The sequence below is a fragment of the Micromonospora wenchangensis genome (assembly GCF_002210435.1).
GTDB classification, from domain to species: Bacteria; Actinomycetota; Actinomycetes; order Mycobacteriales; family Micromonosporaceae; genus Micromonospora; species Micromonospora wenchangensis.
In genome coordinates, this window is the sequence record NZ_MZMV01000018.1 from 54,924 (window position 1) to 112,594 (window position 57,671).

The 57,671-nt window shown below is 72.5% G+C and carries 43 protein-coding genes (1 of these 43 only partly in view); 7 read left to right on the forward strand and 36 right to left on the reverse strand.

The genetic code is table 11. The features are described 5' to 3' along the window. Positions 1-41: 41 nt before the first annotated feature. The 4 genes from B5D80_RS13250 to B5D80_RS13265 form a co-directional block, all read right to left on the reverse strand. Entirely contained in the window at positions 42-1,937 is a 1,896-nt protein-coding gene (locus tag B5D80_RS13250; RefSeq protein WP_245854517.1) for a CocE/NonD family hydrolase, read from the reverse strand. Positions 1,938-2,095: 158 nt separating this feature from the next. Then, complete coding sequence (locus B5D80_RS13255; protein ID WP_088644155.1) at positions 2,096-3,007, reverse strand: sulfotransferase family protein; 912 nt, start codon at positions 3,005-3,007, stop codon at positions 2,096-2,098. Between the two features lie 3 nt (positions 3,008-3,010). Next, a complete protein-coding gene (locus B5D80_RS13260; protein ID WP_088644156.1) occupies positions 3,011-4,045 on the reverse strand; it encodes a sulfotransferase family protein in 1,035 nt (344 codons plus the stop codon). Beyond that, positions 4,042-5,286 (reverse strand): glycosyltransferase, encoded by a 1,245-nt coding sequence (locus tag B5D80_RS13265; protein WP_088644157.1) that lies wholly within the window; start codon positions 5,284-5,286, stop codon positions 4,042-4,044. Before B5D80_RS13265 ends, B5D80_RS13260 begins: the two co-directional genes overlap by 4 nt. A gap of 240 nt (positions 5,287-5,526) precedes the next feature. Here B5D80_RS13265 and B5D80_RS33345 point away from each other — a divergent pair, with 240 nt between their 5' ends. From B5D80_RS33345 to B5D80_RS13280, 3 genes are read left to right on the forward strand one after another with little or no spacing between them, the layout of a single operon-like run. Then, a complete protein-coding gene (locus B5D80_RS33345) occupies positions 5,527-6,462 on the forward strand; it encodes a sulfotransferase family protein (protein ID WP_158224165.1) in 936 nt (311 codons plus the stop codon). Next, positions 6,455-7,261, forward strand: a complete 807-nt coding sequence (locus B5D80_RS13275; RefSeq protein ID WP_088644159.1) for a sulfotransferase family protein — start codon at positions 6,455-6,457, stop codon at positions 7,259-7,261. Before B5D80_RS33345 ends, B5D80_RS13275 begins: the two co-directional genes overlap by 8 nt. Before the next feature lie 5 nt (positions 7,262-7,266). Continuing rightward, positions 7,267-8,787: a hypothetical protein gene (locus B5D80_RS13280; protein ID WP_144081652.1), complete on the forward strand. Its 1,521-nt coding sequence runs from the start codon at positions 7,267-7,269 to the stop codon at positions 8,785-8,787. A 168-nt stretch (positions 8,788-8,955) separates the two neighbouring features. Here B5D80_RS13280 and B5D80_RS13285 read toward each other — a convergent pair whose 3' ends face one another. The 11 genes from B5D80_RS13285 to B5D80_RS13335 all read right to left on the reverse strand — a co-directional run bounded on the left by B5D80_RS13285 (position 8,956) and on the right by B5D80_RS13335 (position 25,018). Continuing rightward, entirely contained in the window at positions 8,956-9,801 is an 846-nt protein-coding gene (locus tag B5D80_RS13285) for a sulfotransferase family protein (RefSeq protein WP_158224166.1), read from the reverse strand. Next, positions 9,798-11,387, reverse strand: a complete 1,590-nt coding sequence (locus B5D80_RS13290; protein ID WP_144081653.1) for an oligosaccharide flippase family protein — start codon at positions 11,385-11,387, stop codon at positions 9,798-9,800. The genes B5D80_RS13285 and B5D80_RS13290 overlap by 4 nt, the downstream gene beginning before the upstream one ends. Positions 11,388-11,393: 6 nt before the next feature. Further along, positions 11,394-12,467 carry a Wzz/FepE/Etk N-terminal domain-containing protein gene (locus B5D80_RS13295; RefSeq protein WP_158224167.1) on the reverse strand — a complete coding sequence of 358 codons (1,074 nt, stop codon included), beginning with the start codon at positions 12,465-12,467 and terminating at the stop codon, positions 11,394-11,396. Positions 12,468-12,478: 11 nt separating this feature from the next. Further along, positions 12,479-13,978, reverse strand: coding sequence for an O-antigen ligase family protein (locus B5D80_RS13300; protein WP_088644164.1), 1,500 nt, complete (start codon positions 13,976-13,978; stop codon positions 12,479-12,481). Positions 13,979-14,042: 64 nt separating this feature from the next. After that, positions 14,043-15,335 carry a glycosyltransferase family 4 protein gene (locus B5D80_RS13305; RefSeq protein ID WP_088644165.1) on the reverse strand — a complete coding sequence of 431 codons (1,293 nt, stop codon included), beginning with the start codon at positions 15,333-15,335 and terminating at the stop codon, positions 14,043-14,045. A gap of 238 nt (positions 15,336-15,573) precedes the next feature. Continuing rightward, positions 15,574-18,792 carry a ThuA domain-containing protein gene (locus B5D80_RS13310; RefSeq protein ID WP_088644166.1) on the reverse strand — a complete coding sequence of 1,073 codons (3,219 nt, stop codon included), beginning with the start codon at positions 18,790-18,792 and terminating at the stop codon, positions 15,574-15,576. Between the two features lie 404 nt (positions 18,793-19,196). Beyond that, positions 19,197-20,309, reverse strand: a complete 1,113-nt coding sequence (locus B5D80_RS13315) for a sugar phosphate isomerase/epimerase family protein (RefSeq protein ID WP_245854519.1) — start codon at positions 20,307-20,309, stop codon at positions 19,197-19,199. 439 nt (positions 20,310-20,748) lie between these two features. After that, a complete protein-coding gene (locus B5D80_RS13320) occupies positions 20,749-21,330 on the reverse strand; it encodes a TlpA family protein disulfide reductase (protein WP_088644168.1) in 582 nt (193 codons plus the stop codon). Further along, the gene (locus tag B5D80_RS13325) at positions 21,327-21,779 is read right to left on the reverse strand and encodes a hypothetical protein (RefSeq protein WP_088644169.1); all 453 of its coding nucleotides are present in this window, start codon (positions 21,777-21,779) and stop codon (positions 21,327-21,329) included. Before B5D80_RS13325 ends, B5D80_RS13320 begins: the two co-directional genes overlap by 4 nt. A gap of 76 nt (positions 21,780-21,855) precedes the next feature. Beyond that, positions 21,856-23,901 (reverse strand): M6 family metalloprotease domain-containing protein, encoded by a 2,046-nt coding sequence (locus B5D80_RS13330; protein WP_245854522.1) that lies wholly within the window; start codon positions 23,899-23,901, stop codon positions 21,856-21,858. Positions 23,902-24,100: 199 nt separating this feature from the next. Further along, a complete protein-coding gene (locus tag B5D80_RS13335; protein WP_088644170.1) occupies positions 24,101-25,018 on the reverse strand; it encodes a dihydrodipicolinate synthase family protein in 918 nt (305 codons plus the stop codon). A 222-nt stretch (positions 25,019-25,240) separates the two neighbouring features. Between B5D80_RS13335 and B5D80_RS13340 the strand changes: the two genes are divergently transcribed. Together B5D80_RS13340 and B5D80_RS13345 are read left to right on the forward strand one after the other, a co-directional pair. Then, a complete protein-coding gene (locus B5D80_RS13340) occupies positions 25,241-26,473 on the forward strand; it encodes a PucR family transcriptional regulator (protein ID WP_144081654.1) in 1,233 nt (410 codons plus the stop codon). Between the two features lie 385 nt (positions 26,474-26,858). Next, positions 26,859-29,294 (forward strand): M14 family metallopeptidase, encoded by a 2,436-nt coding sequence (locus B5D80_RS13345; RefSeq protein WP_088644172.1) that lies wholly within the window; start codon positions 26,859-26,861, stop codon positions 29,292-29,294. Positions 29,295-29,345: 51 nt separating this feature from the next. Here B5D80_RS13345 and B5D80_RS13350 read toward each other — a convergent pair whose 3' ends face one another. The 12 genes from B5D80_RS13350 to araB all read right to left on the reverse strand — a co-directional run bounded on the left by B5D80_RS13350 (position 29,346) and on the right by araB (position 43,965). Continuing rightward, positions 29,346-30,017: a TcmI family type II polyketide cyclase gene (locus B5D80_RS13350; RefSeq protein ID WP_088644173.1), complete on the reverse strand. Its 672-nt coding sequence runs from the start codon at positions 30,015-30,017 to the stop codon at positions 29,346-29,348. A gap of 16 nt (positions 30,018-30,033) precedes the next feature. Next, positions 30,034-31,323 carry a cytochrome P450 family protein gene (locus tag B5D80_RS13355; protein WP_088644174.1) on the reverse strand — a complete coding sequence of 430 codons (1,290 nt, stop codon included), beginning with the start codon at positions 31,321-31,323 and terminating at the stop codon, positions 30,034-30,036. Beyond that, positions 31,320-31,640, reverse strand: coding sequence for a putative quinol monooxygenase (locus B5D80_RS13360; RefSeq protein ID WP_088644175.1), 321 nt, complete (start codon positions 31,638-31,640; stop codon positions 31,320-31,322). The genes B5D80_RS13355 and B5D80_RS13360 overlap by 4 nt, the downstream gene beginning before the upstream one ends. Beyond that, positions 31,637-33,916 (reverse strand): FAD-dependent oxidoreductase, encoded by a 2,280-nt coding sequence (locus B5D80_RS13365; RefSeq protein WP_088644176.1) that lies wholly within the window; start codon positions 33,914-33,916, stop codon positions 31,637-31,639. The genes B5D80_RS13360 and B5D80_RS13365 overlap by 4 nt, the downstream gene beginning before the upstream one ends. Positions 33,917-34,175: 259 nt before the next feature. Continuing rightward, positions 34,176-35,198 (reverse strand): LacI family DNA-binding transcriptional regulator, encoded by a 1,023-nt coding sequence (locus B5D80_RS13370; protein ID WP_232376994.1) that lies wholly within the window; start codon positions 35,196-35,198, stop codon positions 34,176-34,178. Between the two features lie 6 nt (positions 35,199-35,204). Beyond that, complete coding sequence (gene araA / locus B5D80_RS13375; protein ID WP_088644177.1) at positions 35,205-36,710, reverse strand: L-arabinose isomerase; 1,506 nt, start codon at positions 36,708-36,710, stop codon at positions 35,205-35,207. A 31-nt stretch (positions 36,711-36,741) separates the two neighbouring features. Beyond that, positions 36,742-37,734 carry a galactofuranose ABC transporter, permease protein YjfF gene (yjfF, locus tag B5D80_RS13380; protein ID WP_088644178.1) on the reverse strand — a complete coding sequence of 331 codons (993 nt, stop codon included), beginning with the start codon at positions 37,732-37,734 and terminating at the stop codon, positions 36,742-36,744. After that, the gene (locus B5D80_RS13385; RefSeq protein WP_088644179.1) at positions 37,731-38,801 is read right to left on the reverse strand and encodes an ABC transporter permease; all 1,071 of its coding nucleotides are present in this window, start codon (positions 38,799-38,801) and stop codon (positions 37,731-37,733) included. The genes yjfF and B5D80_RS13385 overlap by 4 nt, the downstream gene beginning before the upstream one ends. Continuing rightward, the gene (locus B5D80_RS13390) at positions 38,798-40,345 is read right to left on the reverse strand and encodes a sugar ABC transporter ATP-binding protein (RefSeq protein WP_088644180.1); all 1,548 of its coding nucleotides are present in this window, start codon (positions 40,343-40,345) and stop codon (positions 38,798-38,800) included. Before B5D80_RS13390 ends, B5D80_RS13385 begins: the two co-directional genes overlap by 4 nt. Before the next feature lie 62 nt (positions 40,346-40,407). Continuing rightward, a complete protein-coding gene (locus tag B5D80_RS13395) occupies positions 40,408-41,427 on the reverse strand; it encodes an ABC transporter substrate-binding protein (protein WP_211291478.1) in 1,020 nt (339 codons plus the stop codon). A gap of 166 nt (positions 41,428-41,593) precedes the next feature. Continuing rightward, on the reverse strand, positions 41,594-42,271 hold the full coding sequence (locus B5D80_RS13400; RefSeq protein ID WP_088644181.1) for an L-ribulose-5-phosphate 4-epimerase: 678 nt from the start codon (positions 42,269-42,271) through the stop codon (positions 41,594-41,596). Then, positions 42,268-43,965, reverse strand: a complete 1,698-nt coding sequence (gene araB / locus B5D80_RS13405) for a ribulokinase (RefSeq protein WP_088644182.1) — start codon at positions 43,963-43,965, stop codon at positions 42,268-42,270. The genes B5D80_RS13400 and araB overlap by 4 nt, the downstream gene beginning before the upstream one ends. A gap of 383 nt (positions 43,966-44,348) precedes the next feature. Between araB and manD the strand changes: the two genes are divergently transcribed. Beyond that, the gene (gene manD, locus B5D80_RS13410) at positions 44,349-45,557 is read left to right on the forward strand and encodes a D-mannonate dehydratase ManD (RefSeq protein ID WP_088644183.1); all 1,209 of its coding nucleotides are present in this window, start codon (positions 44,349-44,351) and stop codon (positions 45,555-45,557) included. 27 nt (positions 45,558-45,584) lie between these two features. Here the strand turns inward: manD and B5D80_RS13415 are convergent, their stop codons facing one another. From B5D80_RS13415 to B5D80_RS13455, 9 genes are all read right to left on the reverse strand, one after another. Continuing rightward, entirely contained in the window at positions 45,585-45,995 is a 411-nt protein-coding gene (locus B5D80_RS13415; RefSeq protein ID WP_088644202.1) for a VOC family protein, read from the reverse strand. A 10-nt stretch (positions 45,996-46,005) separates the two neighbouring features. Beyond that, positions 46,006-46,449, reverse strand: a complete 444-nt coding sequence (locus tag B5D80_RS13420) for a helix-turn-helix transcriptional regulator (RefSeq protein ID WP_088644184.1) — start codon at positions 46,447-46,449, stop codon at positions 46,006-46,008. 61 nt (positions 46,450-46,510) lie between these two features. Then, entirely contained in the window at positions 46,511-48,604 is a 2,094-nt protein-coding gene (locus B5D80_RS13425; RefSeq protein ID WP_088644185.1) for an alpha-glucuronidase, read from the reverse strand. Further along, positions 48,601-49,284 carry a DUF624 domain-containing protein gene (locus tag B5D80_RS13430; protein WP_088644186.1) on the reverse strand — a complete coding sequence of 228 codons (684 nt, stop codon included), beginning with the start codon at positions 49,282-49,284 and terminating at the stop codon, positions 48,601-48,603. The genes B5D80_RS13425 and B5D80_RS13430 overlap by 4 nt, the downstream gene beginning before the upstream one ends. Continuing rightward, positions 49,281-50,837 carry a GH39 family glycosyl hydrolase gene (locus tag B5D80_RS13435; protein WP_088644187.1) on the reverse strand — a complete coding sequence of 519 codons (1,557 nt, stop codon included), beginning with the start codon at positions 50,835-50,837 and terminating at the stop codon, positions 49,281-49,283. The genes B5D80_RS13430 and B5D80_RS13435 overlap by 4 nt, the downstream gene beginning before the upstream one ends. 79 nt (positions 50,838-50,916) lie before the next feature. Then, positions 50,917-52,554 carry an ABC transporter substrate-binding protein gene (locus B5D80_RS13440; RefSeq protein ID WP_088644188.1) on the reverse strand — a complete coding sequence of 546 codons (1,638 nt, stop codon included), beginning with the start codon at positions 52,552-52,554 and terminating at the stop codon, positions 50,917-50,919. Positions 52,555-52,611: 57 nt separating this feature from the next. Next, on the reverse strand, positions 52,612-53,556 hold the full coding sequence (locus B5D80_RS13445; protein WP_281253459.1) for a carbohydrate ABC transporter permease: 945 nt from the start codon (positions 53,554-53,556) through the stop codon (positions 52,612-52,614). Then, positions 53,553-54,521 (reverse strand): ABC transporter permease, encoded by a 969-nt coding sequence (locus tag B5D80_RS13450; protein WP_088644189.1) that lies wholly within the window; start codon positions 54,519-54,521, stop codon positions 53,553-53,555. The genes B5D80_RS13445 and B5D80_RS13450 overlap by 4 nt, the downstream gene beginning before the upstream one ends. A 10-nt stretch (positions 54,522-54,531) precedes the next feature. Further along, positions 54,532-56,916, reverse strand: coding sequence for a beta-xylosidase/alpha-l-arabinosidase (locus B5D80_RS13455; RefSeq protein WP_088644190.1), 2,385 nt, complete (start codon positions 56,914-56,916; stop codon positions 54,532-54,534). A gap of 281 nt (positions 56,917-57,197) precedes the next feature. On the opposite strand from B5D80_RS13455, the gene B5D80_RS13460 reads away from it, so the two are divergent. Next, positions 57,198-57,671: the start of a LacI family DNA-binding transcriptional regulator gene (locus B5D80_RS13460; protein WP_088644191.1), read on the forward strand. 567 nt of this gene lie beyond the right edge of the window; 474 of the gene's 1,041 nt are visible here — the first part of the coding sequence; the start codon lies at positions 57,198-57,200; its stop codon lies beyond the right edge, outside the window.

The window sequence follows — 57,671 nt, forward strand, 5'->3', positions numbered from 1 at the left end:
TCGGCGCAGCGGTGCTGCGTCGGCGGCCACCCGGGGGTCGGTCAGAAACCGGCCGCGTGCGCGGCGGCGGTGCCGCCGACCACCGGAAGAACGATCTTGCTGCTCTTCAGGGCGACCTTGATGTTCGCGGCGGTGGTGTCCGCCTGGCTGGAGTACTGCGGGTAGCTGGCCACGATGATCACGCCGATCCGGTGGCCCGGCTTGAACACGTAGTCCTCCGGCAGCAGCGGGAAGGTGAAGTTGTACGACTCCCCCACCACCAGCGGCACGGCGGTCCGGATCGACTGCCGGTTCTGGGCATCCATGATGCCCTTGGTGACCAGCTCGTAGTCGGCCGTGGCGACCCGCTTGGCGGTCTGCTTGTAGCAGCCGTCGTCGGTCGGGCTGTTCAGCCCCCAGCAGTCCTCGGTGGCCAGGGTGATGATGCCCTCACCGGAGGCCCGGTGCGCCACCCGCTCGTCGGTGCCGTAGTCGACCAGGATCGCCCCGAAGTTGGTGTCGGTCTGGTCGGCCGAGGCCCGTAGCTGCACCGTCGGCGTGCCCGAGATGTGCAGGGGCGCGGTCAGCGGCGCGGACAGGAACGCCAGCCGGTTCGGCTGCACCGTGTCCGGGTTGAGGATCATGGTGTTCTGGCTCTGGGTACGGCTGTCCTGGAACGCGCCGGTCGCCGGCTTGGCGGTCGGCACCAGCTTCAGGCCACCGGCGCCGGTGGTGCCGGGCTGGAGGAACACCTCCGTGTCGGCCTTGCCGGGGATCGGCCAGTCGGCGTGGGTCTCCCACACGTCGGCGGCCCGCTCCAGGTCGACCCGGGGTTCGTCCATGATGCCGTTGGCGATCCCGTGCAGCCAGAAGTCGAACCACCGGTGCAGGGTGGACACCCACACCGCGCGCCGCGAGTCGAACGGGTCGACGTGCCCCTCCTGGGAGAGCCACAGCTTGCGCTGGATGTTGTTCTCCGCCAGGGCGTACCAGAACTTGCTGAAGTGGTCCGCGCGGACGTTGTCGTCGTTGAGACCGTGGTAGAGCAGCACGCTGGCGGTCATGTTGGGGACCTTCTTGACGTAGCTGCGCTCGTTCCAGAAGGCGGTGTAGTCGCCGGTCTCGTCGCCGTCGGCGGCGGCCATCGCGTCCCGCACCGGCTTGCAGTACTCCCGCCGTTCCGGGTTGGTGACCGTGTTGGCCAGCGACGCCACGTAGCTGTTGCCCCGGGTGACCACCCCGTTGCTGCGCACGTAGTCGTAGTACTCGGTGGGGCCGCTGATCGGCACCACAGTGGTCAGCCCCTTGACGCCGGTCACCGCCGTCGCCATGGCCAGGGAGCCGTCGTACGACTTGCCGATCATGCCGGACTTGCCGTTGTGCCAGTCGGCGGTGACGACCTGGCCGGCGGCGTTACGCGCGGTGGCCCGGCCGTTGAGCCAGTTGATCGCCTGCTTGGCGCTGAGGTTGTCCTGGTTGGCGTTGGTGGTGGGGCAGCCGGTGGAGTTGTTGGTGCCCACCATGTCCAGCAGGATCACCGCGTAGCCGCGCGGCACGAAGTAGTTGTCGTAGAACAGCGGCCACTTGTCGAGCAGGCCGTCGCCGTCCAGGTCGGCCTTGCACTCGGACTCGTTGCCCCGGCAGACCGTCGAGTAGTAGGGGCTGGCGTCCATGATGACCGGCACCTTGAGCCCGTTCGCGGTGGCCGCCGGTCGCATCAGGTCGAACGCGATGATGTCGCGCAGACCGTCGTTGTCGCTGTCGAAGGTGGAGTCGATGAACAGGCGTTCCCGGATGGCGTCGGCGTAGCCGAACACCGGCTGGGTGACCCCGTCCTGGACCACGATCGCCGGTTCGTCCGCCGCCGCCACCGCCCGTGGCGCCGCACCCAGGGCGGCGAGCAGCACCGCGGACAGTACGGCCGCCCCGGCGCGGAGGGGCGTTCCCATTGCAGCCATGCAGTCTCCTTGAGAGTCCCGAGACCCGGCACGCTATGGGCCGGCCGACCGGCACCACCACCTGCACCTGTAGGAACTTTGCCCACGCCGCCCCGACGACGCCGCCGCGGTGACACCGCACCGGCGGCACCGGGAGGCCGTGGCGGTGGGCGCGCCGGTCAGTCCCGGTAGCCCCACTGCCGCAGCGGCTTGTCCAGCACCCGTTCCACGGCGGCGAGCTGCGCCACGCCCAACTCGTCCTGGTAGGCGGCCTGCCGCCCGGCGTGGAACCGGTAGCGTCCGAACCCCTTCTCGAACGCCGGTGACCAGTCCAGGCCGAGGAAGTCGAGCATCCGGGCCACCTCGGCGCGCGGGTCGGCGAGCAGGTCCTCGTAGCGCACGTCGAGCCACTGCCCCTCCGGGTGCACGGCGCGGGCCTCGGCGAAGGAGTCCATCAGCATCTTCCAGCCCAGCGCGGCGAGCACCGGGAACGACCTGTCGTACTCCTCCCACTCCCGGCGCAGGTCGGTCGGCAGCGGACCGAGGAACCAGTTGTCCGGCCCGCGCCAGCCGTCCCACCAGCCCATCTGGAGCCAGGAGTTGGTCACCGCCCGGCCGTCGCGGACCACGTTGACCACCCGCAGCCCCGGGTAGCCGGCCCCCAGGAACCCGGTCCTCGGCCAGCCGGTCACGTGGTGCAGCAGCAGCCGGCAGCCCTGCCGTTCGATCCGGGCGTCGAAGAAGGCCCGCAGCCGCCGCCGCAGGTACGGGGTGAGATCGTCGGCGGTCAGGTCCCGGCACGGGCGGGAGAAACCGGCCACCACGTGCCGGTCCAGCAGGTGGTACGCCTCCGAGGGGGCGACCCGCAGCCGGCCCTTCTCCAGCAGCCGGCGGCTGTGCCGCAGCGACGTCATGCCCGCCGGGCGGGGCGCGGAGCGCCGGTACAGCGGGCCGTTGAACCGGCCGGCCAGGTTGAGCCGGGACAGCTTGTCGTCGACCCCGGAGACGAACCCGACCCCGGGATGCCGGGACAACAGCTCCTGCACCAGGGTCGACCCGCACCGCCCGGTGCCCACCACCACCGCCAACATCGCTCAGCCCTCCTCGTGCCCGGCCGACGCCGGCTGCCGGACCTGCGCCGACCGCCCGGACCCCACCGCCACCGACGACCCGGACCCCGCCGGGCTCGCGGCTGCCGGGCCGCCGCGACGCCACGGGTAGCCGAACCGGCGCAGCCCCGGCACGGTCAGCGCGGTGACCAGCGCGTACGACCGGCGGGACAGGTCACGCCGCCACTGCACGTCGGCGGTGATCGGCACCGGGCCGGTCCGGTGCCGCGACGGGTTCCCGGCCACCGAGTGCGTCGGCGTCAACCGGACCGTCGCCGGGCCGGTGAACGGGCCGCCGGCGGGGTCCACCCCGGCGAACGCGGCGATCCGGCGCAGCGTCGCCTCCGGTTCGGCGGTCAGGTCCTCGTAGCGCACCCGCAGGTAGCCCGCCGGGGCGCGGTCGGCCCACAGCCGGACGGTGACGGTGTTCCAGACCAGCCAGAGCAGGGCCGCCTTCCCCACCGGGGGCCGGCTCATCAGCTCGGGGTCGGCGTCGCCGTCCAACCCCCGACGCCGACGCCAGGAGAACGCGGTGGCCCGGGGGTCGCGGACCAGGTGCAGCACCCGCAGCTCGATGCCGGGCAGCGCGCCGACCAGCGCGCCGTACGGGGGCAGCTTCGACGAGTCGACCACCACCCGGGCCCCGGTGTGCCGGGCCACGGCCGCGTACAGGTCGGCCAGCGCCGCGTCGTCGGGGTGCGCGGGCACCGGCCGGACGCCGCGCCGGTGCCGGCGCAGCAGCGCCGGCAGGCCGCGCATCCGCAGCCGGCCGCGCAGCCCGGCGGCGATCGCGGCGGCCCGGTCGGTCGGCAGCTCCCGGCGCACCTCGCCCCACAGCGGGCAGTCCCGCAGCGGCCGGCCGCAGCCGCACGGCCGGTTCTCCACCTCGCCGCGCTGCCACAGGTAACGCAGCTCACCGGCGGCGAAGACCCCGTCGTACTGGCCCAGCACGGTGGTGACCAGGGTGCTGCCGCTGCGTCCGCTGCCGGCCAGGTAGAGCACCCGCACCGGGGGGTTCACACCGGCTCCCGCACGGTCCGCGCGGCGGTCGCGTAGACCTCCCGCAACCGGGTCAGGTGCGCCTGCGGGGAGAAGTCCCGCTCCACCCGCGCCCGCCCGGCCCGCCCCATCCGGTACGCCCGAGCCGGATCGGCCAGCACCCGGTGCAGCCCGGCGGCCAGCGCCGCCGGGTCGTCGGCGGGCACCACCTCGCCGTCCACCCCCGAGGTGACCAGCTCCGGCAGGCCACCCAGGTCGGAGGCGACCACCGGCACCCCGCAGCCGTACGCCTCCAGCACCGCCATCGGCTGGTTCTCGTTCCACCGCGACGGCACCGCCACCACCGTGGCCGAGCGGACCAGCTCGTGCAGCCGGGCCTTGTCCAGCCGGCCGTGGAACCGGACCCGCCCGGGGGCCCGTCGCCGGGCCAGCTCGGTCAGCCCGTCGCGGGCCGGGCCGTCCCCGGCCACCTCCAGCACGACGTCGTCGGGCAGCCGGGTGAGCGCCTCGATCAGCACGTCGACGCCCTTCTCGGCGGCCAGCCGACCGGCGAAGACCACCGGGCCGCCGGGTGCCGTCTTCACCGCCGTCGCGGCGACGTCGACGAAGTGCGACACCACGTGCATCCGGTCGGGGAAGACCCCGGCCCGGCGCATCACGTCGGCCAGGAACCGGCTGGGGCTGACGAACGCCTGCACCGGCCCGTACGCCCGGGTGGTGCGGTGCAGCCACGACTCGACGGCGAGCAGCGAGCTGGCCCCCAGCGAACCGTCCTTGCAGCGGCGGCGGGCCGCGCGCAGCGGGCCGCCGGTGACGCACGCGTCGCAGACCGTCCCCCGGTCGAGCATCTGGTAGCTGGGGCAGGCCAGCTTGTAGTCGTGCAGGGTCATCACCGCCGGCACCCGGGCGGCCCGCACCGCGGCCAGCACCGACGGGGAGAGCTGGTGGTAGATGTTGTGCAGGTGGACCACGTCGGGGCGGAACTCGTCGAGCACCCGGGCCAGGCCCCGCCGGCTGGCCGGCGACCAGATCATCCGGGCCGCGACCGCCGCCCGGGCGCCCGCGCCGCGCGGCGTCGGGTCCAGCTCCACGTGGGACGGGAAGTGCCTGGCGTACGGGGTGGGGGCGTCGTTGTCCGGGTGGGTCATGCCGAAGAACGCCACCTCGTCGCCGTCGCCCCGTTGCAGCTCGGCGACGTCGAGCAGGTAGCCCTCGGCGCCGCCGCGCCGGTAGAGGAACTTGTTGACATGGAGGACACGCATCGGCCTGCTCCGGGGGTGGCTGCTGCGGTGCGTCGGGGGTCGGGAGGTGCGGTGGTCGCCCCGGACAGCAGCGGTGACCAGGGGCCCCACCGTATGCAACACCCACGTCGTGAGTCCAGCTCATGATCCCCAAGTAGCCACACGGCCCATCGCCGGCTGACCACACGGCCACGTGGTCAGCCGCGATGATCTGCCGGTACCGTGTGCCCCACCCCGCCCGACGTGCCCGAGGAGGACCCGGTGCCCCACCCCGACGAACCCTCGGCGCTGGCGTACACCGCCCGACGGGTCCGCCGGCACCTGCGCTGGGCCCGCACCGAGGGCGTCCGGCGGCTGATCGAGGAGGACCGGCTCGACCCGGTCGAGCGGGCCCGCACCGCTCTGGCGAAGCGGCGCTGGCGACGGGCCCACCCCGGGCCGCCCGGCCGGGCCGTCCCGGTGTACCTGGTGGGCCTGCAACGCTCCGGCACCAACATGCTGACCCGGGGGTTGGACGCCGACCCGTCGGTGGAGGTCCGCAACGAGAACGACCGGGCCGTGTTCCACCGCTTCCGGTTGCGCCCCGACCCGGTGCTGGCCGCCGTCGTCACCCGCAGCCGGCACCGGTACGTGCTGGTCAAGCCGCTGTGCGACACGCACCGGGTGGACGAGCTGCTCGACCTGCCCGGGGTCGCGCCGGGGCGGGCGCTGTGGGCGTACCGGGACGTCGACGACCGGGCCCGCTCCGAGGTGGCGAAGTTCGGCGACGCCAACCTGCGGGCGTTGCGGGCCATCGCCGACGGCACCATCTCCGACCGCTGGCAGGGGCAGCGCCTGGACACGCCGACGCGGGACCTGGTCGCCAGCTTCGACTACGACCGGATGACCCCGCACACCGCCGCCGCCCTGTTCTGGTACGTGCGCAACTCGTTGTACTTCTCCCTCGGGCTGGCCGACCGCCCGGACACCCTGCTCTGCTCGTACGACGCGCTGGTCGCCGACCCGGCGGGGTACACCCGGCGGCTGTGCGCCTTCCTCGACCTGCCGTACGACCCGGTGCTGCACGCGCACGTCGGCGCGCGCTCCCCGGCGCGACCCCGGCTGGACGTCGACGCCCGGGTGCGGGCGCTGTGCACCGAGCTGACCGGCCGGTTGGACGCGGCGGCCGGCCGGCAGGAGGCGGTGGACCATGGCTGAACCGCAGACCCCGCTGCCCGACGCCGGGCCGGGCCGCCCGCAGGGGCCGATCTTCCTGGTCGGCTGCCAGCGTTCCGGCACCACGATGCTGCGCCTGGTGCTCGACTCGCACTCCCGGGTGAGCTGCGGCCCGGAGACCCGGTTCCTGGCCGACATGCAACGCATCGTCGGCCGGGACTGGGAGCGGCTGTCCCGGTTCGGGTTCCCCCGGGAGTACTGGCTGGGCCGCATCGCCGACTTCTTCGGCGGCATCCAGGCCGACTACGCCCGGTCCCGGGGCAAGACCCGCTGGGCCGACAAGACCCCGCTGTACGCGCTGTCCATCGACTTCCTGGCCGAGGTCTTCCCCGACGCGCAGTTCGTGCACGTCATCCGGGACGGCCGGGACGTGGTGGTGTCGCACCGCAAACGGTTCGGCTACTGGTCGGCGGTGAAGTGCGTGGTGAAGTGGCCGCGCTACATCCGCATCGCCCGCGCCGCCGGGGCCCGACTGCCGGCCGACCGCTACCACGAACTGCGCTACGAGGAGACTGTCACCGACCCGGAGAAGGCCATGCGGGGCCTGTTCGAGTTCCTCGGCGAACCCTGGGAGGCTGGCGTGCTCGACTACGACGGCAAGCAGCACGACGTGGCGGGCAAGTACACCGCCGAGGCGGAGCGACGGCGGGCCGCCGCCGGCACCGACGCCCCGATCTACGGCTCGCGGGTCGGCACCTACCGCCGCGAGCTGGACCCCTTCCTGCGGGTGCTGGTCCGGGTCTTCTCCAGCGCCACCCTGCGCGAACTGGGCTACCGGTGAACCGGGTGCGGCGCGACGACGCAACCCCGGGCGGGGGTACGGCGGCCCGCCGGGTCGGGCGGCGGGCGCTGCTCGCCGGGGTGCTGCTGGTCGCCCTGCTCGCCGGGGCGGCCTGTTCGGACGATCCCGCCCCCGGGCCGGCCCCGTCGGCGACCGCGCCGTCCACCGCCCCGTCGGCCGGTGCCAGCGGTACGCCGCTGCCGGCCGGCGCACCGGTCCGCAACCCGTTCGGCGCGCACTGGGACTTCTCCCGGCACGACCAGTTCGTCCCCTACCTGGAGAAGCTCTCCGGCTCGGCGACGTACCACGAGCTGAGCTGGTGTGACATCGAGAAGACCCAGGGCAGCCCGGACTTCTCGGCGGTGGACCAGATCGCCGAACGCAGCCGCAAGCTCGGCATCACCCTGCACCTGAAGATCCGTACCGGGGTGTGCTGGGCGACCGGCGGGACGGCGAAGTTCACCCGGGGCCAGGCCAACAAGACCGAGTCGGCGATGCCGCAGGACCTCGCCGCCTACCAGAACTTCGTCCGCACGCTGGTGCAGCGGTACGCCCCGTACGGGGTCCGCGAGTACGCCGTCGAGAACGAGGTCAACGCCCAGCAGTACTGGGCGGGCAGCCCCGAGGACTACCGTCGGCTGGTCACCGCCGCCGCCGAGGCGATCCGCGCGGCCGACCCGCAGGCCAAGGTGGTCGACTCGGGCATGAGCAGCGTCGCGTACGGGATGGGGGTCGCCGACCGGCTGCTGCGCGTCGGTCAACCGGACCAGGCCGTCGCCGCCTACCAGGCGTACTTCCAGCGGCGGATCGGCACCCGGGGTCGGCTGATCCCGGCGGTGAACGACCCGACGGCGTTGCGTGCCGCGTTGGACAACGCGCAGAACTCCCGCAACCTGGCCTACCTCGCGGTCACCGAGAAGTTGCTCGACGACCGGGTGGTCGACGTCCGGCAGCTGCACTTCTACGAACACTTCTCCGGGGTACCGGCGCTGCTGGACTACCTGCGGGCGGAAACCCCGGCCGGGGTGCCCGTGCAGGCGTGGGAGGTCGGCCAGTTCTGGAAGGACGGCGGCGACGACGCGGCGGGCCGGGGCGACGAGATGGTCAAGGTGGTCAGCATGCTGGTCGCCGGGGGTGTCCGCGAGGTGCTCTGGCTGCCGCTGGCGTACAACCCGAACAACCGGGCCGGCGCGGAGGTCCGCTACGGGCTGCTCGACCCGGACGGCACCCAGCGGCAGGCCGGCGCGATGATGGCCGCCCTGGCGGCGGCGGCGCGGGACGCGACGGTCGAGCCGGTGAACGCCAAGGGGCTGACCGGGGTGGCGTTCCGCCGTGGCGCGGAGAGCACGCTGGTGGTGTGGTCGACCTCCACCGGCACCGTGTCGTTGCCGGCTGCGGCCGGGGTGACCGGTGGCCCGGTCGGTGCCGACCCGGCCGCCCGCGGGGGCGCGCTGCCGATCGGGCCGAGCCCGGTGCTGGTGCGCGCCACCGGCACCCCGGACGCGGTCCTCGCCCCGATCCGCTGACCGGCTCCCCCGCCGCACCCGCTGCGGTGAGAGGGGTGGGGCTCCCATGATCACATTGCGATTCGGTGCACTGATCTCGGCGTGTCGTCTACATAATCGCAATCTGTTCATGGTCCCGCACGCTGGCGCGGCGGCATTCACCCCGGCAACGGGAGGTGTGCCGCCCGCTCACCAGGTACGCGGCCAGCCGAGCAGGTCCGCCAGGCGGGCGTTGTGCGGGGCGAACCCGGCGGCCAGTTCGGCCCGCAGTTCGGCGGTGAGCTGCGACGGGCCGGTGTCCGTCCGCCGGGTGTGCCTGGCGAACTCCGCCGGGGTGAACGGGGCCAGCCCGAGGAACCGCAGCGCCCCGGCGTACGTGCCGGCCGGGTCGGCGTACAGGTCCTCGCTGCGGATCACGTGCAGCCGGTCGGCGGGCAGGTGGGCGTACCAGCGGTCGAGCTGTTCGGCGTAGCGGCCCCGCGCGGCGTAGGAGAAGTTGCGCAGCGCGTGGTGCGCCGCCGGGGTGTCCGGCCCGTCGACCAGCGCCTCGGCCAGCCGCCCCGGTTCGGCGGCGAGCGCCTCGGCGAAGCCCAACGGCTCCACCCCGTACGAGCGGGTGTGCAGGTAGTGCGAGTAGGCCCGCTCGACCGGGTCACGCAGCAGCGCCACGAACCGGGCCTCGGGCAGCGTCGCCGCCACCCGGGCCGGCACCCCGGGGTGGAACAGGTAGTAGGGGCTGGCCTCGAAGCTGCGCCGGCCGGGGGCGGCCGGCGGGAAGTGCGCCCGGTACCAGCGGGTCCCCCGCCCGAAGTGCAGACTGAAGAACTGGAGTTCCTTGCCGGTGGCGGCCCGCACGTCGGGGTGCGCGGCGAGGTAGTGGTGCAGCGAGGTGGTGCCGCACCGCTGCCCACCGATGATCAGGAAGTCGGGTAGCGCGCCGACCCGGCCGGGCAGCGCCGCGCGTCCCCAGGCGCGGGTGCCGCGTACCACCCGACGCAGCCGGTCCACGGTGGCCCGGCGCGGTCCCGCGCTCACCGCGACACCACCCGGCCGGAGGTGTCCCGCTCGACCCCGTCCACCCCGGCGGGGGGCGGGACGACGTCCGGGGTGTCCGCGGCGGGGTCGCCGCGGCGGCGTCGGCGGGCCAGGGTACGCAGCACCATCAGATCCTCCCGGCTCAGTCCCAGCGCCAGCACGGCCCCCAGGTAGACGGCCACGATGGTGGCCAGCCCGGCGACCGGCCGCCACGGCCAGCCCGGCACCAGCCAGCGCACCAGCAGCCCGGCGGCCAGCGCGGCCACCCCGGCGGCGAGCCCCTTGGCCATCCCGGCGGTGAACGGCAGCGCGCCGGTCAGGTAGCGGACCTGCACCACCCGGGCGATGTTGACCACGATCAGCGAGGCGCTCCACGCCGCCGCCGCGCCGACGATCCCGTAGGCGGGGATGAGCCACAGGTTGAGCAGCACGTTGAGCACCAGGGCGACCAGGTTGTCGGCCATGTTGAGGGCCACCCGGCCGGACATGTTCAGCACCGTGCCGCACGGGCCGGTGGCGGCGTTGACGAGCTGGCCGAGGGCGAGGACCACGGTCACCGCCGCGCCGGTGGCGACCTCGCCGCCGAAGACCCGCAGCAGGTCGCCGGGGAGCACCAGCAGCGCCACGAACGCCGGCAGCGACAGCCGCACCACCCAGCCGGTGGCCACCGCGTAGACCCGGCGGACGTCGTCGAGGTCCCCCCGGTGGTAAAGGTGCGCCAGGTACGGGCCGAACGCCGCGTTGACCGGGGCGAGCACGAAGATGGCGACGGTGACCAGCCGGGTGGCGACGTTGTACACGCCGATGTCGGGGTTGGCGAAGAAACCGAGCAGCAGGGTGTCGACCCAGATCAGCCCGGTCGACGACAGCGACGACACCCAGCTGACCGTGGAGAAGCGGAACAGCTCCCCCGGCCGGTGCACCGGGCGGGCCGGCGGCACCCGGCGCACCAGCCGGCCCAGCGCCAGCAGGGCGAGCAGGGCGGCCGACCAGCCGGCCACCACCAGCGCCCAGAACGCCCCGGTCAGCCCGGCCCCGGTGAGCAGCGCGAGCGCGGTGAGCAGCAGCCGGGTGCCCGGCTCGTAGAGCTGGCCGATGAAGGTGAACGGCCGCTGGGTGCGCCAGCCCCGGGTCGCCGCCAGGGCCGCCTCGCAGATCGTCGAGGCGGGCAGGGTCAGCGCGACCAGCCGCAGCCCGGTGACCAGCCCCGGGTCGTGCAGCCGGTCGGCGAGCCACGGTGCGCCCGCCGCCAGCGCCCCGGCGAGGACGACCGACGAGCCGGCCGAGACGGCCAGTCCCAACCGGATGGTGCCGCGCAGCGCCGGGGCGTCCGCGTCGGCCAGGTGCACCGCCACGAACCGGGTGAGGCCGGCCCGGAACCCGGACAGCGACAGCAGCCCGGCCAGCGACAGCACGGCGTAGCACTGGGCGTACCGGCCGACCTCCCGGATGCCCAGCACCCGGGCCAGCAGCAGCATGATCAGGAAGACGGCCGCCTGGCTGAGCAGGGCGCCGAGCAGGTTGAGCCCGCCACCGCGGGCCATCCCCCGGACGTGCCTGTCGCCCTGCGCGGACGCGTGCGACACCGCCACCTACCGGCGTCGGTGCTGCTCGGGCACGGTCGAGGTGACGACCGGCAGCACCACCGTGTCGTCGCCGCCACGCCGCCCGCCGGTCAGCGCCGGGGCGGCCCGGCCGACCGCCGGCTGCTGACCGGCCCGGCGGCTGCGCGGCAGCCACTCCAGCACCGCCACCAGCAGCACGGCCAGCAGCAGGCCGGCACCGGACACCGGCAGCACCAGGGCGACGAGCGCCTTGGCCCGGGACACCGGCTGCACCTCGCCGACGCTCGTCACCTTCTCCGGGTCGGCGGCCTGGGACTGGGCGCGGGCCTGTTGCAGCCCCTGCCGGGCCGAGGCCAACGCGCTGGTGGCGCTGTCGCGTTGCGCGAGCAGCGCCTGGTAGTCGGGCAGTTTCGGGCCGAGCGCGTCGAGCCGCTTCTGCCCGGCGCTGATCGACTCGGCGGCGGCGTTGGCGCCCCGGGTGTTGCCGACCGCCTGCATCTGCAACTGCTGCTGTCGCAGGCTGGCGATCTCCTGGAGGGTCGACTGGTAGAGCTTGTCGGGCTGGCTGACCTTGTTGGTCTTCTCCCAGTCGTTGATCGCCCGGGTGGCGGTGGTCAGCTCGTCGGTGGCCGTCTTCACCTCGTCGGTCGCGATGCCGACCTGGCTGGCGAACAGGAAGGCCAGGGCCCGCTTGCCGGTCGCGGCGAGCACCGAGGCGACGGTGGACCGGTCGGCGGTGGTGTAGGTGACGGTGAGCTGACTGCTCGCCCCGACCTGCTTGACCGCCAGGCCGTCGCGCAGCGCGTCGGCGGGGACCCCGGTGTCGGCGGCCACCTGGTCGACCACCTGCGGGGAGGTCACCGCCGCGGCGAAGGCCGCCGCGAACTGGTTGGCCGCCTGGGTGCCGGTGTACTGCTGGGCCGCGCTGCCGCCGACCAGAGCGGGCGCGGCGACGTACGAGGTGGCCGCGTACTGCTGCGGGCCGAGCAGCACGACCAGCGCGGCCGCCGCCCCGGCCACCAGCGGAATCCCCACCAGCAGCCAGAGTCGACGCCGCGCGACCCGCAGATAGTCGACGATCTCCACCCTGCTGCTCCCCACTGCTCGTTGCTTCATCGGTTGTGCCACCCGGTCGTCACCGGTCGGGGCGTCGCCGCCCGGGACGGCTCGGCCGGTAGCCCCCGGGCGACCGCGCCGGCTGCCGCGGCGAACGCCGCGAAATACCACAGGGTGACCACGTTCGAGATCACGTTGGATGCCGCGCTGACCGCGACGAAGGCGACCGCGCAGCCCAGGAACCCGACCGCGATCCCCCGGCCGAGGCTCCCCGGTGGGGCGCGGCGCAGCGCGTTCAGCCCGGTGTGCAGGCACAGCGCCATCATCGCCAGGTACGCCAGCAGCCCGGCCAGCCCGGTCTCCACGTACGCGCGCAGGAAGTCGTTGTGCGGCTTCTTCGCCTCGTCGGCCTCGAACTTGGTCATGTTGGGGCCGATCCCGGTGACCGGGTTGCGGTTGGCCAGCGACACGATCTCCGACCAGTAGCCGACCCGCCAGGCGAGGGTGTTGCCGGTCGGGCCGCCGCCCACGGCGGTGCTGTCGGCGAGCTGCCCGAAGCGGTGCGCCACGCTCGGCAGCAGCGCCACCCCGGCCACCGCGACCAGGCAGAGCGCCACCAGCATCCGCCGGCTGCGGTGCAGCACCGCCACCACCAGCAGGCCCAGCCCCGCCCCGAGGATCGCGCTGCGGGTGTTGGTGAGCAGCAGGAACAGCAGCGACGCGGCGAGCAGCACGCCGAGGCCGAGCCGTAGCCGGCGGCTCAGGTAGCGGTGGATGCCGAATCCGAAGATCACCATGAACATCAGGTAGCGGCCGAAGGTGGTGGACTGGCTGAACGGGCCGCTGATCCGGGTGAAGTCCCCCTTGATCTCGGCCGGTGGGTGCCCGAGCAGGGACAGCACGGCGGTGTAGCCGACCGCCAGCGCCAGCGAGGCGTACGCGGCGAGCAGCACCCGGCGGACCGCCGGCAGGTCCGGCATCAGCTGCTCCAGGACCACGAACATCACCACCACGGTGCCGATCCGCAGCGCCTCCAGGGCGCTGGGCACCGGCTGGGCCGCCCCCGCCGCGCTGACCAGGCAGGTGGCCCCGACCATCAGCATCGCCACGCCGAGCGGCGAGCCGCGCAGCCGGCCCCGCTGGCGGAGCTGGGCGGCGAGCCAGAGGCCGGCGGCGAGCAGGAACAGCACCGCGAGGATCGTCGACGGGTCCATCGCCCGGGTCGCCGCCGCGCCGTCGGCCCGGCCGGCGGTCGGGCCGCTGAGCTTGAACAGGTCGACGCAGGAGCGGACCGCCAGCATCAGCAGCACGTACGCCGCGAACCGGGTGAGCGCGAGCACGCCGACGGCCAGTCCGGCGAGGACCACCAGGGGCAGCACCGCGCCGACCCGGCCGCCACCGGACGCGGTCAGGCCGACACCGAGCGCCACCACGGCGCACAGCAGGGCCGCGCCGACGGTCAGCAGGCGGGCGGTCGGATCACCAATGGACCACCGTCGTCGCCCGCCCCCGGGCAGGGCGAGGCCGCCCTCCGTGCCGTGTCGCTGTCCGTCCACCGCTCGCCGACCACTCGTTTCCTGGGAACTGTTGCCGGTCGCCGCCGACGGCCGGAGGAACGGCCTAATCTAACGGTCGCCGAGGTCGGGGGACATGGGCCGTTACGCCGACCGTGGGCGACCCAACGTCCGGTTCCCCGGGGCGGGGGGCGCGCAGGGCCAGCGAGAAGTAGAGTCTCTCCAGCTCACGGGCGGCGGCGTCCCAGCTGTACTCGGCGAGCACCCGGTCGCGCAGCACGGCCGCGCCGGCCCGTTCGGCCGGCAGGTCGGCGGTCACCGTGCCCAGCGCCCGCAGCAGGTCGTCGACGTCACCGTCGCGGAACAGCCGCTGCCCCGGCCCGTCGCGGTCGAGCACCTCACGGTGCGGTTCGATGTCGCTGGCCACCACCGGCAGCCCGTACGAGGCGGCCTCCAGCACGGTCAGCGGCAGCCCCTCCAGGCGGGACGGCTGCACGAAGGCGGCGGCGTGCGAGTACAACTCGGCCAGCACGTCGCCGTAGACGAAGTCGGTGAACACGATGCGCGGGTCGTCGCCGGCGGCCTCGCGGAGCCGGGCGACGTAGCCGTCGGTGAACGCGGAGCCGCCGACGATGGCCAGCCGCAGGTCGGTGGGGAGTCGCCGGAACGCCCGGACGAGCAGGTCGGCGGCCTTCTCCGGGACGAGCCGGCCGACCAGCAGCAGGTAGCCGCCGGGGCGCAGGCCGAAGCGGGACAGTTCCCGGGGCGGCCGGTGGGTGGGGGCGGCCACGCCGTTGGGAATGTAGCGGGCGGGTCGGCCGAACCGGCTGGTGTAGTGCTCCGCGAGGCCCCGGGACACGGTCACCCGGGCGTCGGGCAGGTGCCCGCTGAGCCGGTACGCGGTGCCGAGCACGGCCCGCGCCGCCCGGCCCCACTTGTCGCGCTGGTTGTCCAGCCCGTGCACGGTGAGCACCACCCGGGCGCGGGAGGCGTAGCGGGCCAGCGGCGCGGTCAGCACCGGGCCGAGACCGTGGTAGTGCACGATGTCGGGGCGCTCGGTCAGCGCCGCCAGGGTGGAGGTGGCCGAGTGCACGATGGCGTCGAGGTGCTTGCTGGGCACGGTCCGGGCCCGCCGCAGCCGGATGCCCCGGTGCCGGGTCGCCTCCACCGCGCCGTAGCTGTCCCGGCAGTAGACGGTCACCTCGTGGCCGAGCCCGGCCAGCCGGCTGGCCACCTCCTCGACGTGCCGTTCGATCCCCCCGTAGGTGGCCGGCACGCCCTTCTGGCCGATCATCGCCACGCGCAGGGGACGCCAGGCCGGCGGGCGGGTCAGGCTCGGCCCCGAGCGGTCGGGGCGCAGTTGCTCTCCCCGGTCGGCGGCGTCGTTACGGAACGGCACTGTCCCCCCTCGTTTTCGCTGACCACCGGGGCGGTGGCGCGGCCCCCGGCGCACGGGACGCTAGATGATCGACGTTCGGCCGGCCACTGGCCGGTCAGTCAGACCTGACCGGCCACCCGCGGTGACCGGTCAGGTCGGACACCCGCGGTGCCGACCGGTCGACCGCCGGTGACCGCCCGGTGCCGATACGCCGCCGGGAGGACGGAGTCTCCGTCCTCCCGGCGACCGGAGGGTGACGTCAGGAGGTCGGGCCGCCGAACTCCACCCAGTTGAGGTTGAACAGGCTGGTCGTGGGTCCGCCGGAGACGGGCTTGAAGACCAGGTAGAGCGCGTGGGTGCCGGCCGCCTGGCTGACCGGGAAGGTCTGGCTGGCCCAGGCGCTGGTGCCGGTGGTCGCGTTGAGCGTCGCGCTGGTCACCAGCTCACCGGTCGGCGAGTCGAGCCGCAGTTCGACGATGCCGCGCGGGGTTCCGGCGGTGGCCGTGGAGCCACCGGCGTACCGGAAGGTGATCTTGTCGATCCCGCCCAGGTTGATCGGGTCGAGCGCGATGTGGTCACCGTTGTCGATGCCGGACACGTGCTGGCCGCCACCGGCGTCGGTGGTGTTGGCCAGGGTGACGCCCTGCTGGACCTGGGCGAACTCGGCCTGCTGCCGGAAGGTCTGCAGGACGATCTGGTCGAGCGCGGACAGCGCCGGCTGACCGTTGGCACCCTTGTCGGTGTAGGTGGCGCTGATCGCGCCGTACAGGTAGCCACCGGCGTGGTCGGCGCCGTCGGCCGGGGTCTCGAACGAGCCCGAGCAGCCGTTGGCGTCGCTCATGCCGTGGCCGTGGGTGTCGTGGCCGAGCACGAAGGAGACCGTGACCCGGCTGCAGTCGATCGGGCCGTCCTCGGGGTCGGTCACGGTGACCGTCCACGGCACGGTGTCACCCCAGTTGAAGAAGGTGCCCGACAGCGGCGAGGTGACCTTCACCGTGGGCGCGGTGTTGCCCACGGTGATCTCGCGGGTGAGCACCGCGGTCTTGCCGCTGGTGTCGGTGACCGTCAGCTTGGCGGTGAACACCCCGTTGGTGGTGTAGGTGTGCGACGCGTCCCGGTCGGTCGAGTCGGTGGTGCCGTTGCCGTCGAAGTCCCAGGCGTAGGTGATGGTCTCGCCCGGGTCCGCGTCGTAGGAGCCCTCGGCGGAGAACTGCACGGTCAGCGGCGCCTGCCCGGAGGTCGGGCTGGCCTTCAGCTCCGCCACCGGGGCGCGGGTGCCCTTGGCGTAGCGGATCACCGACAGCGCGGCGTCCGGGTTGGCCCGGAAGAAGCCGTCGCCGTACTCCAGCAGGTAGAGGTTGCCGTCCGGGCCGAACTCCATGTCCATCGGGTTGTCGAAGACGAAGCCCGGCAGGAACTGCTCCACCCCGACCAGCTTGCCGCTGCCGTTGGTGCGCATCATGAAGATCTTGTCCCGGGTGAACTCCCCGAAGACCACCGCGTCCTGGTAGTACTCCGGGAACTTGGTCGCGGAGTCCAGCGCGGCGTCGTACTTGTAGACCGGGCCGCCCATCGGGCCGACGCCACCGGTGCCGAGCACCGGCCACTGGAACTCACAGGTGCCGGGCGGGGTGCTCAGGTACGCCTCGGCGCAGGTGGTGGTGGCCCGGAAGGTGTAATTGAGCTGCGGGTCCTGCACCGGCGGGAGGACCCGACGGCCGGTGTTGCGCGGCGAGTCGTTCACCGGCGCGGCGCAGTTGAACGCGCCCTTGGACTGCTTGGTGACGAAGTCGTAGTCGATGTACGGCAGCGTCGGCGAGTAGCAGTACGGCCAGCCGAAGTTGCCCGCCTTGTTGGTGGAGATCCACCGGCCGGTGCCCTCCGGGCCCCGCGCCGGGTTCGGCGTCTGCGAGTCCGGCGAGTAGTCGCCGATGTAGACGAAGCCCCGGGAGTCCACGTCGAAGCGGAACGGGTTGCGCAGGCCCATCAGGAAGATCTCCGGGCGGGTCTGGTCGTCCCGGTCCTCGGCCTCGGGGAACAGGTTACCGGCCGGGATGCTGTACGACCCGTCCGCCTTCACCTTGATCCGCAGCACCTTGCCCCGCAGGTCGTTGGTGTTGCCGGCGGACCGCTGGGCGTCGTAGCCCGGCCCCTGGGTCGGCGACTCGTTGATCGGGGTGAAGCCGTCCGAGCCACCGGCGTTGGTGTCGTCGCCGGTGACCAGGTAGAGCAGGCCCTTGCCGTCGAACTTGACCTCACCGGCGACGTGGCAGCAGATGCCCCGGTCGGTGTCGACCTTCATGATCTTCTGCTCGCTGGCCAGGTCCAGGTGCGGGGTCGGCTCCTCCACGAACTTGAACCGGGAGAGCTGGTTGTGCCCCTTGTAGACGTCCCAGGCCGTCGGGTCGGTGCTGGTCGTCGGCGCGTCCGTGGTGGGCGTGTCGAGCTTCGGCGCGTAGTAGGCGTACACCCACTTGTCGGTGGCGAAGTCCGGGCCGATGGTGACCGACTGGAGGCCGTCCTCGTCGTGCTGGTACACCGGGATGGTGGTGATGACCGGGCTCGCGCCGGTCTCCGGGTCGTAGAGCCGGATCTCGCCGGCCCGGGTGTTGTGCAGCACCCGACCGTCGGGCAGCACCGACAGGGTCATCGGCTCGCCCGGCTCGTCGTTGAGGATGACCTTCTCGTAGTTGGCCTTGACCGTCGCGCCGCAGTCGCCCTGGACCATGCCGGCCGACCACTGGATCGCGCCGAGCAGGTGCTTGCGGAACGCACCGTTGGCGTACGTGTCGGCGGAGTCGCCGAGCCCGGTGTAGAACGACCGGCCGCCCTGGAAGTCCTTGCACCAGGAGATCGGGTGGTCGTAGCCCATGGTGCCGCCGGTGAACGTCTTCTCGTCCACCGTGGCCAGCACGTGCGCGGTGCCCCGGACGTTGGTGGTGAAGTTGTACCACTGGTCGTTGAGGGTGAGCTGCCGGGCGAGCGGCTTGCTCGCCGGGTGCGCCCGGTCGGCCACGTCGATGAGCCCCGGCCCGCTCGACGCCGTACCGGCGGCGGTGGTGCCGACGATGTCGCGGTAGAACGTCCACGACGGCTCGGCCTCCACCGCGGCGTGCACGCCGAGGTAGCCGCCGCCGTTGCGGATGTAGCGCTCGAAGGCCGCCTCCTGGCCGCTGTTGAGCACGTCGCCGGTGGTGTTGAGGAAGACGACCGCGCCGTAGCTGGCCAGGTTGTCGTCGGAGAAGGCGGTCGAGTTCTGGGTGACGTCGACGGTGAAGCCGTTGCCGTTGCCCAGGGTGCGGATCGCGTTGACGCCCTTGTCGATCGACGGGTGACGCTCACCGTCGGTCTTGGTGAACACCAGGACGCTTGGCGTGTCCTGGGCCGGCTGGGCCAACGCGGGAGCGGTCGCGGCGAGCGGGACGACGATCCCGACCCCTGCGATCGCGGCGAGCCATCGGTGTACCGATCTTGCCATCTGGTTCCTCCGGTGGGGGACGATGTGCTGCCTGCTCCGGGCGGGTGCCGGGGCCACCCGGGTTGGTGCGGTGCTGCGTCTCGCTCTCCGGTGGGGACGGGACTACGCCGTCCCGACCCCGTGCGGTTCGCCGACCGGGGAGCTGCGTACGGCCAGGGCCCGTGCCGGGGGCGCGCGGCGGCGCGGCCCGGGGTCACGGGTCGGAAGAGGTCACGTGGTGGGAGGGCCCGCCGGGGCGGTACGCCCGGTGGTGTCCTGGACCGCCGGGCGGCCCGGACTCCTCGGGGCGGGCCCGGGAGGTGGCGGTCGCGTCGGGGGACGCGACCGCCGCCTCCGGTGCCGCCGGCGGTGGTGCGACCGCCGGTCGGTGCCCCTGCTGCGGCCGGTGGCCGGCCGTCGGCGGGTCAGTCCTTGTTGTAGATGGTCAGGTCGGCCATGTTGGCGTAGCTGAGCCGGGCGAAGTCCAGCGACTGGCCCGGGTTGGCGGCACCGCCGGGGGCGGTGTCCATCTCCCAGTTGGCGTGGTGGAAGTCGGACTCGCCGATGGTCTGGAAGAACTGCTGGAAGTTGATGTCGCCCTCACCGAGCGGGATCATCTCGTAGCCGTTGGCCAGCGCGGAGTTGCGGTTGCCGTCCTTGGCGTGGAACAGCGGGAACCGCTTGGTGCGTCGGGCCACGTTCAGGATCGGGTCGAACAGCGAGGTCTTCTGCTGGCCGGCCGAGTTGGTGTACTTGGTGTGCTTGAACCGGGCCACGTACGCCCAGTAGATGTCGCACTCGAAGTAGACGTACTTCGGGTCGGTCTTGGCGAAGAAGTACTCCAGCCGGCGCACGCCGGAGGAGCGGGTCGGCTTTCCGTTCGCGTCCAGCGGGCCGCTGTCGAGCAGGAACGAGTAGGCCACGTCGTGGTTGTGGGTGTAGAGGCGCATCTTGCGCTCCTTGGCCTGCCGGCCAAGCTCGTTCCACAGGTCGGCCGCGGCGTCCCAGTCGGACTGGTAGGCGCTGTTGGTCGGGTCGCTGCCGGTGCCGATGTTCTTCATGCCGAGTTCCTCGGCGATGTCCAGCTGCTGCTGGAAGGTGGCCGCGTTGATCGACGTGTGGGTGCCGTTGGCGACCAGCCCGTTGTCGTCCAGGATCTTGCGGATCTCGGTCGGGGTGATCTGCCGGCCCAGGATCGAGGTGTGCTGGTTGTAGCCGGCGAACTCGATCTCCTTGTAGCCCATCTCGGCGAGGCTGGCGAGCACCCGCTCGAAGCCGTAGGGCACGCCGCTGTCGTCCGGGGCGGCGGAGATCCGGTCCCGGACGCTGTAGAGGATGATGCCCCGGTTCTGCTCCGGGATGAGCGGGTCGACCCGCCACTTGCCGTCCGCGCGGGCCGGACCCTTGGTCTGGAGCACCGGCAGGCCGGCCGCGCCGAGCACGGCGGCGGCGCCGGCCGACGCGGCCAGCAGCTTACGGCGGGTGACCTGGGCACGGTACTGGGGGTCGGAGGCCATGCGGCGCTGATCCTCGTTCACAAATTCCACCTTTCGAGGGTGGCCCTGACGGGCCACTGAGACGTGCGAGTCCTGCTGGGAGGGTCGAAGGACCTGCGCCGCCGAATACGCGTGGCCCGGTGGATGACTGCTCGGTCAAGGGGGGATGTCAACCGTGTTACGTCTGTGAACCGGACACTAACGGTGGCCGACGGCTAAAGATAGACCTCGGACGGAGAAACTTTTGTTCGCACGAACAAAAGTTCCTGTCGGTCAGAACCGATGCCCGAACGGTCGTCCACACCCGGCCCCCCGGTCGATCCCCCGTCCCTCACCAGCACGAACACCGACGCCGGCCGGGACGCGGACAGGCGGACGCGACGCGGCGGCGTGGGGTCGACCGGAATCGAATCGACACCACGCCCACCGCGTCGCCACCGACCGGGCGTCGGTCGGTCCGCCGCCAGCGGGTCCGGGTCCGCTACCCGGACCCGGCCAGCACCAGTTCCCCGAGCCGCTGCTCCAGCGCCGCCGCGTCCAGGCCGCCCGGCCAGCCGCGCAGCAACGCGCCGCCCTTCGCGACCAGCACCACGGCCGGTGGCTCGCGCACCGCGTACGACCGCCAGACGGTCTGCTGTTCGTCCACCACGACGGGATACTCCACCCGGTGCGTCCGCAGGTAGTCCTGCAACTCGTCGGCCTGGTCGGCACCGGCCACGCCGACGAAGACCACCCGGTCCCGGTGCCGGCGCGCCAGCTCGCTCAGCGCGTCCTGCCGGTCGGCGCAGGTGGTGCACCAGGAGCTGAAGAAGGTGAACACCACCGGGCGGTCGGCCCAGAGCCGGGCGGCGGTCAGCGGGGTGCCGTCGGTCAGCCCGCCGGTGAACGCCGGGGCGGCCGGCGCGTCGCCGGGCGGCGGGCGCAGCGCCAGGTCGGCGGGGACCGGTCCGGGCAACGTCGCGGCGCCCCCGGCGAGCGCCGCCGGTGCGGGCCGGTCGGCCGGTCGGGCGGTGCAGCCGGCCAGCACCAGCACCGCCAGCAGCCCGGCGAGCAGCCGCCTCACGCCGGCACCACCGCGACCAGCGCCGGACCCTCACTGGTGTCCGGGGTCAGGTCGAGCGCCGGCCGGCCGGCCACCTCCAGCCGGTACCCGGCGCGCTGCGGCACCTGCACCGGCACCGCGAACTCGCAGTACGTCGGCACCCGTTCCACCCCGAGGTCCTCGTCGAACGCGGCGACCGCCGTGCCCGCCGGCAGCGTCCCGGTCACCAGGGCCGCCCCGTCGGGGTCGAGCACCCGGAACGGCGCCCGGTGGTGGAAGTAGAGGTACGGTCCGGTGCCGGCGCAGTCCACGCCCTCGGCCCGGATGTTGATGTCGCGGACCAGGACCCGGACGGTGGTCGGGGTGACCGCCTCCGGTCCGGCGTCGGGGCCACCGCAGCCGGCGGCCCCGGCCAGCAGCAGGATCGCCAGCGCGCCGACGCCGTGGCGGGCGCTCGTGGTCAGCCGCACGTGGTCTCCTCCCACCCGTGCCGTGGGTCCGTGGCGGCCTGCGCCACCACGGACCCACGACGTCGGTCGATTCCGGTCAGGACTTCTCCACCCGGCACTGCTTGGTCACCGTCTTCGACGGGTCGCTCTCCGAGGTCGCGGTGAGCTTGACGAAGCCGGTGTCCGCCGCGGCGGCGGTGGCCCCCACCGACACCCGGACGGTGGTGGACTTGCCGAACTGGGCGGTGGCCAGCGGGTTGGGCAGCCAGGTCCGCCAGCCCTTGCCGGCCACCTCCGCCGAGAGCCGGTAGACGTCCGACTTCAGGTACGCGGTCGCGTCCTCCGGGTGCTGCTGGCCGCCGGCCGAGTACGTGCCGCTGTTGGTCAGCTCGAACGAGCAGGTCACGCCCCGGTTGGTGGGCTTGCCGGTGCTGGTCACCTCACCCTTGCCCAGGGACACGCCGTGGGTGCTCGGCCCCCCGGTGCCGTCCAGCGACCGCACCGCCACCGTGTACGACAGCGAGCCGGCCGCGTCCCGCTTGAGGTCGACGATGTAGAAGTGCAGCCGGTTGGCCTCGTCGACGTACTCGTACTGGCTGCCGGTGTCCGCCCCGGCGTGGAACAGCGCGTCGGAGAGCTGCCGGTAGTCACCCATGGTGATCTTCTGCGGGGTGCCGTCCGGCCGGTAGAAGTCGATCATGTCGATGTCCTGCGGGTTGGCGTCCACCACCCACTGGAACGGCGCGCTGTCGGCGTTCTTGGTCTTGCTCAGCAGCACGCCCCGGTCCGGGGTGAACGAGTCCGCCCCCATCCGGTCGACGACCTCGATGGTGTAGTTGTTGAAGCTCCCGCCGTCGCACAGCGGGTTCGTGGCCACCGTGCAGGCCGGCGAGAGGTCCTTGTTCAGGGCGATGTTCACCCCGGTCAGCCCCTTCGGGCCGGCATCGACCGCGCGGGCGGTCACCTGGGCGGTGACCATCCCGGACGAGGCCAGCGCCTCCCGGGACAGCCGCAGCACGTGTTCCTCACCGAGCAGGCCGATCTTGAGCTTGTCCCGCACCGTGTGCAGCGAGCCCATCGAGCCGCCGTTGGTCGGCGGGATCTGCCAGCGGGTGTGCGGGCCACCGGGTCCGTTGAACGACCCGCGCGACATCATGCTCCAGATGCCGGTGTACGCCCGGCGTAACGGCTCGCCGTACGGGTTGTTGTAGTTGTCGCCGATGCCGAGCAGGTGGGTCAGCTCGTGGGCGTACACCCCCATGCCGGAACTCTCCCCCTGGGTGGAGGAGCCGCTACCGGCGTTGGGCCACAGCGTCGCCGCCGCCTTCCAGGAGGTCCACTCCACGTAGCGGGTCTTGGCCCAGTTCGGCAGGTTCGGGTCCGGCGGGCCCCAGGCGTCCGGCACGTCCTCCTTGTTCTGGAAGATCATCTGCCCGAACTCCTGCCAGGTGGACGACTCGTCCTGCCCGGCGCTGAGGATGAAGACCAGCTCGTACTGGTTGGCGACCGCGTCACCGACGGCCGCCCGCCAGGCACCCAGCCCGTCGGTGCGGATGTTCTTGTTGCAGGTGTCCCCGCTGGGGCAGGCACCCGGGTTGAAGCTGTTGTCCAGCCCGTACTGGTAGGACTTCGCCGGCATCTGGTACGGCCCGAACCCGGCCAGGTCCACGCCGTAGCGCCCGTTGGAGTCCTGCATCCAGTACTCGTGCAGGGTGTGCCCCTTGTTCAGGGTGTTCGGGGTGTTGAGGAAGTCCTGGTAGAACTTCGGCACGTCGGCGCGGGGGATGTTGGCCGCGACCGACTGGGGGTTGCCGAAGACCGTCGAGCGGGCCCGCTGGGACACCGCGAACGTCTGGTCCGGATAGTCGAGCGCGACCAGGGCGATCTTGAAGTTGCGGATGGAGCCCCGCACGCTCGGGTCGGCCCAGTTCTTACCGGGCACCGCCCGGTAGTCGTCCCAGGTCATGGTGTCGGGGTTCTGCCAGGCCTGCGGGTCGAGGACCTGGAACGGCGCGGTGCCGCCGGCCGGGTTGGCCGGGGCTGCGGCGGCCTGCGTCGCGGCGGTCGCCACGAGCGTGCCGGCCAGGACCGCGGCCAGCACACGACGCCGCAGTCGGGGGGTGTTGCGAGGAGCACGGTGCACGGGTTCACCTCTCGTCGGGAGGGACGCGGCCGCCGGTGACCGGCGTCCCGAGGGGTGGCTGCCGGGACGCCCGCACACCGGGCCGCGCAGCGAATCTAGGAGGACGGGCCGGGGCCGGTCACCGTGCAGATGTCGGCAGGTGGCCGGGCGGCTTCCGACACCTGAAGGACCGGCGTCGGGTCGCGGCCGGCCGCAGGGTTCAGCGGGGACGACCGTCGGTGACCGGGTCGACGGTGACCGACAGGGCCCGGACCAGGTCCCGGCGCAGCCGGGCGGCGGCCGCCGGCGGCAGCGGCCCACGCGGCGGACGGCACCGGCCACCGAACCGCCCGGCGGAGTCCATCGCGAGTTTGATCGCCTGCACCGCCTCCGGCCGGGAGCCCCAGCCGAAGGCCGGGTGCAGCTCGGCGTAGAGCGGCAACGCGCGGGCCAGGTCACCGGCGGCGCACAGGTCGTACAGGCGCAGGGCCGGCCGGGGCAGCGCGTTGGACAGGCCGGACACCCAGCCCCGGGCCCCGCACAGCACCAGTTCCAGCAGCACGTCGTCCGCGCCGGCCAGCACGTCCACGTGCGGGCAGAGGTCCCTGATCCGGTGCACCCTCCGTACGTCGCCGGAGAACTCCTCGACCGCGACGATCCCGTCGGTCTCGGCGACCCGGGCCAACAGCTCCGGGGTGAGGTCCACCCGGGTCTCGTACGGGTCGTTGTGCGCCACCACCGGCAGACCGACGGCGGTCACCTCCCGGTAGTGGGCGACCACGTCGGCGTCGCCTGCGGGATAGCCGTCCGGGGGTGGGGCGAGCACCCCGTGCGCCCCGGCGGCGGCGGCCTGCTCCGCCCAGCGGCGGGACTGCCGGCTGCCGTACCCGCCGACCCCGGGCAGCACCGCGCAGCCCGGCGGGGCGGCCTGCACCGTGGCCCGCACCACGTCGGCCCGCTCGTCGTCGGACAGCGCCCGGTACTCCCCCACCGACGCGCACGGCGTCACCCCGTGGCAGCCCGCCCCGGCCAGCCAGCGCACGTGCTCCTGGAGCCGGTCGAAGTCGACGCCGAGGTCGTCGCGGAACGGCGTGGTGACGGCGACCAGCACCCCCCGCCAGGGCCTACCAGCTGTCACTCGGGCGTTCCCTCCTGCGCGCCGGCGGCCCGCTGCCCACCGCACCGGAACCTTACGATCGTCGATCACCACGGTGCTTCGGACAATTGCCGGAACAGTCGCCGTGGGGGCCGTCCTTTTGTCGGTAGATCCGCGGTGGACCTTGCGCACAGGCCCACCGGCCGCAGAGGGTAGGGCACCGGCTGTCGCACCCCCTGCCGCGCAGCCAACCAGGGGAGATCCATGCATGGTGAGCTTCAGCGCATAGTCGACGCCGTCGCCGCCCGGGTGGGGCGTCCCGCCCTCATCGAGGACCGGCGGCAGCGGGTGGTCGTCTACAGCGAACACGACGGTCCGATGGACGAGGTGCGCCGGATGTCGATCCTGCGCCGGCAGACCACCCCGGAGGTGATCGCCTGGTTCCGCCGGATGGGTGTGCTCACCGCCCGTGAGCCGGTGCGTACCCCGGCCGACGTCGACCTCGACCTGCTGCCCCGGGTCTGCGTACCGATCTGGCACGACGACCTGCTGCTCGGCTTCGTCTGGTTCATCGACGACGACGGGTCGATGACCGACGCCGACATCGCCACCGCGACCGGCGCGTTCACCGACCTGTCACTGGCCCTCTACCGGGAGAACCTGCTCGGTGAGCTGGCCTCGCAGCGGGAGTCCGAGGCCACCCGGACGCTGCTGGTGGAGAGCCCGCAGGCCCGCGCGCACGCCGTCCGGGCGCTGCTGGAGGAGGGCACGGTCGCCGGCGACGGCACGACCACTGCGGTGGTGGCCCAGCTCGCCCCGGCCGACGGGCGGCACCCCGACGAGGTGGCCCGGATCGCCCTGGAGCAGGCGCTGGTGGCGACCCGCCGGTGGCTCGGCGTCCGGGAGTCGCTGCACATGGTGTGGCCGGACCATGGCGTGCTGCTGATCTGCGGCGGCCGGATCGCCGGCCGGCCCACCCCGCAGGCCGCCGCCGGGTATCTCGACGACGCGCTGCGGCAGGCGACCCGGGGGCTGTCCTCGGTGGAGCGGACGGTGACCGGGATCGGTCAGCCCCGCCCGGGGCTGGTCGACGCGGTGCAGTCCTACCGGGAGGCGGTGCAGGCGGCCCGGGTGGGCGTGCAACTGCCGGCGCTGGGTCCGGTGGTCTCCTGGGCCGGCCTGGGCATCTACCGGGTGTTGTCGCAGCTCGACGGCCGGGACCTCGACGTCGCCGGGGTGCACCCCGGGCTGGAGCGGCTGCTGCGCGACGACGCCCACCAGGTGCTGCTGGAGACCCTGGAGGCGTACCTCGACCTGGCCGGCAACGCCCACGCCACCGCCGAGAAGCTGCGGCTGCACCGGACCACCCTCTACTACCGGCTGCAACGGGTCGAGCAGCTCGCCGACACCGACCTCAAGGACGGCAACGAGCGGTTGTGCCTGCACCTGGCGATGAAGCTGGGCCGGCTCACCGGCCACTACCGGTCGGGGTCCTGACCGGCGCGGGGTCCCCGCGTCGACCGTCGGGACAGGACACCCGCGCCACCCGCGCTGTGACAGCCCGTGTCCGTCCGGACAGATCATTGACAGATCCGAGCGGGTACGGCCAGGATGGGCGCACCGATCGGCATTGCCCCCACGACCGACCGTAACCAGGTACGCCCTCACGCCCGTCCCGCAGACCGGATCGGCGCCGGTCCGTCGCCTCCGTACGCCGGGAGACACCCCGTGTCCCCCGTCGTCGGCGGTCGACGTCGCGGTCCGGCCGCCCACCGTCGTCCGACCGTCGGCGTCCGAGCTCCCCCGTTTCGCACCCCGCCCGACGGCGGGCGCTGCCGCGCGCCGTCGGCCCGTCTCGCACCCCCAGGAAAGGTGGCCCGAGATGTCTCGTTCCGCACTCCCCCGCCGTTGGCGGCGGTTACCCGCCGCGACGGCCGCCGGCGTGGCGTTGCTGCTGCTCGCCGGGCCGGCGACCGCCGGCACCGCCGCCCCGGCCGACCGGGAGGCCGACGCCCCGGCCGTGCTCGAACGCTCCGCCGACGAGCAGGCCGACGTGGTGGAGGTGACGGTCGACGGCACGGCCCAGCTCGACGCCCTGGTCGCCACCGGCGTCGACCTCGACCACCACGTCACGCCCACCGAGGCGGGCATCGTGGTGCACGCCGTGGTCACCCCCACCGAGGTCGCCGCGCTGAAACGGATGGGCTACCGGGTCGGCGCGGTGCTGCACGACGCCGACGACTCCGCGCAGCGGATCAGCGAGCGCGAGGCGACGATCGCCGCCCACCGGGCCGAGAACCGGTCGTACACGGCGACCCTGGAGCGCAGCGCCGCCACCTCCGACGTGAAGATCATCCGGGCGGACTACTACACCTCCGGCACCAACCAGGTGCTCTCGGTCGAGGCGAAGTGGGCCCAGGGGCAGACCTCCACCAGCACGTTGACCGTGGCCCGGGACAGCGGCCCCGGCACCGAGATCGGCTCCGGCGGCACCCAGAACATCACCCGGTTCGTCGACGCCGGGGTCTACCTCTACCACCGGGGCGCCGCCGCCGTCACCGCCCGGCCGCAGCGCATCCAGATCACCAGCCCCACCGGTGACGTCGCGGTCGCCGAGGTCAAGGAGTGGCTGCCGATCCCGGCCGACAGCCCGGAGGGCCCCGGCTACCAGAAGGACTTCGTCACCAGCTACCTCACCCCGACCGAGCTGTACGACCGGATCAAGCGGCTGGCCGACGCCTACCCGCAGCTCGCCGAGGTGGTGAAGCTGCCGTACCAGACCAACGGGTACCGGCGTAAGGCGCAGGTGGTGCTCGGCGGGACCGCCGCCACCCGGGTCGCGGTCGACTCGCTCGCCTGGGGGCACGAGGGCGGCAACGACATCACCGTCGAGCTGGCCGACCCGGGCGCGGCCGACCGGCCGCTGGCGGTCACGGTGACCGGCAAGGCCATCCGGGTCAGCCTGGCCACCGACGCCACCGGGGCGGTGACCAGCACCGCCGCCCAGGTCGCCGCGGCGCTGACCGCCGAGGCGGGTGCGCTGGTCACGGCGTACACCTATCGGGGGGACGCCGGGGCCGGGGTGGTCGCGCCGGTCGCGTCGACGCCGCTGTCGGACAACCTGAAGGCGCCGGCCGGGGTCTCCCGCGACCCGCACCCGGTGTACGCCATCCGGATCGGCAAGTACCGTGACGGCTCCCGCACCGGGGTGCTCGCCTACGCCCAGGAACACGCCCGGGAATGGGTCCCGCCGCTGGTCACCATCGAGACCGCCGAGCGGCTGCTGCGCAACCACGCCACCGACGAGAACACCAAGCAGCTGCTGCGCACCCTGGACATCTGGATCGTGCCGTCGATCAACCCGGACGGCGGGCACTACTCGTTCTACGACTACGCCTCGCAGCGACGCAACATGACCAACCACTGTGCCCCGGGCGGCGCCACCGACGCGCTGGCCCGCAACTCGTGGGGGGTGGACAACAACCGCAACTACACCGAGTACAGCCTCTTCGACGGCTACTCGGGGGCGTCGGCGAGCTGCACCGGCGACACCTACGCCGGGCCGAGCGAGCTGTCCGAGCCGGAGAACCGCAACGTCGACTGGCTGGCCCAGCGGCCGAACATGAAGTTCTCGATGAACCTGCACTCCTCCGGCAACTACTTCATGTGGTCGCCGGGCGCGTACGCCACCCCGGGCCGGATCTCCGCGCCCCGGCCGACGCTGGCCGACGAGTCGTTCTTCTGGGGCGCGTCGTCGCGTATTCTCACCGCGATCAAGCGGCACCGCAACATGGCGGTCACCCCGGCCAGGACCGGCCCGATCTCCGACGTGCTGTACTCGGCGGCGGGCAACTCCGGTGACATGCTCTGGTACAAGTACGGCATCTACGCCTGGAACTTCGAGGTGGGCACCAGCTTCCAGCCCACCTGGGAGGAGGCGCACCAGGAGACCATGGAGTTCAGCAACGGCCTGGTCGAGCTGCTGCGGGTGGCCCGGGACTACGACAAGGACCGCAAGCGCCCGACCAGCACCATGTCGGTCACGCCGAGCGCCACCGAGGGCGCGGTCAGCGTCCGGTTCGACGTCAGCGAACCGGCGGCGGTGTTCTACACCCTCGACGGCAGCAAGCCGACGTTCGCATCCACCCTGTACGCCTCGGCGGGCATCCGGGAGGGGGGCGAGACGCTTACCGTCCCGGCCGGCACCAAGGTCCACTGGTTCTCGGTGGACGCGGCCGGCAACATCGAGCGCAACTACCGGCCGGACGACGACAGCCTGACCTTCAACCGGGGCTGGGCGACCCTGCCCACCGGCTGACGGGCACACCGGCGGGGGCCCGCGCCACCGGGCCCCCGCCGGTCGACCGGCTCAGTCCCCGGCCCGCCACCGGTAGAACTCCGTCGCCACCGCGTCCAGCGGGCTGCCCCAGGTGTCCGGGTCGAACGGGCTGATGTACGGGCTGAGATCGTCCATGATCTTGGCGAACGCCGGCTGGTCGTGGCCCTGCCGCACGGCCCCGTCGAACGCCTCCCCGACGCGCTCCAGCACGTGCAGGTAGACGTCGTCGATCGAGTACAGCCACCGCCCGGTCACCCCCATCGTGGCGGGCAGCGGGCCGGCGTCGGACTCGGCGAAGATCTGCGCCACGGTGGGTTCCGCACCCGGCTTGATCCGGGCCACGATGACCGTCCGGCTCGGCTCGCCCGCGTCGGACGGCGGCTCGGCCGGCGTCCAGGAGTAGAACTCCTTCGCCACCGAGTCCGACGGGTTCCTCCAGTCCCTCGGGTAGGGCGTCACGTACGGGGCGATCTGCTCGGCGATCTGCTGGAAGGCCGGCAGGCCCCGGGTCTGCCCGGTCACCCGCGGGTCCGCGTTCCGCTCGATCAGGGGGATGTAGAGGCCGTGGAAGGACAGCAGGGTCCGCCCGACCACGCCCAGGTCCTGCGGGCGGGTGGTCCGGTCGTAGTACCCGAACACGTCGGCGACGGTCTGCTCGCTGCCCGGCACCATGCGGCAGACGATCACGTTGCGGAAGGTCATCGGAGCTCCTCGGGGATCAGGCGGTACGGGTCGGCTCGGTGGGGCGGGGACGACTGGCCGGCGGTGGCGACACCGGCGGGGCGGAGGGGGCGAACCGGACCGGCAGCTCCAGCAGGCCCCGGAACGGGGACGCCGCCGGCAACCGGCGCAGCTCGGCGGGCGGCACGGCCAGGCGCAACCCGGGCAGCCGGCGCAGCAGCGCCGCCAGGCCGATCTGGGCCTCCATCCGGGCCAGCGACACCCCGAGGCAGTAGTGCACGCCGTGGCCGAAGCCCAGGTGCGGCCCCCGGACCCGGCGCAGGTCCAGCCGGTCCGGGTCGACGAAGTGCGCCGGATCGTGGTTGGCCGCGTTGAGCACCACGCCGACGATCGACCCGGCCGGGATGCGCACCCCGCCGTACTCGACGTCCTCGGTGGCGACCCGGGGGCTGGCCACCGGCAGCGGGCCGTCGAAGCGCAGCAGCTCCTCGATCGCCGAGGGCAGCAGCTCCGGGGTGTCCCGCAGCAGGTCGAGCTGGTCGGGATGGGTCAGCAGGGCCACCGTCGCGTTGCCCAGGAAGTCGGCGGTGGTCTGGTGCCCGGCGAACAGCAGCAGGAAGGTGGTGGTGACCAGTTCCGCCTCGGACAGGCTGCCGTCCTGGTCACAGGCGTCGATCAACGCGCTGATCATGCCGTCGTCCGGGGCGGCCCGCTTGGCGGCCACCAGTTCCGCCAGGTAGTGGTGCAGCCGTACCTGCGCCTCGCCGACCGCCGCCCGTTCCTGCGCCGGCGGCCGCCGCGACGACCCGGAGGTACGGATCACCTGGGTCCAGTCCAGGACCCGCTCCTGGTCGGCCCGGGGCACCCCGAGCAGTTCGCAGATCACCACCATCGGCAGCGGGATCGCGAAGTCGTGCATCAGCTCGGCCCGGCCCTGGGCGACGAACCCGTCGATCAGGTCGTCGACGATCTGCCGTACCCGGGGACGCAGCGCCTCGATCCGGCGGGGCGCGAACGCCTGCGACACCAGCCGGCGCAGCCGGGTGTGCTCCGGCGGGTCCGAGTTGAGCATGTTCCGGTTCAACGCCTCGGAGTTCGGACCGAATATCTGCAGGTAGTGCTGCCCGGGGCCGTAGAGGTCCTTGGACAGCCGGGGGTCGGTCAGCGCCGTGCGCGCGTCGTCGAACCGGGTCAGCAGGTACGAGTCGAACCGGGGTGAGCTGACCGGGCAGACCGGCGCGTCCGCGCGTAACCGGGCGAAGGACGGGTAGGGGTCGACGGCGAACTGCTCGGTGTAGAGCTGTGCGGCGGGAAGCGGCTCGGTCATCTCGTCTCCTCGGGCGCGCTGGGCATGCTGTGCAGCACCTGGTAGGTGTGTCGTTCGGCGGATTCCCGCAGGTCACGTACCACCCGCAGCAGCCGGTCGCGGTGCTCGCTGCGGCCGAAGGCGTCCAACCGTTCCCGGTCCGCCCAGTCGCTGATGATCAGGTAGCTGCGCGGGTCGTCGGCGTCCCGGACGAGGTCCTGGCGCAGGCACCCGTCGAGCTGCCGGATCTGCTCCGCCGCCGAGAGCCACTCCGCCTCGAACCGCTCCGCGCAGCCCTCCCGGGTGCGCATGGCGAGCACCGTGCGCACGGGCGTCACCGCGCACCGCCGAAGACCAGGTGCAGGTTCTTGCGCAGCGCGTCGGCGTCGATCGGCTGGCTGCGGAAGCCGACGTGCCCGTCCGGGCGGACCAGGTACAGGGCGGTGCCGGTCACCCCGTACCGGGTGCGGAACTCGCCCCCGGCGTCGACCACCACCGGCGGCGCGGCCGGCCCCGGTGCCCCGGCGTCCGGGCTGAGCAGCAGGTACGCGTCGACCTCACCCCGGGTGAGGGCGCGGACGTCGGCGCAGAGCCCCGGCACGGCGGCCAGCGCCGCCGGTTCGGCCGAGGCGTCGGCGTAGAGCAGCAGGGTGTGCCGGGTGCCGGCGGTCAGGTCACGCAGCCGCAGCGGATGCCCCACCCCCTGCCGCCGCAACCCGCCCAGGTCGGGGGCGCGGTCGCCGGGGCGCGGGCCCGACCGCAGCCCGTCCGGGTCGGTGACGCACTCGCCGACCAGTGGACTGTCGGCGTAGCTCAGCAGCAGGGACATCTCCTGGAGGAACTGCCGTTCCAGGTCGGCGCGGTCCAGTTCGTCGGTGAACGCCATCCGTACCGCGCGGCCGACGATCTCCTCGCCCTCCGGGCGGCGTTCGGCCTCGTAGCTGTCGAGCAGGCCGGGGGCGGCGATCCCGCGTACCGCCAGCGCCACCTTCCAGGCCAGGTTCCAGGCGTCCTGGATGCCGGTGTTCATCCCCTGTCCGCCGGCCGGCGGGTGCAGGTGGGCGGCGTCCCCGGCGACGAAGACCCGGCCGTGGCCGTACCGGTCGACGATGCCGTGGCTGATCCGGAACACCGACGACCAGCGCAGGTTCGCCGCCTTGGTGCCCGGCGGGGCCAACCGGTCCAGCGCGGCCTGCACGTCGTCGAGGGTCGGTTCGGCCAGTTCCTCGCTGAACCCGGGCGGGGCGTCCCGGCCGCCGGTCTGGGCGAAGAACCGGGGCGGCGCGAGGGTCGCGATCCGGTACCGGCCCTGCCCGCGCAGCGGTACGCAGACCAGCATGCCGTCCATCCGGCCGTCGGTCTCGTGCAGGAACCGCAGCAGGTGCCCGTCGGGCATGTCCCAGTTCACGTCGACGTCGGCGAGCATGAACAGTTGCGGGAACCGGCCCAGCCCACCGGAGAACGTCAACCCGAGCAGGTCACGGACCCGGCTGTGCGCACCGTCGGCACCGATCAGGTACTGCGCCCGGACGGTGCGGATGCTGCCGTCGGCGAGGGTGAGGGTGGCCAGCACGCCGTCCGAGCCCTGGGTGAACCCGGTCAGCTCCGCGCCGCGCTGCGGCCGGACGCCGAGGGTGGCCAGCCGGTCGGTGAGGAGGCGTTCGGTCTCGTACTGGGGCAGACCCAGGTGCGCGTACGGCAGGCCGGGCAGCTCCCAGCTCATCCGGTGGGTCTGGGTGCCGTTGACGAACACCACGTTGCCGGTGAGCCAGTTGCCGGCGTCCATCGCCTCCCGCACGATGCCCTGCTCGGCCCAGATCTCCATGGTGCGGCAGTGCACCCCGATCGCCTTGTCGGCCTGGCCGGGCGGGGCCACCGACTTCTCCACCACCCGGCAGTCGATGCCGCGCCGGGCCAGCTCGACGGCGGCGGTCAGCCCGGTCGGCCCCGCCCCGACGATGAGTACGTCAGTTGTCGTGTGCACGTCGGTCTCCCTACCGGTGCTGGCTGCCCGGTCGACGCCGGGACGGGTCGTGGGGTGGAACAGTCGACGGCGGAAGTCGAGCAGGAACGGCGCGATCGGCCCGGCCTCCTCCCGCGCGTGGGCCGGGTTGGCGACCCAGCGGTGGAACTCCGCCCCGGTACGCCACTCGGCGAAGATGTGGTGGACGTCCGAGTCGGGCTCGCGCAGCAGGTCCTCGCGCAGGTAGCCGGGGACGCCGGACATCCGGGCGGTCACCTCGGCGTGGCCCCGGTGGAACTCGGCGAGCCGGTCGGCCGGGACGGTGACCTCGACGTCCACCAGGATCGTCGGGTCCCCGTCCGGCTCGTCGCGCATCACCAGGTGGTCGTCGGCGGTGGCCGGTTCGCACCCGTCGCGCAGCGCGTCGGCGAGGTGGGCCGCCACCGGGCCGTTCTCGTAGTCGTGCAGGGCGTCGTCGTCGGCCCACTCGGTGACGAGCACGAACGTGTGCGGGTCGTTGGCGTCGAGGAACAGCTCCCGGCGCAGGTTGCCGGGCAGTGCGCCGATCTGCGCCGCGGCCGTCCGCCACGCCGACCGGACGCGCTGTTCGGCACCGGGGCGCGCGCGGACCCGGAGCATTGTCCTGATCATGGGGTCTCCCTTGACGGCCTGCCCGAGACGAGGGTCCCGACCGCCGGCACCCGCACCGGCCGTCGCCGTCCGACCCTGTCGCAGCGCACGTCACCCCGCCGTCACCGGCGGGCGGACCCGGGTCGCCGCCCGTTGACGCCACCGGGACGACCCGCGACACGGTTCGTCATCCGGGGACACACCGACGTCGCGCAGGGGAGGCCGCCGCGCGACGCCGCCGCACCTGCGGCGCACCGGCACGGCGTGCCGGGCGGGCGGGTCAGGGGCGGCGGTTGCCGCTGCTCGCGCGGACGACGAGCTCCGGCTCGACCTGGGGACGGGGGGTGCCCGCGCCGGTGCCGTCGAAGAGTTCCAGCAGGGCCGCCACGCACCGGCGGCCGACCTCGTCGAAGTCCTGCCGCACGGTGGTCAACGGCGGGGAGAGGTACTCGGCCTCGGGGATGTCGTCGAAGCCGACGACGCTGACGTCCTCGGGAATCCGCGCGCCCCGCTGGTGCAGGGCGCGCAGCAGGCCGAGCGCCTGGTGGTCGTTGGCGCAGAACACCGCCGTCACGTCGGGGCGCTCCACCAGGGACTGCCCCAGCTCGTAGCCGGCCCGGGGGCTCCAGTCGCCGACGATGACCGGCGGGACGCGGCGGCCCGCCTGCTCCAGGGTCTGCCGCCACCCGTCGACCCGGTCCCGGGCCTCCAACCAGTCCCGGGGGCCGGCGATGTGCCAGACCGTCTCGTGGCCGAGGTCGAGCAGGTGCCGGACGGCCAGCCGGGCCCCGGCCACCTGGTCGACCGAGATGCTGGGCAGCTCGCCGCGCTCCCCGCTGGCCTCGACCACCACCGCGGGCACCCCGGTGGGCAGGCCGTGCACGGCGACCGACGCCGTCATCATCGGGGTGATGACGACGACGCCGGCCACCGACTGCTCGGTCAGCGCGTCGATGGCCGAGCGCATCCCGCTACGGTCCAGCCGTTCCAGGGTGACGATGCTGATGCCGTACCCGGCGGCGCGGGCCGCCCGTTCGATGCCCAGCAGCGTGGCCGCCGGCCCGAACAGGATGGTGTCGAAGCTGACCACGCCGATGACCCGGGAACGGCGGCCGGCCAACCCCCGGGCCAGGGCGTTGGGCCGGTAGTTGAGCTGGTGCACGGCACGCAGCACCCGTTCCCGGGTCTCCGGCCGAACGCTCGGGTGGTTGTTGAGCACCCGGGACACGGTCTGGTGCGACACCCCGGCGAGTTGCGCGACGTCGCTCATCACCGCGGCGCGTTCGGGCCGCTGCTGGCCCATGGCGGCTCAGAAACCCCGGGCCAGGCGGTAGTAGGCCTGGTTCCAGCGCAGCTCGTCGGCGAACCGGCGGGGGGTCGTGTCGGCGTCGATGACGACCAGCTCGGTGCTGACCATCTCGGCGAGGTCGTGCAGCTCCTCGACGCCGACGGCCTGGGACAGCACCGTGTGGTGCGGGGCGCCGGCGGTGAGCCAGGCCTCCGCCGACGCGGCCAGGTCCGGCCGGGGCCGCCACACCGCCCGCGCCACCGGCAGCTTCGGCAACGGGTACGGCGGCGCGACCACGTCGATCTCGTTGGCGACCAGCCGGAACCGCTCCCCCATGTCGGCCAGGCCGAGCACCACGGCCGGGCCGGGCTGGGCGTCGAAGACCAACCGGACCGGGTCCTCCCGGCCGCCGATGCCCAGCGGGTGGATCTCGACGTTCGGGGTGGCCGCCGCGATGGTCGGGCAGACCTCCAGCATGTGCGCCCCGAGCACCAGTTCCCGGCCGGGGGTGAGGTCGTAGGTGTAGTCCTCCATGAACGAGGTGCCGCCGGTGGTGCCGACGGACATCGACTTGAGCGTGCGCACCAGCACCGAGGTCTTCCAGTCGCCCTCGCCGCCGAAGCCGTACCCGTCGGCCATCAGCCGCTGCACCGCGAGGCCGGGTAGCTGCCGCAGCCCGCCCAGGTCCTCGAAGTTGGTGGTGAAGGCGCGGAACCCACCGGCGTCGAGGAAGTCGCGCAGCCCCGCCTCGATCCGGGCGGCGTAGCGCAGCGAGTCGTGCCGGTCGCCGCCGGAACGCAGCGCGTCGACCAGCCGGTAGCTGTCGTCGTACTCCTTGACCAGGTCGTCGATGCGGGCGTCGGCGACGGCGTCGACGGCCTCGACCAGGTCGTTGACCCCGTAGGTGTTCACCGATACGCCGAAGCGCAGCTCGGCCTCGACCTTGTCGCCCTCGGTGACGGCCACGTCGCGCATGTTGTCGCCGAAGCGGGCCAGCCGCAGCGACCGCATCTCGGCGTGCCCGATCGCGGCCCGGGTCCACGCGCCGATCCGGGCGGCGACCCGGGGGTCGCTGACGTGCCCGGCGACGGTCTTGCGGGCGACACCGAGCCGGGTCTGGACGTACCCGAACTCCCGGTCGCCGTGGGCGGCCTGGTTGAGGTTCATGAAGTCCATGTCGATCTCGGACCAGGGCAGTTCCACGTTGGCCTGGGTGTGCAGGTGCAGCAGCGGGGTGCGCAGCGCGTCCAGCCCGGAGATCCACATCTTGGCCGGGGAGAACGTGTGCATCCAGGCGATCACCCCGACCGCGCCCTGTACGGCGGCGTCGCGGCAGACGGCGAGGATCTCGGCGCTGGAGGTCAGCACCGGCTTCCAGACCACCCGGGCCGGGACGGCCGGGTCGGCGTCGAGTCGTTCGGCGATCCGCCGGGACTGCTCGGCCACCTGGCGCAGGGTCTCCGGGCCGTACAGGCCCTGGCTGCCGGTGAGGAACCAGACCTCGGCGACCGGGGATGGGTTGGTCATGGGCGTTGCCTTCCGGTGGGGCTGGCGAGGGTTACTTGGTACGGATGCCGACGAGGCGTTGGAGCAGGATGAACACGAACAGCAGGCCACCAATGACGATCTTGGTCCACCACGAGTTGAGGGTGCCGTCGAAGGTGATCAACGTCTGGATGATGCTGAGCACCAGCACCCCGAGCAGGGTGCCGAAGATGTAGCCGGACCCGCCGGTGAGCAGGGTGCCGCCGATGACGACCGCCGCGATCACGTCCAGCTCCATGCCCACCGCGATCAGCGGGGCGCCGGACAGGGTGTAGAAGGAGAGCAGGATGCCGCCGATCGCCGAGCAGAGCCCGCTGATCGTGTAGACCGCGATCTTCGTACGGCCCACCGGCAGGCCCATCAGCAGCGCGGACTGCTGGTTGCCGCCGATGGCGTACACGTTGCGGCCCAGCCGGGTGTACGCGAGCACGGCCGCCGCCACGGCCACCACCGCCACCGCGATCAGCGCGCCGACCGAGACGAAGTTCTCGCCGAGGTGGATGCGGTGCTGGGCGGTGCTGGTCCAGAAGCCGTCGGTGATCGGGATCGAGGTGGTGCTGATCCAGGTGCACACGCCCCGGGCGAAGAACATCCCGGCGAGGGTGACGATGAAGGGTTGGATGTCGAAGAAGTGGATCACACAGCCCATCGCGAACCCGAGGACCGGGCCGATCAGCAACGCGATCACCAGCACCACGGCGGGGTGCAGCCCGTTGCCCAGCAACGAGGCCGACACCATCGCGGTCATCGCCACCACCGACCCGACCGACAGGTCGATGCCGCCGGTGAGGATCACGAAGGTCATCCCGACCGCGACGACCAGCAGGAAGCCGTTGTCGATGAAGACGTTGAAGACGACCTGGATGTTGGAGAACGCGCGGTACTGGGAGACGCCGATGGAGTACATCACCAGCAGCAGGGCTGCCGTGGCGAGCACCGGTACGTGCCGGGGTGGCACCCGCCACCAGGCACGGCCCGGACGGGCGGCCAACGGGGTCGTGGTCATGCCGGAACCTGCTCCTTCTCTGTGCCGACCGGCTCCACCGGCGTGACCGGGACGCTGCGCCGACGGCGGAACCGCGCCCGGAAGGCCGGGGCCTGGATGAGACAGACCACGATCACCACGACCGCCTTGAACAGCAGGGACGTCTGCGGGTCGATGTTCATGGCGTAGACCGAGGTGGTCAGGGTCTGGATGAGCAGCGCGCCGACCACGGTGCCGCCGAGGTAGAACCGGCCGCCGGCCAGCGCGGTGCCGCCGATGACCACGGCCAGGATGGCGTCCAGCTCGACCCAGAGGCCGACCGCGTTGCCGTCGGCGCTGGAGACGTTCGCCGTCATCATGAACCCGGCGATGGCGGCGCAGGCGGCGCTCACCACGTACACCAGGAAGGTGATCCGGCGGGAGCGGATGCCGGCCAGCCGGCTGGCCTCGGCGTTCCCGCCGACCGACTCGATGATCATGCCGAGCGCGGTACGCCGGGTCAGCACCGCCACCAGCACGGTCACCGCGAGGGCGATGACGATGGCGAACGGCAGGGTCAGCAGGTGCCCCACCCCGATCACCTTGTACGGCCCGCTGTTGATGGTGATGATCTGCCCCTCGGCGATCAGCTGGGCCAGCCCCCGGCCGGCCACCATCAGGATCAGCGTGGCGATGATCGGTTGGATGCCGATGCCGGCGACCAGGATGCCGTTCCAGGCCCCGAGCAGCAGGGCCACCCCGAAGCCGAGCGCCACCGCGGTGAGCACCACGCCCAGGCTGTTCTGGTCGGGTTGCTCGCTGATGTAGAGGCAGGCGACCGCGCCGGCGACCGCCGCCACCGCCCCCACCGACAGGTCGATGCCGCCGGTGGCGATCACCAGGGACATGCCCAGGGCGACCAGGATCAGCGGCGCGCTGAGCCGGACGATGTCGATCAGGCTGCCGTAGAGGTGGCCGTTCTTCAGCTCCACCGACAGGAAACTCGGCCGGTAGATCGCGTTCGCCATCAGCAGCAGCACCAGCACCACGAGCGGCCAGAACAGCCGGTGGCCGGTGACGCCCGCAGCGCGGGCCCGTACGGTGCTCATGCCGGCACCGACCCTTCCTGGGAACTGCCGCTGGCGATGACCTGCATGACGCGGGCGGCATCGAGGGTGTCGTCGTTGGTGAGTTCGGTGACCAGCTGCCGGTCCCGCATGACGGCGACCTTGTGGCTGAGCCGGAGCACCTCCTCCAGTTCGGCGGAGATGAACAGCACCGCCATCCCGCCGTCGGAGAGCTGCGCGACCAGGCGTTGGATCTCGGTCTTGGCGCCGATGTCGATGCCCCGGGTCGGCTCGTCGAGGATCAGCAGCCGGGGTTCGGTGATCAGCCAGCGGGCCAGCAGCACCTTCTGCTGGTTGCCACCGGACAGGTTGCGCACCGGCATCTCCGGATCGGCCGGCCGGATGCTCAACGCCGTGATCCAGTGCCTGACCAGTTCGTCCTGCCGGCGGCGCGGCAGCGGCCGTAGCCAACCCCGGGCCGCCTGCATGGCCAGGATGATGTTCTCCCGCACCGACAGCTCGCCGACCAGTCCCTCGGTGCGGCGGTTCTCGGAGCAGAACGCGATGTCCCGGTCGATGGCGGCCACCGGGTTGCGGATCGTCACCGGGGTGCCGTCCACGGCGAGCCGGCCGGTGTCGGCGCGGTCCGCGCCGAAGAACAACCGGGCCACCTCGGTACGCCCCGAGCCGAGCAGACCGGCCAGGCCGACCACCTCGCCCTGGTGGATGGTGAGGCTGAACGGGGCGACGGAACCGGACTTGCCGAGCCCGTCGGCCGCCACCAGCGGGGTGCCCGACTCCAGGGCCGCCCGGTCCTCGCCGCTGGTCGCCTCGTCGAGGCGTTCCAGGGCGTCCAGCTCCTTGCCGATCATCTTCTCCACCAGCGCGATCTGCGGCAGTTCGCTGGTCAGGTACTCGCCGACGAGCCGGCCGTTGCGCAGCACGGTGATCCGGTCGGCGATGGCGTAGACCTGGTCGAGGAAGTGGGTGACGAAGATGATCGCGATGCCGTCGTCGCGCAACTGCCGCATGATCCGCATCAGCTGGGCCACCTCGTCGGCGTCCAGGCTGGAGGTCGGCTCGTCGAGGATCAGCACCCGGGCCCGGATGTCGACGGCGCGGGCGATGGCGACCATCTGCTGCACGGCCAGCGAGTAGTTGCCGAGCAGTTCGGTGACGTCGATGTGCAGGTCGATGCGGGCGAGCAGGTCCTTGGCCCGGCGGCGCATCTCGCGCCAGTTGACCGCGCCGAGGCGGCGCGGCTCCCGGCCGATGTAGATGTTCTCCGCGACCGACAGGTTGGGCAGGAGGTTGACCTCCTGGTAGACGGTGCTCACCCCGGCGGCGGTGGCCTGCATCGGGCCGGAGAAGGAGACCTCGGCGCCGTCGAGGGTGATGGTGCCGGAGTCGGTGCCGTAGACGCCGGTCAGCACTTTGATGAGGGTTGACTTCCCGGCGCCGTTCTCGCCCATCAGGGCGTGCACCTCACCGGGGAAGAGCCGGAGGTCGACGCCGTCGAGGGCGCGGACCCCGGGGAAGATCTTGCTGATCGCGGTCATCGTCAGGACCGGGTGCCTCTCCGACATCCCACCGAACCTTTCCTCGGAAGCGGAGGCCGCCGCGCCGAACGCGGCGGCCTCCGGTCGGATCAGTACTTCCGGTTGGGCAGGGCCGCCTTGGCCTGCTCCTGGGTGAAGGTGGTCTCCTCGGTCTCGACCCGGGCGGGGACCTCCTCGCCGGCCTTGACCTTCTTGGCCAGGTCCATCAGCTGCGGGCCGAGCAGCGGGCTGCACTCCGCGATGAAGTTGAACTTCCCGTCGGCGAGCGCCTGCATGCCGTCCTTGACCGCGTCGATGGTGATGATGGTGATGTCCTTGCCGGGCGTCTTGCCCGCCGCGGTGATCGCCTCCAGCGCGCCCAGGCCCATGTCGTCGTTGTGCGCAAACAGCACGTCGATCTTCGGGTTGGCCTTGAGGAACTGCTCCATGACCTGCTTGCCGCCGGCCCGGGTGAAGTCACCGCTCTGCGAGGCGACGACCTTCAGGTTGGGGTTGGCGGCGATCGCCTCGGCGAAGCCCTTCTTGCGGTCGTTGGCCGGCGCCGAACCGGTGGTGCCCTGCAGCTCGACGATGTTCACCGGACCGGTCGCGGCCGACTTCTCCTTGACCAGCCACTCGCCGGCGAGCCGGCCCTCCTTGACGAAGTCCGAGCCGATGAAGGTCTTGTAGAGGCTCTTGTCGGCCGAGTCCACCGCCCGGTCGGTCAGGATCACCGGGATCTTGGCGTCCTTGGCCTCCTTGAGCACGGTGTCCCAACCCGACTCCACCACCGGCGAGAAGGCGATCACGTCGACCTTCTGCTGGATGAAGTTGCGGATCGCCTTGATCTGGTTCTCCTGCTTGCCCTGCGCGTCGTCGAACTTCAGCTCGTAGCCGGCCTCGGCGGCCGACTCCTTGATCGAGTTGGTGTTCGCCGTGCGCCAGCCGCTCTCCGCGCCGACCTGCGAGAAGCCGATGACCAGCTTGCCGTTGCCGCCGCCGCTGCTGCCGCTGTCGCCGTCACCGCCGGTGTCGCTGTTGCCGCAGCCGGCGAGTCCGCCGGCCAGCAGGCCGACGGCGAGCATCGCGCCGAGGCCGCGCCGGGTGAGGGTAATACCGGTCTTCGCCATGTGAAGACTCCTTGTACGGGGATGAGGTGGGGGATGGTGCGTGCGCGGAAGGACCGGCCGGCACGGCACGCCGGACGGACCGGGCCTTCCAGGGGTGGTGCATCGGGTTGCGGTGGATCGACCGGTCCGCCGGGGCGGGCCGGTGGCGAGGACGGGCGGTCGGGCGTTACGGCCCCGACTGCCCGTAGACGTTCTGGTAGCGGTCGTAGAGGGAGTCGATGTCGGCCTGGGCCATCGGCACCGGGGTGCCTAGCGTCCGGGCCAGGTGGGCGGTGCGGGCCACGTCCTCGCACATCACGGCGGCCTTCACCGCCGCGCGGGCGTCCCGGCCGATGGTGAACACGCCGTGGTTGCGCATCAGCACCGCCGGTGAGCGGTGCCCGGACAGGGTCGCCACGATGCCCTTGCCGATGTCGTCCCCGCCGATGAGCGCGAACGGACCGACCGGGATCTCGCCGCCGAACTCGTCGGCCTGGGCGGTGAGGTTGCACGGGATCGCCTCGCCGCAGGCGGCCCAGGCGGTGGCGTACCCGCTGTGGGTGTGCACCACGCCGCCGACCTCGGGCATCGCCCGGTAGACGTAGGCGTGGGCGGCGGTGTCGCTGGACGGCGAGAGGTCACCGTCGACCACGACCCCGTCGAGGTCGCAGACGATCATGTTGTCGGGCCGCAGGTCGTCGTAGGACACCCCGCTCGGCTTGATCACCATCAGCTCCCGGCCGGGCACCCGGGCCGAGACGTTGCCGGCCGTCCAGGCCACCAGGTTGTAGCGCACCAGCTCGCCGTGCAGGGTGGCCACCTGCTCGCGCAGCCGGGCCACCTCGGCGTCGAGGTCGAGGGTCATGCCGGCACCTCCAGGGGGTCGGTGGTCGGTTCGGCGGCGGGCGCGGCGGCCGGACGGCGGGCGGCGTTGCGGATCGCCCGCAGTCGCAGCAGCACGTCGTCGCCACCCCGGCCGAAGTGGTCGTGCAGCCGGCGGTACTCGGCGTAGAGCGCGTCGTAGGCGTCGGCGCGTTCCGGGTCGGGCCGGTAGACCTCGCGGTCGACCCGGCCCATCGCCGCCGAGGCGGCCGGCACGTCGGGGTACGCGCCGGCCGCGACCGCCGCGTGGATCGCCGAGCCCAGGGCCGGGCCCTGCGCCGAGCCGATGATGCCCAGCGGACGCCGGGTCACGTCGGCGTAGATCTGCATCAGCAGGGCGTTGCCGGTCAGCCCGCCGGCCACGATCAGCTCGTCGACCGGGACGCCCGCCTCGGCGAACGCCTCGATGATCATGCGGGTGCCGAACGCGGTGGACTCCAGCAGCGCGCGGTAGACGTCCGGCGGCCGGGTGGCCAGGGTGAGCCCGACGAGCACCCCGCTGAGGTCGTGGTTGACCAGCAGCGAGCGGTTGCCGTTCCACCAGTCCAGGGCGACCAGGCCGTGCGCGCCGACGGGCTGGGCCGCGGCGGCGGCGGTGAGCTCCTCGTGCGAGGCGAATCCGGCGGGGGCGGCGTGCTTGACGTACCAGCCGAAGATGTCGCCGACGCCGCTCTGGCCGGCCTCGTAGCCCCAGGAGCCGGCGCTGATCCCGCCGTCGACCACGCCGCACATGCCGGCGACCTCGGCCCGCTCGGTACCGTTGACCACGTGGCAGGTGGAGGTGCCCATGATGGCGACCAGCCGGCCGGGGGTCAGCGCCTGCGCGGCGGCGGCGGTGACGTGGGCGTCGACGTTGCCGACGGCCACCGCGATCCCCTCCGGCAGCCCGGTCCAGGCGGCGGCCTGCGCGGTGAGCCCGCCGGCCCGTGCGCCGAGCTGCGCCAGCGGGCCGTCGATCTTGGCGACGAAGTCGGCGAAGCCCGGGTTCAACGCGGACAGGTACGCCGGGGACGGGTAGTGGCCGTCCTGGAGCAGCCCCTTGTAGCCGGCGGTGCAGACGTTGCGGGTCTCGACGCCGCAGAGCTGCCAGACGATCCAGTCGGCGGCCTCGATCCAGCGCTCGGCGCGGGCGTAGACCTCCGGGTCCTCCTCCAGCAGTTGCAGCCCCTTGGCGTACTGCCACTCGGCGGAGACCTTGCCGCCGTAGCGGCCGATCCAGGACTCGCCGCGGGAGTGGGCCAGCGCGTTGATCCGGTCGGCCTGCGGCTGGGCGGCGTGGTGCTTCCACAGCTTCACCCAGGCGTGCGGGCGGGTACGCAGGTCGGGCAGCTCGCACAGCGGCGTGCCGTCGGCCAGGGTGGGCAGCACGGTGCAGGCGGTGAAGTCGATGCCGATGGCGACCACCTGGGCCGGGTCGACGCCGCTCTCGGCGAGCGCGGCGGGCACCGCCCGGCGCAGCACCTCGCGGTAGTCGTCCGGGTCCTGCAGCGCCCAGTCGGCCGGCAGGGGCTGGCCGTCGACGGCGAGCGTCGTCTCCATCACCGCGTGGCGGTACTCGTGCACCGCCGTGGCCAGCTCGGCGCCGTCGCCGACCCGCACCACCAGCGCCCGACCCGACAGCGTGCCGTAGTCGACGCCGACGACGTACCGGTCCTGCGGCTTCGCGCCTGCATCCATGCCGTTCTCCGTTCAATCGTTGGGGGCAAGTGTTAGCGCTCACATGGAATCCGTCAAGGCGCATCCATGTAACACTGCCGTAACCATCCTGAGCGGCCCCGGCACGGCATCCACCATCACCGCTCCGACCAGCCATCGAGCAGCGGACATACGCCGAACAGGTGAGCGGTCACATCCGTTCGGTCGGGCCGACCCTTGACACGCCCGCGCGGGCGGTTCCAGACTTCGGGGCGACCGCGCGGCGGGCCCGGAGCCGGGCCGGACGGGCGACGACCGGTCCACCGGCGTCGCCGCGCCCACCTGCCGTGCCCGCGCGACGGACCACGGCCCTCGTCCGCCCGAGACGGACCACACGGCCTTCGTCGCCACCCGCAGGAGGCCGCATGAGGATCGTCGACGCCCGGGTCATCGTGACCTGTCCGGGCCGCAACTTCGTCACCCTGAAGATCGTCACCGACGAGGGGGTCACCGGCGTCGGGGACGCCACCCTCAACGGCCGGGAACTCGCCGTGGCCTCCTACCTGCGCGACCACGTCGTGCCGCTGCTGATCGGGCGCGACCCGGCCCGGATCGAGGACACCTGGCAGTACCTCTACCAGGGCGCCTACTGGCGGCGCGGGCCGGTGACGATGAGCGCGATCGCCGCCGTGGACACCGCGCTGTGGGACATCAAGGGCAAGGTCGCCGGCCTGCCGGTCTACCAGCTGCTCGGCGGCCGGTCCCGCGACGGGGTCACCGTCTACGGGCACGCCAACGGCGAGACCGTCGAGGACGTGCTGGTCGAGGTCGCCCGCTACGTGGACCTCGGCTACCGGGCGATCCGGGTGCAGTGCGGCGTGCCCGGCCTGCCGAAGACCTACGGGGTCAGCGCCGACAAGCTGTTCTACGAGCCGGCCGACGCGGCCCTGCCCAGCGAGGCCACCTGGTCCACCGCGCGGTACCTGGCGCACGTCCCGACGGTCTTCGCCCGGGTACGCGACGAGTTCGGCCCCACCCTGCGGCTGCTGCACGACGTGCACCACCGGCTCAGCCCGATCGAGGCCGCCCGGCTCGGCCGCAGCCTGGAGCCGTACGCGCTGACCTGGATGGAGGACCCGGTCCCCGCCGAACTGCCGGAGGGGTTCCGGCTGATCCGCCAGCACACCACCACCCCGGTCGCCGTCGGCGAGGTGTTCAACACCATCTGGGACGCCGCCCAGCTCATCCGGGAACAGCTCATCGACTACATCCGCACCACGGTGGTGCACGCCGGCGGCATCACCCACCTACGGCGCATCTTCGACCTGGCGGCGCTGCACCACGTGCGCAGCGGCTCGCACGGGGCCACCGACCTCTCCCCGGTCTGCATGGCCGCCGCCCTCCACGTCGACCTGGCCATCCCCAACTTCGGCCTGCAGGAGTACATGCGGCACACCGACGCCACCGACGAGGTCTTCCCGCACGGCTACCACTACGCCGACGGCTACCTGCACCCGGCGGAGACCCCCGGCCTCGGGGTGGACATCGACGAACAGGCAGCGGCCCGCTACCCGTACGCCCCGGCGTACCTGCCGGTCAACCGGCTGGAGGACGGCACCGTCCATCCCTGGTGAGCCGGGGCGACACCGGGCCGCCGAGGGTCAGCGCAGTTCCTTGACCCGGATCAGGTTGCCGGCCGGATCGCGGAAGGCGCAGTCGCGCACCCCGTACGGCTGGTCGATCGGTTCCTGCACGACCTCGGCGGCGCCGGCCTGCACCTTCTCGAAGGTGCCGTCGAGGTCGCCGGTGGCCAGCATGAGCCAGCCGTAGGTGCCCTTGGCCATCATCTCGGCGATGGTCCGGCGTTCCTCGTCGGTGACCCCCGGGTCGACCGCCGGCGGGGCCAGCAGGACCGACGTGCCGGGCTGGCCGGGCGGCCCGACGGTGATCCAGCGCATCTTCCCCGCACCGACGTCGTTGCGGACCTCGAAGCCGAGGATGTCGCGGTAGAAGGCCAACGAGGCGTCCGGGTCGTCGTGCGGCAGGACGCAGGTGTCGATGGTGAGATCCATGCCGATCACGCTAGGTGATGAGCGGGGCGGGTGCTTCTCGATTCCTGACCGGTCGGGTCACCTGTCTGGTCAGGCACGGCGGCAACTGGGCCGACCCCTGCGCCGCCAGCGCCCGGTAGCTGCTCGGCGGCATGCCGACCAGCTCGGCGAAGCGGGTGCTGAAGGTGCCCAGCGACGAGCAGCCCACCGCGAAGCAGACCTCGGTGACGCTGAGGTCGCCCCGGCGCAGCAGCGCCATCGCCCGCTCGATGCGCCGGGTCATCAGGTAGGAGTACGGTGACTCGCCGTAGGCGCGGCGGAACTGCCGGCTCAGGTGACCCGCCGACATGTGCACGCCCCGGGCGAGCGCCTCGACGTCCAGCGGTCGGGCGTACTCGCGGTCGATCCGGTCCCGCACCCGGCGCAGCCGGGCCAGGTCACGTAGCTGCTGGTCGGGGGCGGATCTGCTGGTCACCCTCGTGATCGTGCCACGTCCCGGCGGGTCGGTCCACGCCGGCACGAGACGCGGCGGGCGGTCAGTGGATGCGGCGGCCCCGGGCGTCGGGCACCCCGGACTTGCGGAAGAAGTACGTGTTGACCTGGTCCCGCCACTCGGTCGCGCAGCGCAGCTGCTCGGCGAGACGCTCGGTGACCCGGTCGTGCACCGCCGGGTCGATCATCCCGGCGAGCCGGGCCCACCGGTCCCGCATCGCCACCACCTCCGCCACCCCCGCGAAGTGGGTGTCGTAGATGTGCTGGATGACCGTGCTGCCGCTGTGCAGCACGTGGGAGTACGGCACGTGGTGGAAGAAGAGCAGCAGCTCGTCCGGGCACTGCTCCAGCGACTCGTACACCTGCGACCAGGGCGGCGGGTACTGGCCGGTCATGCCGGTGCCGGTCGCCCGGGTCCGGTCCACCCCGACGCCGTCGCGGTCGGCGAAGTGGTAGGTGCCCCACCTGCTGTACTCGTAGCCGTCGACCCCCGGCCCGTAGTGGCCGGCCGGGTTCACCATGAAGCCGACGCCCAGCGGGGCGGTGTACCGCTCGTAGGTGCGCCACGAGTCGTCCAGCACGGCGTGCAGCGTCTCGCGGACCAGCGCCGGGTCGTCGAGGGTCGCCGCCGGGAAGGTCAGGTCGATCCACTCGTCGAGGAGCGCCGCCGGGTCGAGCCGCGGGTCCCAGGCCAGCCGGCCGAAGGCGTACAGGTTGGCCTGGGCCAGCGGATGCCCGCACCAGAACGGGTCGTCGCCCACGTTGGCCACGGCCACCAGGTCGCCGCCCCGGCGCGGCCCCGGGCCGGACGCGTCGGCCAGCACGTCGGCGACGCTGCGCTCGGCGGGCCCCCACGGCCGGAACGCCAGCACCTCGTGCCACCAGGGGGCGAGGTAGCAGGCGTGCCACTGCTGGCCGGTGTACTCCTGGGTCACCTGCAACTCCACCGCCAGCCGGGTGGCCGGCATGGCGGCGATCACCGGCGAGACCGGCTCGCGGGGCTGGAAGTCGACCGGGCCGAACTTCACCTGGAGGACGACGTTGTCGGCGAACCGCCCGTCCAGCGGGGCGAAGTGGTCGTACGCGGCACGGGCCCGGTCGGTCGTCCGGTCCCGCCAGTCCTGCCGGTGGTTGTAGACGAACGCCCGCCAGTGCACCACTCCCCCGTGCGGGGCGAGCGCGCCGGCCAGCAGGTTCGCCCCGTCGGCGTGGTCGCGGCCGTAGCTGAACGGGCCGGGCTGCCCCTCCGAGTCGGCCTTCACCACGTACCCGCCGAAGTCGGGGATGCGCGCGTAGACCCGGCGCGTGGTGCTCTGCCACCAGTCGCGCACCCCGTCGTCGAGCGGGTCGGCGGTGGACAGGCCGCCGAGGACGACGGGGGCGGCGAAGGTCACCGACAGGTGCACCCGGACGCCGTACGGGCGCAGCAGGTCGGCGATCTCGGCCACGTCGTCGAGCCGCTCGGTGAGCAGCAGTGCCTCGGTGGGGCCCACGTTGACGTTGTTCACCGAGATCGCGTTGACCCCCGTGGAGGCGAGCAGCCGCCCGTAGGCCCGCAGCCGGTCCCGGTCGCCGCGCGGCCGGCCGTCCCGCCAGAAGATCGACCCCCCGGCGTAGCCCCGCTCCACCTGCCCCATCACCGGGTGCACCGCCACGTTGTCCCAGTGGTCGAGCATCCGGCGGCGCAGCGCCGGCCGGTGCGCCCGCGCCGGCTGCTCCCCGGTGAACGCGGCCTCGCCGAGGCGGACCAGGTGGAACAGCCCGTACAGCAGCCCGGCCGGCGCGTCGGCCAGCACGACCGTGACCCCGTCGGAGCGGGCCAGCAGGAAACCCTCGTCACCCAGCGGCCCACCGTCGGGGTCCGGAGCCGTCGTCGCGCCGGCCGGCACCACCTCGGGCAGCGGTCCCGAGTCGCGCAGGGCGAGCACCAGGTCGACCGCCCCGGCGGCGGTGCGCTCCACCCGGCCGCCGTGCCGGGCGCAGGCGCGGGCCACCTCGTCGTGGACCGTGTCGACGAGCGGGCCGTCGCCGTGCAGCAGCACCCGACGCGCGCCGAGCGCCTGGAACGCCTCCGGCGGCAGCCAGGCGGGGTGCGGCGCCTCGGTGGCGGTGGCCGGGGCGGTGGCGGGGCTGGTCATCGGGTGAAGTCCTTCCGCACGAGGTCGGTCATCGGGGTGGCGACCCGCAGGTACGCCAGGACGAACGGCCCGGCCAGCAGCACCGGCAGCGCCTCGGAGACGAGCACGGTGAGCGCCCCGGCGGCGGCCAGCAGCAGGGCGGTGCCGACGGTGACGGTGGGCGTACGGACCAGGAAGTACAGCGCCAGCCGGAGCACGTCGCGGGTGCGGAAGGTGAACAGCGAGGCGATCACCAGCGCGTTGCCGCCGGCCAGGGTGACCGCGACCCCGATCGCGAGCAGCGGCACCGCCCAACCGGTGGGGACGCCCGCGACGGACAGGTGGGCGAGGTTGACCGCGATGACGGTCAGCCAGAGCAGCAGCGGCACCCAGATCCGCAGCACCTGCGCGAGGTTGGCCCGGTAGCCCTGCCGGAACCGGGCGGCGGGCCGCAGGTCGGTCAGGTCGGGGCGTTGGTGGTGCAGGGCGTACAGGGCGGCGGAGACGGCCGGACCGACCGGGACCAGGCAGAGCGCCACCAACGGCAGGTTGCTGGCGTCACGGCCCAGCAGCAGCACCGGGACCAGGCCGGGAAGGGTGGTGAGGACCAGCAGGAAACCGACGACGAGCACGGTGTACACCGCGGCGGCGGCCCGCGACAACGGGCCGTCGCCGACCTCCCGCCAGGTCGGCGCGCTCACGACGGCTCGTCCCGGTCGGCCGCCGGGGGGCCGCCGAGCAGCCGCGTCTCGTCCCACCACGGCGGGGTCTCGTCGCGGACCGCCGCCAACTCGACGAGGGTGACCTCGTGCCGGGCCAGGTCGAGGTCGAGGTCGACCCGGCCGGCGGTGATCGGCAGGGCGCGGTGGGAGCGGGCCGGCTCGGCGGCCTCCCGCAGGCTGTCGAGCTGCCCCGGGCGGGGGGACCGGGGACGGCCCATCTCGCTCCAGGCCGCCCAGGCGTTGCCGGCGTCCTCGCTGACCGAGGAACGGAGCAGGAAGGCCGACGTGACCTCCCCGTCCACCGTCGGGGCGGGACCCACCGGCACCGACAGGGCCAGCCGGTGCCGGTCGGGCACCGGGTGCAGGCCGGTCACGTCCACCGGGGCCCAGGCCAGGATCGCGACCCGCCCGTCGGGGTGCCGGGTGACCAGGTGGTCGACGCCCCGCGCGAGCACGTCGCCGCCGAGCCGGGCCAGGAACGCGTACAGGTGGTAGGTGGGTTTCTTGATCTGGCGGTGGGTGAGCAGGCCGAACCCGCCGTGGAACAGCGCGGTCGGCACCCCCACCTCCTCGAACACGTCGCTGAACGTCCAGTACGAGAAGGAGTCGACCAGGTCGCCGCCGGCCGCCAGCACCGGGGCGAGGTAGGCCGCGTGGAAGGCCGTGTCGTGGATCGGGTTGTCCGGCCGGTAGGAGGAGTTGAACTCGGTGATGTGCACCGGCAGGTCGGCCAGCGCGGTGCCGTACAGGTGCCGGCGCGGGGCGGCGAACTGTTCCAGCAGCGACGACGCCGGGGCCAGGGTCTGGTGGGTGCCGAACGGCACGTGCTGGGCGGGGCCGGAGGTGTAGGCGTGCCGGCTGACGAAGTCGACGGGCACGTCGTGCGTGGTGACGAAGTCGGCGAAGGGCTCCCACCAGTCGTCCGCGCCGGGCGAGATGGCCGGGCCGCCAACCTGCAACCCGGCGTCGACCTCCTTGACCGCGTGCGCGGTCACCTCGTAGAGGCGGTGGTAGGCGTTCCGGTCGGCGCCCTGCCAGAAGTCGGGCAGGTTCGGCTCGTTCCACACCTCGATCGGCCAGCCGCGCACCTCGTCGAGGCCGTACCGGTCGACCAGGTGGGCCACCGTGGCGCGGACCAGGTCGCCCCACTCCGACCAGCAGCGGGGCGGGGTGACGTTGCCCTGCCACCAGAACACCGTCTGCTCGCCGGAGGCCAGCGCCTCGGGCATGAAGCCCAGCTCCACGAACGGCCGGATGCCGAGGCCGAGGTAGGCATCGACGACCTGGTCGACGTACGTGAAGGAGTGGTGCACCAGGCGTTCGCCGCCGTGCCGGTAGGGGCGGTGGACGCCGACGCCGTCACTGAGCAGGCCGTGCCCCCGGATGTGCCGGAACCCGATGTCCTGCTGGATCAGGGCCAGCGAGTCCTGGTAGTCGCGGCGCAGGGCCAACTCGAAGCGTCCCGTGCCGACACACCGCCGCCAGGCGTCGGTGAGCCGCCCCACGGGTCGGGCGGGAACGGTGATCCGCATCTGGTGTCCTCCGGTGCTCGCCGGTCCGGTGCCCGGCCCGACCGGAACCCGGTGGAGGGTTCCGGCCGGGCCGGGTCGGTCAGCCGTTGTCCTTCTCGAACCGTTCGTGCGCCTTGTTGACCAGGCCGATGTACTGGTCGGCGTTCTTGGCCTTCAGTTCGCCGACGTAGGCGTCCCACTCGGTGAGGGGCCGCTGGCCGAGGATGAACTTGAGCGTGTTCTGGATGACGTGGTCCTTCAGCGGGGTCTCCCACAGCGACGCCTGTTCCCGCTCCTCGTCGGTGAGCGGGGCCGGCGGGTCGACCGGCAGCGGCGTGCGGGCGTTCATCACCTTCTGGAACTCCATCTCCTCCGGGGAGAAGAACGACTGCACCAGGTCGAGCCTGCCGCCGTAGGAGAACACCCCGTTGCCGAAGCCGAAGTCCTTCTGCAGGTGCTTGCTGCCCTTGGGGTTGAGCCCGATCATGTCGACGTCGGGGTTGAGGGTGTACTTGCCGGCGGCGTCCTTGCTGTAGGTGGTGCCCTCGACGCCCCACTTGGCGAACTCCTGGCCGGCGTCGGAGTAGTACAGCCAGTCGACGAACTGCATCATCGCCACGAAGTTCTTGCTGTCCCGGGCCTTCTTGGAGATCATGACGCCGTTCTCCAGCCGGCTGGCCGGGTTGATCTCGCCGGCCGGGCCGACCAGCAGCGGGATCTTCGTCAGCTTGGCGTTCGGCAGGGTCTTGGCCAGGTCGGGGCGGTAGTCGTTGACCAGGGTCTGGGCGTTGCTGCCGATGACGAAGGACTTGCCGTTGGCGAGCTTCTGCCGGGCCTGCTCATCGGTCTGGGTGAAGCTCTCCGGGTCGAGCAGCTTCTCCGCCACCAGCTTGTTGAGGTACACGATCACCTGCTTGTACTGCTCGGTGGCGCCGGTGTAGACGAACTTCTTCGCCGCCGGGTCCCAGGTGGCGGGGTTCCAGCTCCAGCCGGTCCGGATGCCGTGCGCCGCGCCGACGATGCTCAGCAGTTCCCCGCCCGGGTTCGGCTTGCTCCACCGGTCCGAGTACGGGTACGAGTCGGGGTAGCGGGCCTTCATCGCCTTGAGCACGGTGTACAGCTCGTCCCAGGTCTTGGGGATCTGGAGGTTGAGCTGCTGGAGGATGTCGGTGCGCACCGCGATCGAGTACTCCGCCCACGGCTTCTCGTGCAGGCCGGGGAGCAGGTAGAACTTGCCGTCGGACTGTCGCAGCGTGTCGAACTCCGGTTGGAGGTTCCACTTGGCGATCTTGTCCTTGAGGTTGGGCATCAGGTCCAGGTAGTCGCTCACCGGCAGGATCGCGCCGGAGGAGACGAAGGCGTTCTCCGCCGGGTGGTAGGTCTTCGGGATGATCAGTGGGGCGTCACCGGCGCCGATGAGCAGGCTGCGCTTCTGCTCGTAGTCGCTCAGCGGCACGGCCACCGGTTCGAGCTTGACGTTGGTCCGCTTGGTCAGCTCCGACCAGAACAGCCAGTCGTCCTTGAGCGGATAGTTGGGGTGGTTGTTGTAGAGGATGGGGAAGGAGAGCGGCTCGGTGGCCTTGAACTGCTTGTCGATCCCGTAGTCGGCCATCGCGCCGGCCCGGTTGCCGTCGAGGTCCTTGGCGTCCGGGGCGTCGTCGGAGCAGGCCCCGACGAGGGTGAGGGTGAGCAGCCCGGCAGCGGCTATCGCCACGCGGCGCCACGTCCTGTGGAACATGGCTCGTCCTTTCGATCAGGTGGTGTGGGGGTGCAGTGGGTGCATCGGTCGGCCGGGCTACCCCTTGACCGCGCCGAGCATCACGCCGGACACGAAGAACCGCTGGATGAAGGGGTAGACCGCGAGGATCGGCAGGGTGGTGAGCACGATGGTCACGGCCTGGATGGTGGCCGCCGCCTGCACCGCGTCGGACTCGGCGACGCCGCCGGCGGACTGCGCCCCGGTCGCCCCGGCGATGAGGTTGCGCAGGTAGACCGTGACCGGGAGCAGGTCCTGCTGATCCAGGTAGAGGAACGCGGTGAACCAGGAGTTCCAGAACGACACCGCGTAGAACAGCACCATCGTGGCGATGATCGCCTTGGACAGCGGCAGCACGATCCGCAGCAGGGTGCCGTACGTGCTCAGCCCGTCGACGGCGGCGGCCTCCTCCAGCTCCACCGGCAGGCTCTCGAAGAACGCCTTCATCACCAGCAGGTTGAACACGTTGATCGCGTTGGGCAGGACCACCGCCCAGATGCTGTTCTTCATGCCCAGGCTGGTGATGAGCACGTAGTTGGGGATCAGCCCGCCGGAGAAGAACATGGTGAACACGGCGACCCCGACGAGCACCCCCCGCCCCTTGAGCTGGTGCTTGGACAACACGTACGCGTAGCAGGTGGTCAGCACGATCGAGATCGCGGTGGCGACGACGGTGTAGACCACGGTGTTGCGGTAGTTCGTCCAGAACATCGGGTCGGACATCACCAGCCGGTAGGCGGTGAGGTTGAAGCCCTGCGGGACGAGGTTGACCTTCCCGGCGATGATCGGCGCCTCGTCGCTGAGCGACCGGGCCACGATGTTGACGAACGGGTAGAGCGTCACGACCACCACGAGGGTCAGCACCACCGCGTTGACCGCCTGGAACACCCGGTAGCCCCGGGTCGGGCGGATGCCCCGGCGGCGGCGGGACGCGGGGCGGGCCGCCGGGGTCTTCGGGCCGGCCGTGCCGGGCGCCACGGTCACCACAGGCTCGTCCCCACCGTGCGGCGGGAGATGGTGTTGGCGCCCAGCACCAGGATCAACCCGATCACCGCCTCGAACAGGCCGATCGCGGCGGCGTAGCTGAAGTTGCTGGACTCGAAGCCCAGCCGGAACAGGTACGTGGAGATCACGTCGGCGGTCGGGTAGGTCAGCGGGTTGTACAGCAGCAGGATCTTCTCGAACCCGACGGCCATGAAGGTGCCGATGTTGAGGATCAGCAGGGTCACCATCGTCGGCCTGATCCCGGGCAGCGTGACGTGCCAGGTCTGCCGCCAGCGGTTGGCCCCGTCGATCCGGGCCGCCTCGTACAGGTTCTCGTCGATGGTGGTGAGCGCCGCCAGATAGAGGATCGTCCCCCAGCCGACGGTCTGCCAGACCTCCGAGGAGACGTAGACGGCGCGGAACCATCCCGGCTGCTGCAGGAACGGCACGCCCTCCCCGCCGACCGCCCGGACCAACTGGTTGACCGAGCCGTCCATCGACAGCAGCTGCATCACCATCGCCGCCACGATCACGATGGACAGGAAGTGCGGCAGGTAGGACACCGACTGGACGAACCGCTTGAGCCTGCGGGCCCGGACCTCGTTGAGCAGCAGCGCCAGCACGATCGGCAGCGGGAAGCAGAACAGCAGGGTCAGCGTGCCCAGCACCAGGGTGTTGGTGAACACCTGCCAGAAGGTCGGGTCGGCCAGGAACAGCCGGAAGTACCGCAGGCCCACCCAGTACTCGCCGAAGACGCTGCCGCCGGGGCTGAACCGGCGGAACGCGATCACGTTGCCGATCATCGGCAGATACCGGAAGACCAGGAAGAACAGCAGCGGCAGGACGGCCAGCGAGTAGAGCTGCCAGTCCCGGCGCAGGGCCCGCCGCCAGGGGTGCCGGCGACGCCGGACCGGGGCGGGCGTCGCCGCGGCCGGTGGCGGCGGCAGTAGCGTCGGGGATGTCATCCTCGGCCTCCTATCCGGCCTGCGGGTCGGTGCCGGCGGGCTCGACCCGTACCGCCGTGAGCAGGTGTCGTCGCGCGCCGACCTGCCGCTGCGCACCGGTCAGCCGCAGCGGCAGGGTCGCCGCGGTGTCGCCGCTGGAGCGACCGAAGCGCAGTTCGACGTCGCCGGGTTCGACGATGCGCCGGCCGTCGCGCCCGGTGAACGAGGCGACGTCGGCGGGCACGGTGAAGCTGACCTGCGCCGCCGTGCCGGGGTCCAGCGGCACCCGGGCGTAGCCGACCAGCCGGACCACGGGTCGGGTGGTCTGGGCGACCGGGTCGTGCAGGTAGAGCTGCACCACCTCGGTGCCGGGCCGGTCGCCGGTGTTGCGCACGGTGATCCGTACCGTCGTCTCGCCGTCGACCGGCCAGGCCGGTGGCCCGCCGGTCTCCCCGGCGTCCGACGCCACCGGGTCGGACCAGGCGAAGGTGGTGTAGCCCAACCCGTGGCCGAACGGGTACGCCGGGGTGGGGTCGATCGAGGACACCTCGGAGCGGCGGCCCAGCGGCGGGGTCAGGTAGGTGCCGGGCAGGCCACCGGCGTCGCGCGGGACGCTGACCGGCAGCCGGCCGGACGGGTTCACCGCGCCGGTGAGCACCTCGGCGAGCGCCTGCCCGCCGCGCTGGCCGAGGAAGAACGCCTGGACGACGGCCGCGGCGCGCTCGTGGTCGGGGCCGAGCGCGTAGGGCCGGCCGGTCATCAGCACCAGCACCACCGGGGTGCCGGTGTCGAGCACCGCCCGGACCAGGTCGGCCTGTACGCCGGGCAGTCGCAGGTCGGGCGCGTCGCAGCCCTCGCCGGAGGTGCCCCGGCCGAACATGCCGGCGCGGTCACCGACGGCGAGCACGCAGACGTCGGCCTGCGCCGCGGCGGTGACCGCCGCCGCGATGCCCGAGGTGTCGTCGCCGGTGATCGCGCAGCCCGGCTCGTGCACGAGGCCGGGAACCGACCTGCTGAGTTCGTCGCGCAGCGAGGGGATCTCCAGGCCCAACCCGTGCTCCGGGTGGCGGACCCCGACGTGGTTGGGGAAGGAGTAGCAGCCGAGCAGGGCCATCGGGTCGTCGGCGACCGGGCCGACCAGGGCCACCCGCCGGCCGGGGGCCAGTGGCAGCACGCCGTCGTTGCGCAACAGCACCACCGACTCGCGGGCCAGCCGCAGGGCGACGTCCCGGCTGGTCTCGTCGTCGAGCCGCAGGTTCGCCGCGTCCTCGGGCAGTTCCTGCCAGTCCTCGTCGAGCAGCCCGAGTTCGATCTTCTGGATCAGCACCCGGCGCAGCGCCCGGTCGATCAGCGCCTCGTCGACCGCGCCGGAGCGCACGGCGGCCACCAGCGGTTCGCCGAACGCGTCCACGGTGGGCAGTTCCACGTCGATGCCGGCGCGCAGGGCGAGCCGGGCGGCGTCGGCGGCGTCGGCGGCCACCCCGTGCAGGGTCTCCAGGAAGCGCACCGCGAAGTAGTCGGCGACGACGGTGCCGGTGAAGCCCCACTCGTCGCGCAGCAGCCCGGTCAGCAACCCCTCGTCGGCCGCGGCGGGCAGGCCGTCGATCTCGGCGTACGAGTTCATCACCGAGCGGGCACCGCCGAGGCGCAGGGCCATCTCGAACGGCGGGAGGATGACGTCGGCCAGTTCCCGGGGGCCCATCGACACCGGGGCGAGGTTGCGTCCGCCCCGGGAGGCGGAGTACCCGGCGAAGTGTTTGAGGGTGGCGACGATGCCGGCGCGTTCCAGGCCCCGCACGTACGCCGCCCCGGTGGTCCCGACCAGGTACGGGTCCTCCCCGATGGTCTCCTCGGTACGCCCCCAGCGGTAGTCGCGGGTGACGTCGAGCACCGGGGCGAGTCCCTGGTGGACCCCGGCGGCCCGCATCGAGCGGCCGATCCGGCCGGCCATCTCCTCGACCAGTTCCGGGTCGAAGGAGGCGCCCCAGCCCAGCGGGGTGGGGTAGACCGTGGCCCGCCAGGCGGCGAAGCCGGTGAGGCACTCCTCGTGCACCTGCGCCGGGATGCCGAACCGGCTCGCGGCGGCGATCTGCGCCTGGGAGGCGGCCAGCGAGCGGGCCCCGACCACGGGGTCGACGGGTGCGGTGCCGAACGGGCGGGTCAACTGGCCGAGCCCGTGGCGGATGATCGTGCTCCACGGCGGCGCGCCGTCGATCATGTCGGCCTGGTGCGGGGCGACCCCCTCGCCGGAGGCTTCCGCGCCGACCCAGACGCCGACGAGTTGGGCGATCTTCTCCTCCAGCGACATGAGCGGGACCAGGGCGTCGGCCCGTTGCGCGGGTGAGCGCCGGGGGTCCCGCCACGGTTGGGTTCCGCGGGGTGCCGGGCCGTCGTCGACGGGCACCTGACTTCTCATGCCACACCCCTCACCTTCGACACTCCCCCACCCACGCCCGCCGGGAACGGCAACGCGGCGGCGGGGGGTTCGAAAATTTCGTAAACAGCGCGTTACCTTTTTCGGGCAACTTAGGAGGCATTGCCGGCGCGTGTCAAGGGCCTCAATTGGGATACGAGGCCGCGTAATTCCCAGAAAGTACATTCACCCCCGTCAAAATCTTCGGGCACTGTCGAATCCCGGTTTCGAACCGAACGTGCTAGAGTTCTCCGAAACTTTCGGACGTGCCTGGTGAGGCTTCGATGACCGCGTCCCGCCCGCTCACCCCACAGGCCTCGGCCACGATCGCCACCATCGCCGAGGAGGTCGGCGTCTCCGTGGCGACCGTCTCGAAGGTGCTCAACGGGCGGGCGGACGTCGCCGCCGAGACCCGGGCGCGGGTCGAGGAGAGCCTGGAGCGCCACCGGTACCGCCGCCGCATCCGCCGGCAGTCGCCCGGGATCGACCAGATCGACCTGGTCTTCCACGAGTTCAACTCCGGCTGGGCGATGGAGATCATGAGCGGGGTCGAGGCGGTGGCCTCCGCCGCCGGACTGGGCATCGCCATCTCCCAGCTCGACGGGGCGCACCGGCCCGCGCCCCGCCGGCTGGACGCCCTGGTCGCCCGGCGTCCGCTGGGCCTGCTCTTCGTGCTCTGCCACCCGACCCCGCCGCAGCAGCTCATGCTGGCCGAACACCGCATCCCGTTCGTGGTCGTCGACACCGACAGCGCCACC

What these genes read in the sequence shown, in the direction of transcription:
- B5D80_RS13250 (WP_245854517.1), bottom strand. Translation starts at nt 1,937, where the DNA reads ATGGCTGCAATGGGAACGCCCCTCCGCGCCGGGGCGGCCGTACTGTCC.
- B5D80_RS13255 (WP_088644155.1), bottom strand. Translation starts at nt 3,007, where the DNA reads ATGTTGGCGGTGGTGGTGGGCACCGGGCGGTGCGGGTCGACCCTGGTG.
- B5D80_RS13265 (WP_088644157.1), bottom strand. Translation starts at nt 5,286, where the DNA reads ATGCGTGTCCTCCATGTCAACAAGTTCCTCTACCGGCGCGGCGGCGCC.
- B5D80_RS13275 (WP_088644159.1), top strand. Translation starts at nt 6,455, where the DNA reads ATGGCTGAACCGCAGACCCCGCTGCCCGACGCCGGGCCGGGCCGCCCG.
- B5D80_RS13310 (WP_088644166.1), bottom strand. Translation starts at nt 18,792, where the DNA reads ATGGCAAGATCGGTACACCGATGGCTCGCCGCGATCGCAGGGGTCGGG.
- B5D80_RS13340 (WP_144081654.1), top strand. Translation starts at nt 25,241, where the DNA reads ATGCATGGTGAGCTTCAGCGCATAGTCGACGCCGTCGCCGCCCGGGTG.
- B5D80_RS13345 (WP_088644172.1), top strand. Translation starts at nt 26,859, where the DNA reads ATGTCTCGTTCCGCACTCCCCCGCCGTTGGCGGCGGTTACCCGCCGCG.
- B5D80_RS13350 (WP_088644173.1), bottom strand. Translation starts at nt 30,017, where the DNA reads ATGACCTTCCGCAACGTGATCGTCTGCCGCATGGTGCCGGGCAGCGAG.
- B5D80_RS13355 (WP_088644174.1), bottom strand. Translation starts at nt 31,323, where the DNA reads ATGACCGAGCCGCTTCCCGCCGCACAGCTCTACACCGAGCAGTTCGCC.
- B5D80_RS13365 (WP_088644176.1), bottom strand. Translation starts at nt 33,916, where the DNA reads ATGATCAGGACAATGCTCCGGGTCCGCGCGCGCCCCGGTGCCGAACAG.
- B5D80_RS13370 (WP_232376994.1), bottom strand. Translation starts at nt 35,198, where the DNA reads ATGGGCCAGCAGCGGCCCGAACGCGCCGCGGTGATGAGCGACGTCGCG.
- araA (WP_088644177.1), bottom strand. Translation starts at nt 36,710, where the DNA reads ATGACCAACCCATCCCCGGTCGCCGAGGTCTGGTTCCTCACCGGCAGC.
- yjfF (WP_088644178.1), bottom strand. Translation starts at nt 37,734, where the DNA reads ATGACCACGACCCCGTTGGCCGCCCGTCCGGGCCGTGCCTGGTGGCGG.
- B5D80_RS13385 (WP_088644179.1), bottom strand. Translation starts at nt 38,801, where the DNA reads ATGAGCACCGTACGGGCCCGCGCTGCGGGCGTCACCGGCCACCGGCTG.
- B5D80_RS13390 (WP_088644180.1), bottom strand. Translation starts at nt 40,345, where the DNA reads ATGTCGGAGAGGCACCCGGTCCTGACGATGACCGCGATCAGCAAGATC.
- B5D80_RS13395 (WP_211291478.1), bottom strand. Translation starts at nt 41,427, where the DNA reads ATGGCGAAGACCGGTATTACCCTCACCCGGCGCGGCCTCGGCGCGATG.
- B5D80_RS13400 (WP_088644181.1), bottom strand. Translation starts at nt 42,271, where the DNA reads ATGACCCTCGACCTCGACGCCGAGGTGGCCCGGCTGCGCGAGCAGGTG.
- araB (WP_088644182.1), bottom strand. Translation starts at nt 43,965, where the DNA reads ATGGATGCAGGCGCGAAGCCGCAGGACCGGTACGTCGTCGGCGTCGAC.
- manD (WP_088644183.1), top strand. Translation starts at nt 44,349, where the DNA reads ATGAGGATCGTCGACGCCCGGGTCATCGTGACCTGTCCGGGCCGCAAC.
- B5D80_RS13415 (WP_088644202.1), bottom strand. Translation starts at nt 45,995, where the DNA reads ATGGATCTCACCATCGACACCTGCGTCCTGCCGCACGACGACCCGGAC.
- B5D80_RS13425 (WP_088644185.1), bottom strand. Translation starts at nt 48,604, where the DNA reads ATGACCAGCCCCGCCACCGCCCCGGCCACCGCCACCGAGGCGCCGCAC.
- B5D80_RS13435 (WP_088644187.1), bottom strand. Translation starts at nt 50,837, where the DNA reads ATGCGGATCACCGTTCCCGCCCGACCCGTGGGGCGGCTCACCGACGCC.
- B5D80_RS13440 (WP_088644188.1), bottom strand. Translation starts at nt 52,554, where the DNA reads ATGTTCCACAGGACGTGGCGCCGCGTGGCGATAGCCGCTGCCGGGCTG.
- B5D80_RS13450 (WP_088644189.1), bottom strand. Translation starts at nt 54,521, where the DNA reads ATGACATCCCCGACGCTACTGCCGCCGCCACCGGCCGCGGCGACGCCC.
- B5D80_RS13455 (WP_088644190.1), bottom strand. Translation starts at nt 56,916, where the DNA reads ATGAGAAGTCAGGTGCCCGTCGACGACGGCCCGGCACCCCGCGGAACC.